The following is a 57,671-nucleotide window of genomic DNA, read 5'->3' on the forward strand; positions in this document are numbered from 1 at the left end:
GCAGCCCGGGCTGCTAGAGCAGCCTCGCGAGGCGGGAGACGCGACGGCGGAGGTTCTCGAGGCTCTCGTTGAGCAGGTCGATCTGGTCGAGGACCTCGACGTCGGTGGCCAGGGCCTCGACGTCGGCGCGGACGAGGTTCTCGCCCTCGAGCATGTCGAGCGTCGAGATCAGGTAGCTCTCGATCCGCGCCATCGACAGCGCCGTCTCGCGCAGGTCGTCGTCGATGAACATCAAGATGTTCTCGACGTGCCGGATCTGCGAGAGCGCGGGGTTGGGCGCGTAGGTCTGGCTGGCGCGGTCCATCAGCCGATCGCGCGCACGCGCGCGGCGACCGCTGACCCGGCGGTCGGAGCCGGACTCCTGGCTTGGCTCGGCGTGGCTGGCGGAAGTCGTGAGGTGGACCATGGCAGACCCGTGGCATGGGAGCCGGGCGCCGGGCAAATTTTCAACGAAGTTCGCGACCCGATCTGCGCACGGTGCTTGCATCGGCTCACCGCAAGGGCGTGTCTGCTCGGTTCGGGAGGTCGCCGCTTGCGATTTCCGAGATTGTGGGGATCCTTGGGGAGGCGTTTCGGGCGATGGCGACGATCCCAGACCAGACGATCGAGCAGATCCGCGAGCAGACCGACATCGTGGACGTCATCGGTGGTCACGTCGGGCTCAAGCGTTCGGGCAAGCAGTTCAAGGGGCTGTGCCCCTTTCACGACGAGAAGAGCCCGAGCTTCTACGTCGACCCGGTCCGGCGCAGCTTCAAGTGCTTCGGCTGCGGGGTCTGGGGCGACGTGTTCGACTTCATCCAGAAGGTCGAGGGCGTGGGCTTTTTGGCCTCGGTCCGGACCCTGGGCGCCCGCGTGGGGGTCGCGCTGCCCGATCAGAGCACGGGCGACCTGCGCCGGGCCGAACAGCGCGAGCGTGACCGTGAGCTCGCGTATCGGATCAACGGGGCCGCGGCAGAGATCTACCGGCGCCTCCTGACCGACGATCCCCTCGGCGCAGCTGGCCGTAGCTACCAGCGTGAGCGAGGCATCGATGCCGAGACCGCCGAGAGCTTCCGCGTCGGCTACGCGCCCGCGCCCGAAGAAGGGGGCTGGGACACCCTGGTTCGCGAGCTGCAAGCCCGCGAGCTCCCGCTCGAGATGGCCGAGCAGCTCGGGCTCGTCGCCCGCAGCCAGCGGAGCGGCAGCTACTACGATCGCTTCCGTGCGCGGCTGATGTTCCCGATCGTCCAACCCGGCGGTCGGGTGCTCGGCTTCTCGGGCCGCGTGCTCCCGGCTTTCGCAGAGACCGACGACGGTCAAAAGGCGCCCAAGTACATCAACTCGCCAGAGTCGCTGCTCTACAAGAAGTCCAAAACGTTGTTCGGGCTGCATGCGGCCGGATCGCGCATGCGCGAGCGCGAGCGGGGGATCCTCGTCGAGGGCCAGATCGACGTGGTCGCGATGCACCAGCGTGGCTACGTCGAGACCGTCGCGCCCCTGGGCACGGCCCTGACGAAGGACCAGTGCGAGCTCCTGGCACGCTTCACCGACACGATCGTGCTGTGCTTCGACGGAGACCGCGCTGGCACCAAGGCCGCCTACGCAGCGCTGCCCTTGCTGCTCGAGATCGGCATGGACGCGCGGATCGCTGCGCTCGACCCCGGTGAGGATCCCGACAGCACCACGCCCGAAAAGCTCGCCAACCTGCTCTCACGCCCACGTCCGGCCATTTTGTGGTTTGTAGACCGCATGATCGCGAAGGGGGCGCTGCGATCGGTCGAAGCCAAGGTCAAGGCGCTTGATGCGCTTTTGCCGCTGCTCCGCCACGTGCGGCGACCTTCGGCCAGGGAGCGCTACGCAGATCTCGCGGCCGACATGCTCGAGGTGCCAGTCGCGAAGATGCGGGCCTCGGTCAAAGGTGAGGGGAGGTCGCATTTTTTGGCGGATATGCCACAATCCGCGCCCATGCGCCCGGTCAAGCCGTTGCCGAGCGGTCAGGCGAGCGTCACCGCGCTGCTCGTCGATCGCCCTGAGCTTGCACGCATGGCTGAGCGCGAGGGGGTCTTGGACCACGTGACTGACGAGCGACTCGGCCCAATCGTGCGCAGGACCATCGAGGCCGCCAAGAACGGCGAGCCTCGACCGAGCGCAGGCGAGCTGCTCGAGCTCGTCGACGCCGATCAACGTCAGGCCCTGCACCGCCTGTTCACGCCCGACCGCCACAGCCCCAGCTTCTCCGACGAAGAAGATCCCAAGGCCGCGCTCATGGCCGCCGTGGCCCTGTGCGAGCGCGAGGTCCTGTTCATCGAGCGCAAGCGCCTCGAACAACAAATCTCCTCGACCATGGCGCGCGGCGAGCAAGATCGCGCCCGCGAGCTCCTCGCCGAGCTCTACGAGATCAAGGCCAAGCTCGAGCCTGTATCTCGATCCCGTCCAAACTGACCCCGTTGGTCTGCACCTAAGAGGTTCATCATCAGTATGTCCGGCAAGAACCGCTCAGTAGACGCCGAAAAAATCAAGAACGCCGTGGTCGCCTTTGGCAAGAAGAAGGGGCACGTCACCGTTGACGAGCTGCGTGAGCTGCTGCCCCCGGATGTCGTCGCCAAAGAGAATTTCGGCGAGTGGCGCAAGCAGCTCGCCGCCGCCGGCGTCAACATCGTCGACGCCGCGCCCGCGCCCAAGCGCAGCAAGTCACGCTCGCGTCGGCGCGACAAAAAAGACGAGAACGAGACCGCGCGGACCAGCGACCCGGTTCGCATGTACCTGCGCAAGATGGGCTCGGTCTCGCTCCTGACCCGCGAGGGCGAGGTCGAGATCGCCAAGCGCATCGAGCAGGGCGACCAGCAGGTGTTCGAGATCGTGCTCCGCAGCCCGATCGCCGTGCCCTACGTCCAGGGCCTGTTCGACCAGATCAAGCGGACCCAGCTGCGGATCAAAGACGTCGTCCAGATCGCCACGCCCAACGACGGGCCCAACCAAAAAGACGACACCCCGGTCAACCAGGAGGCGGCGTTCGAGAACATGCAAAAGCAGCTCGAGAAGATCCGCCGCCACCAAAAGGACGTCGAGAAGCTGCGCACGGCCGCGGCCCAGCAGATCGACAAGCCGGCCAAGGAGCGGGGCAAGACCGTCGAGCAGCAGATCCGCGATCACCACGTCGCGATCGTCGAGGCGATCCGCGAGATGTACCTGACGCGCCGGCCGATCGACGGCATGGTCGAAGAGCTCAACGCGATCGTCGAGCGGCTCCAGAAGTCGACCTCGGATCTCGCGATGTGCGAGAAGCGGGCCGGGATGGAGCTGACCGAGCTGCGCGGGCTGTTCGGCAACGTCCGGCTCAGCGAAGAAGAAGAGTTCAAGCTCTGCCGCCGCCTCGGCCTCCACCCGTCCGAGCTCCACGAGATCGAGGCGCGGATGAAGATCGCCGACAAGCGCATCAAGCAGATCGTCGAGGAGACGGGCATCACCTCGGCCGAGCTGTTCGAGCTCCACACCGAGCTGAGCACCGCCAAGCGTCAGGCCGAGAGGGCCAAGGGCGAGCTCGTCGAGGCCAACCTTCGCCTCGTCGTCTCGATCGCGAAGAAGTACACCAACCGCGGGCTGCAATTCCTGGATCTCATCCAGGAGGGCAACATCGGCCTGATGAAGGCCGTCGACAAGTTCGAGTACAAGCGCGGCTACAAATTCTCGACCTACGCGACCTGGTGGATCCGTCAGGCGATCACCCGGGCGATCGCCGACCAGGCCCGGACGATCCGGATCCCGGTCCACATGATCGAGACGATCAACAAGCTGATCCGGACCAGCCGCAGCCTGGTCCAGGAGCTCGGCCGCGAGCCGACCCCCGAAGAGATCGCCGAGAAGATGGAGCTGCCCCTCGACAAGGTCCGCAAGGTCCTGAAGATCGCCAAGGAGCCGATCTCGCTCGAGACCCCGATCGGCGAAGAAGAAGACTCGCACCTCGGCGACTTCATCGAAGACAAGAACGCCGTCAGCCCGTCCGAGGTCGTCATCAACATCAACCTCGCCGACCAGACCCGCCGGGTGCTCGCGACCTTGACCCCGCGCGAGGAGAAGGTCCTGCGCATGCGCTTTGGCATCGGCGAGACCTCCGACCACACCCTCGAGGAGGTCGGCCAGGACTTCTCGGTCACCCGCGAGCGGATTCGCCAGATCGAGGCCAAGGCGCTGCGCAAGCTGCGGCATCCGAGCCGGAGCAAGCGGCTCAAGGCCTTCGTCGAGAGCTCCTGAGCTCTAAATTCAGGCTGGGTGTGATCGGAACAGGTCGCACGGGATACGAGGAGATAGAGCTGGCCGGGCATGGCGCCCGGTCCCCTGGACTCCCTCATGCGACGCTACAGCCTGAACTCCCTCCTGTTTCTGACCTCCCTGTCCCTCGTCTCCCTCGGTGCCTGCTATGGGGACGACGGCGCCAGCGGAGATGAGCTGGGCTCCGCCAGCGGCTTCGAGAGCGACGGCGACGGGACCGGTGGCTTCGATGAAGGCCCGGGCGACGGCGACACCAACACCAGCGACGGCGGCGACGGCGACCCCGGCGACGGAGACGGCGACTCGGGCGGCGACGGCGACGGCGACGAGTGGGGCGGCGACGGCGACGGCGACGGAGAGCCCGGCGACGGTGACGGTGACGGTGACGATGAGGATGACGGTGAGACCGAGACCGAGACCGAGACCGGCGAGCCGCTGTGCAACGACATCGACGACGTCGTGCTCTACCTGTCGCCCGACGACTCCAACTCGATGAGCTCACCAGTTCAGGTTCGCGAGCGGGTCCTGACCGAGGGCTCGGAGTCGCTCGGCAACGTGCCCGTGCGCGTGTGGGAGTTCATGAACTACTACGGCTTCGACTACGCGCCCGCCGCCGACGGCGAGCTCGCCCTGTCCGCGAGCATGCAGGTGCGCGAGGGCGAGGACGCGACCTGGCAGCTGCAGCTCGCGGTCAGCAGCGAGACCATGACCCCGGACGAGCGCCCGCCGATGAACGTGACGCTGGTCCTCGACACCTCGGGCTCGATGGCCGGCGAGCCGATGAACCTGCTCAAGGAGAGCTGCCGCGCGATCGCGGCCCAGCTCCAAGAGGGCGACGTCGTGTCGATCGTCGAGTGGGACACCGAGAACGTGTGGAGCCTGGCCGGCTACGCCGTCTCCGGGCCCGACGACGCCCTCTTGCTCGAGAAGATCGAGGACCTGAGCTACGGCGGCGGCACGGACCTCAACGGCGGCCTGGTCTCGGGCTACGAGCTCGCGCAGCAGGTCTACGACATCAACATGCTCAACCGCGTGGTCCTGATCTCCGACGGTGGCGCCAACGCCGGGGTCACCGACCTCGAGCTGATCGCCGAGAACGCGGTCTACGGCGGGTCCGACGGCATCTACCTGGTCGGGGTCGGGGTCGCCAAGAACTCCAACTACAACGACGAGCTCATGGACACGGTCACCGACGCGGGCAAGGGCGCCTCGGTGTTCCTGCCCGACGACGAGGAGATCTGGGAGGTGTTTGGGACCAACTTCGAGAACACCATGGTCGTCGCCGGACGCGAGGTCCAGGTCGAGCTGACCATGCCGCCCGGCTTCGAGATCGTGAAGTTCTCGGGCGAGGGCTTCTCCGACGATCCCCAGGAGGTCGACCCCCAGCACATCGCGCCCAACGACACGATGGTCTTCTATCAGGACGTCGAGACCTGCGCGCCCGAGCTCATCGACGACGCCGCCGAGATCACGGTCCTCGCGACCTGGGAGGATCCGTGGACCTTCGAGGCCAAGCAGGTCGAGCAGACCTGGACCTTCGCCGAGCTCACGGGCATGGATCAGTCGCAGCTGCTCAAGGGCGCCGCGATCGTGGCCTACGCCGAGTCGCTCAAGGCCTACCAAAAGGCGTTCAACGACGACCAGAAGACGGCGGCGCTGTCGGCCGCGTTCGCGGCCATGGCCCCGGCCCAGGCCGCGCTGCCCAACGACGAGGATCTGCTCGAGATTGCGATGATCCTCGCCCAGCTCAACCCCTGAGCCCTCGCCCCCGCGGGCTCACCAGGCGTCGATCCCACCGAGGTTGCTGACCTCGGTGAATCCGCCTTGGAGCAGCACGGACTTGGCGACCCCGGCCCGAGCTCCGCGCCGACAGAACACGACGATCGGCTTGGTCTTGTCCCCACCTTGGGCGCTCAGGACCTCGTCGATCCGTTGGGCGAGCTCGGTGTGCGGGATCAGGATCGAGCCGTCGAGGTGCCGCTCCTGGTACTCGGCCGGGGTGCGGACATCGAGGAGCAGGGCGCCCTCATCGACGAGGCGGTGGGCGAGCTTGGAGTCTCCGTCGGGCAGCGACATGGGCGGAAGATACCAAACGCAGGATGTCGCGTTGTGCGCTCGTGATCGAGTGAGCCAGCCCGTGGCACTGACTCTTCGCCGAGCTTTTCACCTGACAAGGCTCTTGGAGACTCCAGCCATGAAGCGAATCAAATCCCTCTCGAGTGTGCTCCCCATCTTGCTCCTGTGCCTCCCGGCCTGCCTGAACGACACCTTCAGCGACGACGAGGCCTCGAGCGCGTCCTCGGTCGGTGAAGGCGGCGAGTCCGGAGGCAGCAGCGCTGGCGAGGATGACGGGTGGGGTACCGGCGAGGACGGTGATCCCGGCGACGGCGACGGCGGTGATTCCGGTGACGGCGACGGTGACGAGGCCATGGTGCCCGACGACGAGGGGGCCGAGGAGACCGAGACCGAGACCGAGACCGAGACCGAGACCGGCGAGCCGCTGTGCAACGACGTCGACGACGTCATCCTTTACCTCTCGCCCGACGACTCCAACTCGATGAGCTCGCCGGTTCAGGTCCGCGAGCGCGTGCTCAAGGACGGCCTCGGCATCGGCCCCGTGGCGATCCGGCCGTGGGAGTTCATGAACTACTACAGCTTCGACTACGCGCCGGCCGAGGACGGGACCCTGGCGCTCAGCGCCGAGCTCCGCCCGCTCGAGGGCTTCGAGCCCGAGCTCGGCTTCCAGCTCCAGCTCGCGGTCAGCAGCGAGGAGATGACCGACGCCGAGCGACCGCCGATGAACGTCACGCTGGTCCTCGACACCTCGGGCTCGATGAACGGTGAGCCGATCGAGCTGCTCCGCGAGAGCTGCCGGGCGATCGCCGCCAGCTTGCGCGTCGGCGACAAGGTCTCGATGGTCGAGTGGGACACCACCAACACCTGGGCTCTCGCCGGCCACGAGGTCGACGGGCCCAACGACCCGCTGCTGCTCGACAAGATCGAGCAGCTCGAGGCCGGCGGCGGGACCGATCTCAACGGCGGGCTGACCTCGGGCTACGAGCTCGCCCAGCAGACCTGGGACGTCAACGCGCTCAACCGCGTGGTCTTGATCTCCGACGGTGGCGCCAACGCGGGCCTGACCGAGGTCGACCTGATCGCCGAGAACGCGGTCTACGGCGGGTCCGACGGCATCTACCTCGTCGGCGTCGGGGTTGACCTCGAGGGCACCTACAACGACGACCTGATGGACGCGGTCACCGACGCGGGCAAGGGCGCCTCGGTGTTCGTGACCGACGAGGCCGAGGCCTGGAAGACCTTCAACCAAAACTTCGTCAACACCATGGGCCTGGCCGCGCGCAACGTCCAGGTCGAGCTGACCATGCCGCCCGGGTTCGAGATCGTGAAGTTCTCGGGTGAGGAGTTCTCGAGCGATCCCCAGGAGGTCGAGCCCCAGCACCTGTCGCCGAACGACGCGATGGTCTTTCATCAGCAGGTCGTGACCTGCGCGCCCGAGCTCGTCGACGACGCCGCGCAGATCAGCGTGACCGCGACCTGGGAGGACGTGAGCACCTTCGAGAGCGTCGAGCTCACGCAGACCTACGCGGTCGGGGATCTGCTCGCCGCCGACGCCAGTCGCATGGCGAAGGGCGCGGCGATCCTCGCGTACACAGACGCATTGATTGCGGTCAAAAAGAGTGACGAGTCGACGCAGGTCGCGGTCGAGGCCGCCTACGCGGCGATCGACGCGGCCGAGGCTGCGCTCCCGGGCGACGCCGACCTCGCCGAGATCCGCATGATCCTGGACGCGCTGACGGCCTAGCAGCCCGGGCTGCTAGCAGCCCGGGCTGCTAGCAGCCCGTGGTGCAAGAGTCCCGGCGCACAGGCCGTCGCCCACGTTGACCGTCGCGTCGGCGTGGGCGCCGTTTGTGTGTGGTATGCGGCCGCATGCGACTCTCCGCGTCAGTCTCGTCCGTCTTGGGCCTCGTCTTGTTGGGGATCGGCTGCACCGAGCCGACCGATGAGCTCGGGACGGGGACGAGCATGGACTCGACCACACCCGAGACCGATGCGGGCACCGAGACCGAGACCGGGACCGAGACCGAGACCGGGACCGAGACCGGGGACGGGGACGGAGACGGAGACGGAGACGAAGACGAAGCTGGGGACGAAGACGGAGATGGTGACGGCGACGACACCGACGGCTCGTGCTGGGACGCCCCCGAGCAGTGCCTGAAGTTCTTGCTGTGCATGGGCGCCATCATCCCGGACCAGCTCGAGGCCCTCGAGGAGCAGTACGGCGAAGGCGGCTCATGCTGGTGCGACAGCACCAACGAGATCGCCCAGGAGTGCTACGAGACCTGCGTCAGCGAGGTGGCGAAGGCGGTCGAGACCTACCCGACCGTGAACGAATGCCACGAGAGCTACTGCACGATCGACGAGCTCGACCCCGACCAGCCCTACGGACCGGTCATCGACGGTCAGTGCCCCGACTACTCGGGCGCGCAACAGCTGCCGCTGATCTCGCCCTTCGGACTCCCGGGCAGCGTGTGCGCGCCGCCGTGCTCGGGCCTCGCCAGCTACTGTGCTCCGCACCCCCAGACCTCGGCCGTCGGCACCTGCTACCTGACCGAGAACAACACCAACTACTGCGTCAACCGCTGCTACGTCGACTCGACGTTGATCGGTGGGACCCAGTGCCCGTGCGGCGCCACCTGCCAGCCCCACGGCAACCCCGACGGCGAGGGCAACGCGCGCGGGGTCTGCACCTTCGAGTAGCTCACAGATCGAAGTCGTGGACGCGGAAGCCGGTGACCCGGGGCAGCGTCTCCAGGTGATTTTGGATCCGCCGCTGGTCGCTCCGGCCGACCACGATGAAGCGCCGCTCACAGCCCTCGGGACCGTCGGCGAGGCTCTGAAACCCGAGCTTCTCGACCTCGGCTTGGGTCATGACCCGGGCCTTGGTGTCTTCGATCGTCTCTTGGGTGAGCAGCTCCCCGACCTGGGCACCGGGAGCGAGGATGACCTCCAGCATGACGTGCATGGCGCCACTATAGCCGGTGCGTGGCGAGCCAGCGCTCGACCTGCTCGCGCTCGCCACGAAAGTCGTCGCCGGCCTCGACGTAGGCGGCGTGGGCCTGCTCGGCGAGCTCGACGGCCTTGATCGCAGCCTGCTCGCGGGTGGGACCCTCGGCCTCGAGCAGCACGGCCTGGGCGAGGGCGAACAGGGTCTCGCCCATGGCGTCGGGCGAGCTGTTCTGGCGCCTGCGCTGCTCGGCCGTGACCTCGAGCAGCGCGAGCGCGGCCTCGCCCTCGCCGAGAGCGATCAGGACCCGCCCGAGCGCGGTGCTCGTCAGCGCGATCGAGGGGTGGTCGTCGTCCATGTGCTCGCGCTTGATCTCGAGCGAGCGCTCCAGGGCCTCGCGGGCGTCGGCGGCGTGGCCCTGCATCCGCTGGGCCTCGCCGATGTTGTGGTAGTTGACCGCGGCCGAGGGGTGCTCGCCGTTGGAGTTGGCCTGGCGGATCGTGAGGGCCTCGCGGTAGTGCTGCTCGGCGTCCTTGAAGTAGGGCAGGGCGCGCTCGGGGTCGTCCCAGGCGATGTGGCGGCCCTGCTCGATCAGGCTGTTGCCGATGTTGTTGTGGGACGCGGCGGTGTAGGGGTGGTCGGTGCCGAGCTGGGACTCGAAGATCGCCAGCGCGCGCCGAGCCATCTGCTCGCTTCGTCGGTGCTGACCCTGGGCCCGCAGCGCGTTGGAGATGTTGGTCAGCGAGATCGCGACCTCGGGGTGGTCGGCGCCGAGCTGGGCCTCGCGGATCTCGAGCGCGCGGCGGTGGTACTCGCCTGCGTGCTCGTTGTCGGCGCGGGCGAGGGCGAGCGAGCCGTAGTGGAGGTAGAAGTCGGCCTCGAGCAGCGGCGCGCTGCCGAGGCGATCGAGGGCCGCGCGGGCGTCGGCGGCCAGCGCTTCACCGCTGTCGAGATCGTGCTCGAGGTAGGAGACGCGCATCAGCTGGGTCAGGGCCTCGACCCGGGTCGCGTCGTCGCCGGCGACGTCGGCCCGGCGCAGGGACTCGCGCAGGCTCTGCTTGGCCGCGGAGATCTGGCGCTCCTTGGTCTGGAGATCGCCGAGCAGCAGCAGCGCCCGGGCCTCGCCGTGGGGCGTGTCGATCGCCTTGGCCAGGGCGAGGGCCTGCGAGGCGATCTCGAGCCCTTCGTCGTACTTGCCGAGGGCCTTGCGACCGTTGGCGCTGGCGAGCAGGCGCTCGAGCTCGTCGAGGCGCTCGTCGTCGACGTCGGGGATCAGCGAGCGCTCGTTGGCGCAGCTCTCGATCCGCGCGAGGCTGCCGGCCGCGACCACGGCCCGGCTGACGACGCCCGGGTCGGCCTCGACGAGCAGCTCGGTCAGCTGCTCGACCTCGGTCAGGCGCTGGCCGAGGCAGACCATCTTGCGCCCGAACAGCTCGGGGCTCTCCTCCTGGCGCACGACCGAGGCCTCGCAGACCTCGCGGTGCATCTTCACCCACTCGTCGGCGTAGGCGTCGAGGTGGCGCGAGGTCCCCTGCCAGGCGTTCTCGGCGTAGGGGGCCTTGGTCGCGACGAAGGCCGCGTGGACCTTGGCCCGGACCTCGTCGTCCCACACGCCCGCGAACTCGCGTTCGCCGCCCTCGCAGGGCCCGGGCCCGGGGTCGCGCGTCAGCGCCCAGGTCACGCCGCCGACGGCGAGGGTGGTCGCGACCGCGGCGGCGATGACCCAGCGTCGGCGCTTGCGGGGGTTGCCCGACAGGCTCGCTAGCAGGGTGTTCATGTCCGGCCAGCGCGCGTCGGGGGCGGCGGCCATGCCGCGCTCGATCGCCCGACGCATCCACTGCGGGACCGGGTGGCGGCTGTCCTCGGGCTCCTCGATCTTCCCCTCGAGGACCTTGACCGCGAGCTGGCGGAGGCCGCTGGCCCGAAAGGGCCGCTGACCGTGGAGCTTCTCCCACAGCGCCACGCAAAACGCGAACTGATCGCTGCGCGCGTCGGCTCGCTGGCCGAGGTGCTGCTCGGGCGCCATGTAGGCCGGGGTGCCCAGGATCGCGCCGGTCCGGGTCAGCGGCTGGCGCAGGGTCGAGTCCGTCGACTCGAACAGCTCTCGATCTTGATCGAGGGTCGACTCGCCGACGGCCTCTTGCTCGTCGAGGCCCCGCGCGAGGCCAAAGTCGAGCACGCGCACGCGGCCGTCGTCGCCGACGAGCGCGTTGTCGGGCTTGAAGTCGCGGTGGACGAGGCCGGCGGCGTGGGCCGCCGCGAGCCCGCGCCCGGCCTCGACGAACTTGGTGACGATCTCGGCGACGGGGTCGGGCTGGTCGTCGGCGGGCTCCCAATCGCGCAGGGTCACGCCCTCGACGAACTCCATGGCCACGAACACCTGCTTGCGGAAGCTGCCGATCTCGTAGACGTGGACGACGTTGGGGTGGGACAGCTTGGCGAGGGCCTGGGCCTCGCGCTTGAGCCGAGTGATGTGGGCCCCGCCCTCGTCGACGCCGCGCAGCAGCTTGATCGCGATCTTGCGGTCGAGCTCGTTGTCGTAGGCCGCGTAGACGACCCCCATGCCCCCGGCCCCGAGCCGCTCGAGCACGGTGAAGCGCCCGATCTTGACCGGCTCGGCCGCGGCCCCGAACAGGCGCGCGGCGACGGCGTTGCGCAAGTGCTCGGCGTCGAGGGCCGCGACGCGGACCGGCGACGCGTGGAGGGACAGGGTCCCGTCCGGGCCTCCGATATCCGTGTCTCCGAGGAGGTCGTCGCGATCGTCCCGCTCGACCGGGGTCTCGTCGTCGCTCTCGGTCCGCTCGAGCGACGGGCGTGACCCGCAGCTGGGCTCGCCGTCGTTGCTCACCTCGACCACTGCCTCCAGGATGGCGCATCCACGGCGGCGGGACTAGCAGCCCGGGGTGCAATGCCTCGCGCCGCCTCGCTTGGCCTCTTCGCCGAGGGCTTTGTCGCCAAAACTTGCAGTACGCCCGGTACAGCGGCGTTTTGGCTTCGCGCCCTCGGCGAACATTCCGGCGCAATGCCTCGCGCCGCCTCGCTTGGTTTTTTCGCCGAGGGCTTTGTCGCCAAAACTTGCAGTACGCCCGGTACAGCGGCGTTTTGGCTTTTTCGCCGAGGGCTTTGTCGCCAAAACTTGCAGTACGCCCGGTACAGCGGCGTTTTGGCTTCGCGCCCTCGGCGCAAATTCCGGCGCGAGGCGACACGATGCATTGCACCCCGGGCTGCTAGGTGCCGCCGCTGCGCTCAGATCACGTCGACGGTGACCGTTGCGGCGCCCGGACCATCTTCGGAGTCGACGATCACGTAGACCACCTCGCCCGCCGTCATCGGGTACTGGATCTCGACGTCCTCGCCCTCACACGCGAGCTCGTCGAGGGGCTGGCAGTTCGGGCCCACGAGGTAGATGACCCCCTCGAAGGTCGGGTTGCTGAGCGTGAACGCGTGGGTCGCGTCGGTCTCGGCTGTGAAGTTGAACAGGGCCTCGGGTCCGGCGGCGCCACACGAGGCCTGGAACGAGGACATCAGATCGAGGACCACGACGTTGTTGGCGCCGATCACGAGCGCCTCGGTCTCGAGCTCGTCGCAGCTGAGCCCGCCGTCGCCGTCGCCGTCGCCGTCGCCGTCGCCGTCGCCGTCACCCGTGTTCGTGTCGCCGTCGCCGTCGCCCGTGTCGCCGTCGCCCGTGTCGCCGTCACCGTCGCCCGGGTCGCCGTCACCGTCGCCCGGGTCGCCGTCGCCGTCGCCCGGGTCACCGTCGCCTTCGCCGGTGTCGCCTTCTCCGTCATCGTTGGCCTCGGATTCGTCGTCGGTGTTGGCGCCCTCCGAGCCACCGTCGAGGAAGTCGATCTCCTCGGGCTCGACGCCGACGAGGCTACAGCCGGAGAGCGCGAGCATGCTCGAGAGGGTCAGCGCAGAGAAGCGGAATTTTGCTGTTTCAGTCATATCAGGTGCCTGGTTAAGGAGTCGTCAGGGGTAAATTGTGAGTGCGGCCGGCCGCGAACGAGTCGACGATGATGTAGACCAACTCCAAGCGGCCCGCAGGCCGGTCGCGCGGAGGATCGGCGTGGTCAGGCCCGCGAAGCCCGCGAGCCTGGCGGGGGTTGGGCGTGAAGAAGGGCACATCCTGGAAGTCGCCATGAAAAGTCTCCCCGTGGCCGAGAAACCAGCTGAGCCGGCTCAGAACTGTCGTCCGCAGGTAGTAGTCCGCCGAGGTAGATGTACCACGAGGCCTCTGGATCGATCGTTTTGGGTCGGAGTCTCCTGGACCAAATCGGCGGCGCTGGGCGGGAAGATCGAGCGCTGCTAGGATCCGCCTGGCATGGCGCAGGATACCCCGGCCAAGTCCGACATCGACTTGCTCGACAAGTGGCGAGACGGCGACGCGCGGGCCGGGAACGAGCTCTTCAACCGTCACTTCGACAGCGTGTGTCGGTTCTTCGCCAACAAGGCGCCGAACGAGGTCGACGACCTGATCCAGCGGACCTTCCTCGCGTGCGTCGAGGGCCGCGATCGCTTCCGCGGTGACGCCAGCTTCCGCGGCTACCTGTTTGGTGTCGCCCGCAACGTCTTGCGCCGCTACTACCGCGACAAGCGCTACCACGACGCGCGCTTCGACCCGCTGGTCGTCTCGGTCCACGACCTCGGGCCGGGCCCGAGCCTGCTCGTCGCCGACAAGCGCGAGCAAGAGATCCTCTTGCAGGCTCTGCGCCGCCTGCCCATGGACCACCAGATCACCCTCGAGCTCTACTACTGGGAGAACATGTCGGGCTCGGAGCTCGCCCAGGTGCTCGAGATCCCCGAGGGCACCGTGCGCGGTCGCATCCGCCGCGCCAAGGAGCTGCTCGAGGCCGCGCTCTCGGACATCGCCGAGTCGCCCCAGCAGCTCGAGAGCACCGTCGCCAACCTCGAGGGCTGGGCGCGCTCGCTGCGAGACAAGGCCCTGGTCAAAGCCGGGTCCTGAGCCGGGGCTCGACCGGGCTGCTAGACCGGGTAGCCGATCTCGCGGAGCATCGCGCGGACCGTCGGCGTGTCGAGCTGCTCGGCGATGTCGCTGCTGAACTGGAAGCCGTCGGCCACGCGCGAGCCCTCGCGCTTGGGCCCGCCCCACCACGGAAAGCTCGGCGTGATCACGAAGTGGCGGGCGTACTCGAGCACGTTGCGCGACTCGTCGGGGGTGATCATCAGCTCGTGGATCTTCTCGCCGGGGCGGATGCCGATGACCTTCTTCTCGGCGTCGGGGGCGACGGCGTCGGCCAGGGTTGCGACGGTGCAGGCGGGGATCTTGGGCACGAAGACCTCGCCGCCCTGGCCATCCATGAGGGTGAGCATGACCAGGTCGATGGCCTGATCCATGCGGATCCAAAAGCGCGTCATCGCCGGCTCGGTCAGGGTCAAGGTCCCGGTCTCGCGCTGGTTGAGGAACAGCGGCAGCACGCTGCCCTTCGAGCCGACGACGTTGCCGTAGCGGACGAGCTTGAACTTCGGCCCGCGCTGGCCGCTGTAGGAGTTGGCCGCGACGAGCAGCTTCTCCATGCACAGCTTGGTCGCGCCGTAGAGGTTGACCGGGCTCGCGGCCTTGTCGGTCGAGAGCCCGACCACGACCTCGACCTCGCGCTCGAGCGCGGCGTCGATCAGGTTGGCGGCCCCGTCGACGTTGGTCCGGATCGCCTCGATCGGGTTGTACTCGGCCAGCGGCACGTGCTTCATCGCGGCCGCGTGGATCACGATGTCGACACCTCGCAGCGCCCGCAGCAGCCGCGAGCGATCTCGGATGTCGCCGACGAAGAAGCGCAGGCGCGGGTCATCCATCTCGCGCTGCATCGCGAAGTGCTTCTGCTCGTCGCGCGAGAACACGATGAGCTTGGCAGGCGCATGCTGCGCGAGCACCCGCGTGACGAAGGCCCGCCCGAAGGAGCCCGTCCCGCCAGTGACGAGGATGACCTTGCCGGACAGATCCGGCGCCGTGTCCGTGAGTGGGGGCCAGAGCGAGGCCATCGCGGCGCAGATTATCCTAGAGTCTGGCCCCCCGCGAATCCGGCGGGCCCAGCCGATCATGTTCGCCGAGAACCGCCACTACGGACACGCCGCGATCTTGCTGTCCTACTGTGGGTTGCCCGCGCGTACGCGGATCCCCGTGCGCCTTCAGCACGGCTGGCAGCCCGGGGTGGGCATGCGCGCCCGCGACATGGAGCAGCCGGGGCCGAAGATCGTGTGGTCGAGCCGCAACCTCGAGCGCGCGCGCGAGGCCGACTACCGGGGGCCGGTCGCGATCGGCGCGCCGTGGCTGTACATGCCCGAGACCCTCGACCCCGGGCCCGACCATCCGCGCAGCGTGCTCGTCGTGCCCTTCCACGGCTGGGAGAAGGAGCGCCTCGACGGGAGCATGAGCGACTACGCGAGCGCGCTCGAGCAGCTCGAGGCCGAGGGCTTCGGGCCGATCACCGTGTGCCTATACTGGTTCGAGTACGAGCAACCCGCGCTGCGCGAGGTGTTCGAGCGCCGCGGGTTTGCGACCACGACCATGGGTCACCGCAACGACAACCCGGAGTTTCTCCGGCGGCAGCGCGCGCTGATCCAGCGCCACGCCTTCGTGAGCTCCAACCGCGTGAGCACGGCGACCTTCTACGCGCTCGAGGCCGGGCGCCCGTTTTTTCTTCACGGTCCGGTCACGGGCTTGAGCGCGTCCGACGACCCGAGCGGCGAGCAATTCGATCGCTGGCAGCGCGAGACCTTCCCCGAGCTGACCCGGGCGCGCTTCGACGAGCGGCCCAGGCGGGCGCTCGGCGGGGCCGAGCTCGGGGCCGAGCACAAGCGCTCGCCGGAGGCGCTGCGCGATCTGCTGCTGCTCGGGCCCGAGCATCGCGGGGCGCGGACGAAGCTTCGCCTCGCCCGGCGGGCGCACGACCTGGGCCAGCTGCTGCGGGCGGGCCGCTGACGATGAGCGAGACGTCCACGACACAAGACTCCTCGCGCGAGCGGATCGGGCGGCTGTTCAAGAACACGGGCATCTACGCCCTCGGCCAGGTCGGCCTCCAGATCCTCGCCGCGCTCCTGACCGCGATCCTGACCTGGTTTTTGGTCCCCGCGGAGCTCGGCCTGTGGTCGCTGGCCATGATGCTGCTCACGGGCTTCATGCACCTGTGCAACCCGGGCCTGCACGGCTCGGTCACCCGCTTCTTCTTCGACCACGAGCACGACGAGGTCGCCAAGCAGCGCTTTCAGGGCACGGTGCTCTCGTTCTTGTTGCTCTGGTCCTTCGGCCTGTGCGTGGTAGCGACCTTCACGGGGCCGTCGCTGTTCGACGCGCTGTTCAACGAGCTGCCGTTTTGGCCCTACGGCGCCCTGGTCGTGTGGATGGCCTTCCTCGGGGTGCTCGGCGTGGTGCCGCGGGCGATCTGGGTCGCGTCGGAGCGCTCGACCTCCTTCGTCGGGGTCAACATGCTGGGCTCGGCGGTCAACGTGGTCGGCTCGCTGGGTCTGGTCGCGCTCACGGGCCTGGGCGTGCTCGGGCTGTTCTACGCCCGCGCGGCCAGCTTGATCGTCCTGGCGATCCCCTTCGTGATCTACTCGTGGCGCCACGTGAAGCTGGCGTGGAGCTGGGTCGACCTGCGCGCGGCGCTGAGCTTCTCGCTCCCGCTCGTGCCCCACCTGATCGCGCACTGGATCCTGGGCATGTCGGACCGCTTCATCATCGAGCGCCACTATGCTCACCTCGGGCCAGAGGGGGCCGCGAGCGGAGTCGAGACTGCGGCCGAGCTCGGCGCCGAAGGGAGCGCGAGCCTGGGCCTGGCCGCGGTCGGCATCTACAGCGCGGGCTACGTGTTCATGGAGGCGGTCAACCTGATCGCCGCCTCGATGAACAACGCCTGGGTCCCGCAGTTCACCCGCGCTCACGGGCAGGCTGACCAGCGCCCCTTCGTCGCCCGCTCGATCACCTACTTCATGCTCGCGGTCGGCTCGATGAGCGCGGCCATGGTCGTGCTCTCGCCGACGATCGTGCGCGTGCTGTTCAAGGCCAAGTACGCGTTCGCGGCCGAGCTCGCGCCGATCCTGGCCCTCGGGGGGCTGTTTCAGGGCCTCTACTACGTGTTCGTGGCGGTGCTCTTCTACTACAAGGCCAACCGCCTGGTCCCGGTCATCACGATCGTCAGCGGAGCGGTCAACGTCGCGCTCAACCTGCTGTGGCTGCCCAAGTACGGCCTCCTCGGCGCGGCGTGGGCCACGGTCGTCGGCTACGCGGTGCTGGTCGTGGGCTTTGGCCTGGCCGCGCGACGCTTTCAGATGCCGAGCTTCGAGGGCGGGCGACTGGCTCGGATCGCCGGGGTCTTGGTCGTGGTCGCGCTCGGGGGCTTGCTCATCGATGGACGACTGACGCTGTGGGTGGAGCTCGCGGTCAAGCTCGCGCTGCTCGGTGGTGGGGCGCTGGCGCTGTGGAGGCTCGGCGTGTTCGCGGCGCGACTCCCCGCGGCGGCTTTGGACGACTGAATTGAGGCCCTGGGAGTCGTTTCGGAGGTGCTCTTCGTACGGCGATACCCCGAACTCGGACCTCCTGCCGCCTTTTGGCGCTCTGCTCTTTGCGGGGGGGGCCCCGCTCCGAAGCGCTGGGCGACAGCTTGGGCACGACCGAGGCGCTGCGGATTCGACCCGCCTGCGCCCGGACGCCCATCGTGCCCTTTCGATCACCGACGCGAGCGCAACCATTGTTCCGATCTTGGCCGAGCCCGCCGTTGCAAATCGCTACGGTGGCCTGGGTACTTTTGACACTTATACTTGCACCGCATGCCTTCGGTCCGCGACGAGCAGCTCCTCGCCAGCATCCGCGTCGGTGATCGAGCGGCGGTCCACGCCCTCGGGGAGCTGATCCGCGAGGCCCTGCGCGAGCTCGACATCCCCGGCGTCTCCGATGCTCGCGGGCGCCTCGACGGGGTCGTCGTCCCGCTGCGCGCGCGGATGCTCGAGCGCATCAGCGCCCCGGACTTCGAGCTGCGCGGCTCGCTGCGCGCGTACATCATGACCTTCGTCGCGCTGCGCCGCGACGAGCTCGAGCCGGGCGCGCCGCCGACGGGGCTGCGGCGGCTCACGCAGGCCGATCCCAACGCCCTCGCCAAGGCCGTGAGCGCGGCGCTGCACAAGCTGACCCAGAGCCACAGCCCCGATGTCCGCGAGCTCGCCCACACCTGGCTGGCGCTGGCCGAGGAGGGCGCGTCGCTCGACGTCCGCAGCGGTCACGAGACCGCGCGGATGCTCAAGACCGCCTCGCCGATGCTCGCGCGCAGGACCGACGGCGAGTTCGCCGGGGCGCTCCGGGCGTTCCGAACCATGCTGGGCTACGAGCTCGGGAAGCTCGGGTTTTGAGCGGGCACTGAGCGAGGAGCACCATGCAAGCCACCGCGCGAGACATTCTGTTGCTGGCCGCCGAGGACGCGTTCGAGTTCGAGCGTTGGCGCGACGCCGGGCCGACCACCGCCGACATCGACCCCGAGACCCGCGCGGCCGAGATCGCCGAGTTCGAAGCTCTCGGCATCCCGATGCCCTCGGAGCTCGACAGCCTCCGCCGCGAGCTCGAGCACGCGCCCAAGGTCCGTGAAGCGATCCGGACCTCGGCGGTCGCAATGCGGCGCAGCGGGCGGGCGTCGGCCTCGGCGCTGGTCGCCCTCGGGCCACAGCAGCTCATGCATCCCGGCGCGCGCGTGCCCTGGGGCTGGCCGGGCGGGGCGATGATCGACCCGCGCCTGGCGGCCGCCATGGACCCGCGGGTCGTCGCTCAGATGGGGGCCCAGATGGGGGCCCAGATGGGGGCGAACATGGGGGCGAACATGGGCGCGTACCCGGGGCCGGGGGCGCCGAGCGAGGACGAGCGCGGCGAGGAAGGCGGGCCCAGGCCCCGGGCTCGTCGCTCGCGCGAGCGCAAGGTCGCCGCGGCGACGGTCGTGGCCGATGACGGCCCGCTCGACGCCGAGGTCGTCGACTACGACGAGGACGACGACGACGACGAGGACGAGCTCCTCGCCGAGCGGGAGCGGGAGCGGGAGCGGCGGGCCAAGAAGCGGCGCGCCGAGGCTCGCAGGGCTCGGGCCGCGCGGGCCCGCGACTGGGACGAGGACGAGCTCGACGAGGACGAGGACGACGATGAGTTCGACTCGATGGTTGCGATGCCGGTCCGCGTGGGCGGGGTCGATCGCAACACGTGGTTGCTCGCGGGGGTCTCGGCGGTCGCTGTGTTTGCGCTGCTGTGGATCGCCTTCGGCGACAACGACAAGGACCAAGAAGCCGCCGCCGTCGCGGACCCGAACGCCCAGGAGGTCGCCCAGCAGCAGCAGCCGCTTCCCCAGCCTCCGCCCCAGCCCGCGCCCGCGCCCGCGCCCGCGCTCGATCCCAACACGGGCTTGCCCTACGGCCAGGCGCCCGCGCCGGTCGCCGACGCCCCCGGGCTCGCGGGGCGCCGCCGGGGTGGTCGTGGGGGCGGCGTGCGTGGGTCTTCGGGCGGCGGGAGCTCCAGCCCCGCGAGCGGTGGCGATGCGTTGACGACCTTCGGAGAGTTCCAGAAGGTGCCGGGTCCGCCGGGGATGGGGCCGGCGGCAGGGGCGCCGCCCGCGACGACGGCGGCAGGGGCGCCGCCCGCGACGACGGCGGCAGGGGCGCCGCCCGCGGCGGCGGCAGCTGGGACGCCCGCGGCGCCCGGCGGAGCGCCACCGCCTGCATCCGCACCCGCTGGCGAGGCTCAGCCGGCCGCCCAAGCCGCGACGCCGCCCGCGGCCGGTGGCGAGACCAAGCCGGCCGAGCCGCCCAAGCCCGAGGAGCCTCTGATCAAGAAGTCGAAGATGACCCCAGCGCAGCGCCAGGCCGCGACCAAGAAGGCGCCGGAGCTGTTCACGTGCATCGAGGACGCGAGGGTCGGAAAGCCGGACCTCGCGGGCAGGATCGACTTCGTGATCAGCGTCGATCAAGACGGCGTGGTGACCAAGGTCAAGGTCGCCAAGGACCCGGTCGGCTACGGCGTGGCCAAGTGCGCGGCCAAGAAGATTCGCCGCTGGATCCTGCCGGGCTCCGGAGTCCCGCAGATCTTCGACCTGCCCTTCGCCTTCTAATCAAAAAAGGCCCCTCGCTGCGGCGGCGAAGCCCCCTCCGCTCACCCCAAACGCTCGCCTTGCGGCTCGTACTCGCCCTAAACCATTCAGCAGGATCACGGAGCCGTGATGGCTCGCGGAGCCGGCCGCGGTCGGGGACCGAAGCGTTGGCCATTCACGGGGTTCACCCTGGAACATTTCGGACTCGAACAGCTCGAGGAGCACGAGTCGCTCATCGAAGAGGCGTTTGCGAGGATCGCGAGCGACCCGACGAGTGGCCGCTTGGCGACCAGAGCTGCAAGCAGGCGTTCGACCACGGCACATCGGTCCGCGCTGTCGCCACGGGCTGCTAGATCTGTGTAGACGGTCGGATCGACCCGCCCGAGCCAGGCTACAGATACTCGTCGACCAGCGAGAGCGGGAAGAAGGGGTCCGCGTTGGCGCCCGCGTAGGCCCAGAACTCGATCGCCATGACCGGGTCGACCAGGAAGAAGAAGGGGAACTGCCCGCTGCCGTAGCGATCGAGCACCTGCTGGGTGTCGTCGACGAAGATCGGGATCTTGTCGTCGGGATGCATGCTCGCCCAGGTCTCGGCGTCGGCCAGGGTCGGCGCGTCGCCTTGGGCGTCCTGGACCATGTAGGTCACCCAAAACACCCGGCCTTCCTGGACCTTCTCGCGGACCGTGGGATAGGCCTCTTGCAGCGAGGCGGTGCTCGGGCTGTCGACCCCGGAGATCCAGTCGGCGGCGTTGTGGCAGGGCCCGCACCACTGGGCCGCGACGTCCATGACGAAGAAGGTGGGCGAGTTGGTCGGGTTGTCCGTGAAGTTGGCGAAGTCGTAGATCTCGACGGTGTCGCCGTGCTGGTCGAGGAAGCTCGCGCGGGGAAACTGGCTCCCGAGCGCGTGGCTGGCCGTCGCCCAGGTGCCCTGCTCGAGCTCGTCCTTGTTGGGGTTGTAGGGCCAAAAGCCGACGTAGATCCGGCTCTCGTAGTCGAGGGGGTCGGTGCCCTCGGTGACCTCCCAGCTGTCCCAGTAGGTGTCGTCGTCGCTGTCGGCCTTGTTGGGATCGGTGCCGAGCTCGTCTTCTTCGGCGTTGGTCAGGCCGTCGCCGTCGGGGTCGTCGGGATCCACGCCCTCGTCCGTGCCCGTGTCGGACTCGTCGTCGCCGTCGCCGTCGCTGTCGCTGTCACCCTCGGCGCCCGTCTCCGCGTCAGAGGCGAGGGGGTCGGGGTCCGGGTTTTCGCAAGCGAAGCACAGCGCCAGGGCGGCGAGGGGGGTCAAAGAGACGAGTCGTTGGAAATTCATGAGTATCCTCGCGCAAACCGATGGCGCAGCCGTGAACAGATAGTGTCCGAGTTTGCTGTGGCCTTGTCGAGCGGGCTCGGTCGGTGAGACAGCGCCAAATTTGACTAGGCAGGGGTTTGCGCGTGGCCGGGCCGAGCGCGCTCGCCATGCTCCATGAAGTGGGCCGAGCGCTCGTCCTCGTCGAGGACGAAGCACCGCTCCGCACGGGCATCTGCGTGCTCGAGCCGCAGGCTGAGTCGCGGTGCGGGATCGTGGCTCGGACGTGGCGACCGAGCTCCTCCCACGCGTGTCCGAGCCCCTCGCCCGCGGCCAACGCGAGTCCGAAAGGACAGTCGCAGGTACCGGGGCTAATCTGGCGGTAATGGTGGGCTAGAGGGCGAAATCGACCGAACGGTGAAACTCATTTCCGAGTGGGAACTGAGCTTGCATCCAGGTCGAAAAAAAAAGTGGATTTTTGCCAGAGAGTCGGTGAGTTTCGGGCGCCCGGCGTCCGATCAGGCGCCGACATTGGCGGAGCAACCATGAACCGAACGAACTTCCGAACCCTTGGCCTCTTTGGCCTGACCCTGGCAACCACGATCTCGACCGGCTGCGGTGATCCTTGCCTCGACGACGGCCGCGGCAAGCCTGGTGCGGTCTGCGAGCAAGATGGTGCTGATGGCAACGAGACCGGCACGACCGACGGGACCGGGACCGGGACCGACGACGCCGACGACGCCGAGGCCGGGAGCGAGAGCGCTGAGACTTCGGGCGGCGACATCTGGTGCACCGACGACGACATGGACGGCTACGGCGATCCCGAAGAGTGCGAAGAGATCCCCGCTGGCGAGGACCCCCCGGCCGGCTCGGTGCCCGAGGCGATGGCGACCGACTGTGATGACGAGGACGCCAACACCTTCCCGGGCGCGGCCGAGCTCGACGATCCGGCCGACGCGTGCATGACCGACGCCGACGACGACGGCTGGGGCGACGAAACGCCCAGCAACCCCAACGCGGTGCCCGGTTCCGACTGCAACGACGACAACGTCAACGCCTTCCCGGGCGCGGCCGAGAACGAAGACCCGCCCGACGCGTGCATGGAGGACGACGACATGGACGGCTGGGGCGACTCGGAGCCCAGCGGCAGCGGCTCGACGATCCCCGGCCTCGACTGCGACGACGCCGTGTTTAACATGGAGGCCTGCGTTCTCTGGTGCGAGGACCTCGACATGGACGGCTACGGCAACCCCGAGGTCTGCGTGGTCCTGCCCGCCGAGGAGGCGCCTGAGGGCTACGTCGAGGACAACACCGACTGCCTCGACACCGACGCCAACGCGTTCCCGGGCGCGGCCGAGAACGACGATCCCGACGCGTGCATGCTCGACGCCGACCACGACGGCTGGGGCGACACCGACCCGCCCGAGGGCGTCGCGCCGGGCCGCGACTGCGACGACGCCGACGAGGGTCGGGTCGTCTGCGTCGACGCTAGCCCGGGCTGCGTCGACACCTCGCAGGGCCTCGAGGCCCCGCTGATGTCGGTTGCGACGGGTGGCGACGGCAACTACGTGTTCGCGTGGACGCCGGTCGAGACCCTCGACGATCCGAGCCTCCAAAACCCGACCGCGACCCCGGACGAGATCACGACCTACACGGTCACCGCGACCGACGGCGCGATGAACATGGACTCGGACGAGATCACCGTCCACCTGACCGACAAGGCGTGGGTGCTCGGGGGTCAAGACGCCGAGTGTGAGGCCGTCGGCTTCCTCGGCGCCCCCGCGGATCACAGCGTCTCAGTTGACGGGGAGCAGGTCTGCACGACCTCGAACTCCGACCCGACGGCGTACATCTGCCCGATCGTCCACCAGGAGACCCGGATCACCGGGACCATGGTCGTGACCGACGACGACAACGACGACGACATCGTCGGCTTCGTCTGGGGCTGGCAGGACACGAACCAGTTCTACATGTTGCAGTGGAAGAAGACCTACCAGAACTGGTTCGGCTGCGAAGGCCTGGCGGGCATGACGGTTCGCAAGTTCGACGCCGTGGGCGCGTTCGAAAACGCCGACTTCGCCTGCGAGACCGACACGGCCAACCAGACGGTGCTGCTGAGCCCCGACGACATCTACGACGCCGGCTGGGTCGAGGGCACCGAGTACGGTGTCGAGATCCTCTACGACCTGACCCAGACCGAGATCACGATCACGGACCTGTCCGACAACTCCGAGGTCACGAGCTTCGTGGTCCTGGATGATAGCTATCCCAGCGGAAAGTTTGGGACCTACGACTTCTCGCAGAAGAACGCGTGCAACGGACCCTGGCAGTCGAGCTGCCTCTAACGCGTGACGACGACGACCACTCTCGAGTGACAACAATGACTCTTCGACCTTTCGGAATCTCCATCCTCTGCGCGCTCACTCTCCCCAGCCTCGCGCTCGCGGCTCCGCCCGAGGACGATGGCGGCGCTGGCGTCTCGATCGGGGCTGACGCCTCGCTCGACGCCGATGACGGCTCGGCCGAGGCCGACGGCGACGCGTCGGCCGATGCCGACGGCGAGGCCGCAGCCGACGAGCCCGCGACCGACGAGCCCGCGCAATCGACCGACGGCGACAAGAAGCCGTGGATCAAGCGCTGGGCTCCCGAGCGCAACATGCTCGAGGTTGGCATCTACGGCGGCGTGTTGCTGCCGACGCCCAACCACGAGCTGTTCATGCCCGACCTCGGCCTGCCCGAGCAGGGCTTCAAGCCCCTCGGCGCCGTCGCCCCGGACCTCGGCGCCCGGGTCGGCTACTACCCGCTGCGCTTCTTCGGCGTCGAGGCCGAGGGCGGGGTCATGCCCGCGAGCCTGCGCGACGAGGACCGCGGAGCGCTGCTGTACACCGTCCGCGGCCACCTCGTCGGCCAGCTCGGGCTGTGGAGCATCACGCCCTTCGTGCTCGTCGGCGCGGGCGGGCTCGGGGTCTCGAGCCCGCGCGAGGCGCTCGGCAAGGACATCGACCCGGCCCTGCACTTTGGTGGCGGCGCGAAGTTCTACATCAACCAGTACCTGATGCTGCGCCTCGATATCCGCGACGTCGTGTCCTACAAGAGCGGCGTCGAGAACGTGTTCGTCTCGCACAGCCCCGAGATCCTGCTCGGGCTGTCGTTCACGCTGCGGCCCAAGAAGGACGAGCCCCGGCCCGAGCCCAAGCCCGCGCCCAGCGATCGTGACGGCGACGGCTTCATCGACTCCGAGGACACCTGCCCGGACGAGGCCGAGACCTTCAACGAGTACCAGGACGAGGACGGCTGCCCCGAGTCCGATCGCGACGGCGACGGCATGTGGGACGACCAGGACACCTGCCCGGACGAGGCCGAGACCTTCAACGAGTACCAGGACGAGGACGGCTGCCCCGAGTCGGACCGCGACGGCGACGGCCTGTGGGACGAGCAGGACAGCTGCCCCGACGAGCCCGAGACCAGCAACGGCTACCAGGACGAGGACGGCTGCCCCGACGAGGTCCCCAAGGAGGTCCAGGACTTCACGGGCGCGATCAAGGGCATCACCTTCGACACCAACAAGGACACGATCCGCAAGTCGTCGATCAAGATCCTCGACAAGGCGGTCAAGGTGCTCTCGGACAACCCCGAGATCCGCATCAAGATCAGCGGTCACACCGACAGCAAGGGCGACCGCGACCACAACCTCGACCTCTCGAGCCGTCGGGCCGAGGCGGTCAAGAAGTACCTGGTCGAGCACGGCATCAAAGAGTCGCGGATGACGACCGCGGGCTACGGCCCCGACAAGCCGATCGACACCAACGACACCAAGGCCGGGCGCGCGTACAACCGCCGCATCGAGTTCGAGATCATCAAGCGGTCGGGCTCCTAGCCCCCAAACCCGAGAAACGTTCGGCCCCTGAAGCCGGACTCCCAAGCCCTCGCTGACCCAGCGAGGGCTTTTGATTTTGGGAGCCCTCGGAAGCGGCGGGCAACCAGGCATGCCGTCCGTGAGGCGGCCGTACGGCCAAGGCTCGCAGCCCCCGCGGGCGCGGTGGAGATCGGGAGCGATGCTGAACCGTCGCCGTCGGTCGCTGACGATTGCGACGGTCCCCGACAGTCGCTCACGAAGCGGCGCGCCGACCAAACAAGCGACTTTACGATGGCACTCATCTTGCTGAAGGGCTCGGCATGCGTTCAACCAAGCTTGCTTTCACCATCGCCACCCTCATCACGGGAGTCTTCATGCCCAAGCCAGCGCTCGCCGAGACTGGGGACGGTCCGAATCATCTCAGTCTCAGCTGTATGAACGGGCCCGGAAGTTCGACGGAGCGCGCATCGCAAGATCCCTTTCATGTCACGCTCTGGGCGGGGGACTACCTCTATCAATCGGCGAGCATGACTCTCGAGGCACACGACTGCGTCGACGACGATGACTCCAGCTCCCTTGGCTGGTCCTTCGACAGCTGGGGGGACGAGGCCTGGATCACCGACGTGATCATCCAGACCTACTCCGACGACGCGCTGTTCCTCGACTGGCTCAAGCTGAGCTACGTCTGTTCCGGCTCGTTTTGCACGGGCAACACCATCTCCAAGTATGGGGTCACCGGCGGCGATGGCTGGTGCCTCTCGACCGACGCCAATGACGCCAGCGGTTGGTCGAGCTACCTCGATCCGAACGCCGGTTGCCAAGAGGCGTTCCGGTTCGATGTCGACAACGAAAACGCCTATATCACGTCGCCGCTCGAGTGGGTCTACACCGTCAAGCTCGACTGTGGGCGGAGCACGATCGAGAACGAGGGGACCTCCAACGACGTCACCGTGTCGCTGTACGACGGCTCGACGAAGCTCGGCGAGCGGGTCGTCGACTATGCCAGGTGGTGCGAGTACGGCACGTCCTGGGAGTTCTCGAGCGAGAAGCAGCCCGACCGGGTCTACGTCGAGACCAACGGAAGCGACGCCATGTTCATCGACTACGTCACGCTGTGGGAGTACAGCGAGGCCGACCACTACGACAAGATCAAGACCTGGGGACAGGACGGGGGGAACGGCTGGTGCCTGTCGACCGACCCCAGCGACTCGAGCGGGGGCTGGGACCCCTACGTGTCCGGGAATTGCGGATACAAGCTCAGGTTTGACACCAGCAACACCGGCGCCGTGGTCTACGAGTAGTTCGCGCTCCCCGGCAGCTTCCAGTCGAGGACGCGGACTGCGACCCCGACTCGATCTGCGTGTTCGAGCACGCCTCGGTGCGTCACGCTCGACTCGCCTTGGTCACGACTCGATCCGAGCCGCGCCGGTGGCCAGCATCCCGCTGGCGCCCGGCTACGGCGGTCGCGGTTGGCTTGTTCGAGCAGGAGGTCGACCTTCAAGAGGTCTACCGCCTCGGCCGCAACTACCGGCTGTTTCGCTTCTTGCCCGAGTTTCGCACCAAGGAGGAGAACCACATCGGCGAGCTGATCCACGGGCCCGAGGGCGAGGTGGCCTACCTCAAGACCTTCCGCCTGTCCGAGGCGCAGATCCGCCGGGGCTACCTGCTGAGCACCCTCGCGCGTCACGACTGGGATCTCGACGCCAGCGCCGAGGCCCTCAACACCTACCGCGGCAACCTCATCCACCGCATCTGCGACGCCGGCCTCGGGATGCTGCTGCGCGCCCACCTGCGTAACCATGGGGACCGGCGGTTTTTCAGGTGAGCCACGCGAGGGCTCGCTCGGGGCTCAGGTCCGGGCATGGAGGTCGTCGGAGACGGTGCCTCGATCGCCGGCGCCCTGCGGGCGGTCGCGCGACGCAAGCGTCGGTGGTCGAGCGTATCCGTGCGCGAAGGCTGGCCGCACGTCGAGCGCGTCGCGGTCGAACGCGAGGAGCTCTCCGCCCTACGGCGCGTGAGACCGGGCTGAGCGATCTGAGCTCGGACCCGCGCGGTTGACGGCAAAACTCAAAAATCTCAGCCTGGGCTGCGCGGTCGGCGGCGAATCTCAGCGGTCTGAGTCGGGACTGCGCAGCTGGCGGCGGATCTGAGAGATCTGAGCCTGGACCTGCGCGGTTGACGGCGAATCTCAAAAATCTCAGCCTGACCCCGCGCGGGTGAGCGAAAATCTGAGCGCGAAGAAGCTGAACCCGCGTAGGTGAGCGAAAATCTGAGCGCGAAGAGGCTGAACCCGCGCGGGTGAGCGAAAATCTGAGCGGGAAGAAGCTGAACCCGCGCGGGTGAGCGAAAATCTGAGCGCGATGAGGCCGAACCCGCGCGGGTGAGCGAAAATCTGAGCGCGATGAGGCCGAACCCGCGCGGGTGACTGGAAATTAAACAAGTCTTCAGTCGGGCGCTCGAAAGTACGCACACGACTGAAGACAGTCTTGGTTCCAAGTCAGCGACGCGGGGTCGGCCTCATCGGTGTCAGATTTTGGCTCACCCGCGCGGGGCCGGGCTCAGAGCGCTCAGCTTCTTCGCTCACCCGCGCGGGTTGGGGCTCACTCCGCGTCCGCGGGCACGACCACCTCGGGCTCGGGCTGGGCATCGGCTTGGGCCTGGGCCTCGGCCTCGAGATCGGCCTGGGCGTCGAGCTCGAGCTCGTCCTCGTCCTCGCTCGACCCCGCACTCGCGGCCCGCGCTCGAGCGCGCTCCCGGAAGCTGATGATCGGTCGGAGCGCGTCCTGGACCCGCTCGAGCGACTCGGGCTCATCGCGGTCGAGGGTGCTGATCACGGCGATCACATACATCTGGATCTTCATCCGCAGGCCGGCCATGAGCTCGCGGAGGTTGACGAGCAGGCCCTGCTCGCGCGCCGAGCGGGCGGTCACCATGGCCTCGTAGCGCTCCTGGCAGTCGTAGAGGGCCTCGAGCAGCCCCGCGCCCGCGAGCTTGTCGAGCTCGTCGCCGAGCTCATCTTCGCTGATGACCTGCAGCAGCGTGGCCATGGCGGTGGCCTGGTCCTCGAACTTGTTGCGGGTGAAGGACAGGCCCTCGGCCCCGAAGACCTTGGCCACGAGCTCGAGCGAGCGCTTGGCCTGCCTCGCCCGCTCGGCATAGTCGACGGTGCTGGCCTCGTCGTTGAGCAGGGGCGCGATCCCGGGCCGGGTATAGGCCGACCACGCCCTGAGTCTCGCATCAAAGCTGATCCAGAGCCCGTCGACGAACTGGTCAAAGGCGACCTCCTCGGCGAGCAGCCGCTGCGAGGCCCCACGATGGCGGCCAGCGAGGGCCCGCTCGAAGGCCTCGAGCTCGGTCCCGACCAGCAACAGCTCGCGCTTGACCTGGGCCTTGGGCTCGGGCGGCGCGACCGTGATCAGGGCCCGGGCCAGCGAGGCGAGGCCGAGCGCGGTCAGGCGCGTGATGGTTTGATATTGCCCGGGGTCGAACTCTTCGAAGGTCGTTGCTTCACTCATGGTGGGCGAACGCTAGCGTGGTTTTTGAGTGGAGCCAGGGTGGCCCAAAATGGGACTGTGACGAGTTTCAAAATGGGACACCTTGGCTGCGGGCCGCGTCACGAGAAGGGGACCAGGCGAATGGTCAGGGTCTCGGACTGCGATCTACGCGGGATCGAGCAGGCGCCCGCGGAACACGAGTCGCATGGGGTCCTCGCAACGTGGGCAGGTCATGATGTCGACGCCGAACATGGGGGACTCGATCGTGGCGGCGCGCCCGTCGACGACGCCCCTGCCACGCAATGAGCGCGAGTCAGCTGTCGATCACGCCCCACGCGTCACGCTCCAGGTCGGTGACGGGTTGCCATGCGTCAGAGGCCAGCTCGAACATCGCAGGCGGGATCTGCTGCATCCCCTCGCCCCCCTCGGCGGTGCGCCTCGCCACCCGCTCACGCCGGAGCTCCCGTGGGGCGTCGACCAGCCGAACGGTCAGCTCGAGGTCGGCGCCGCGGACCGCTTCATAGGCCGCGCGACGCTCGGCGACCCCTACCAGACCGAGCTCGAGGATGACGTCGGTGCCGGTCAGGGCCATCGCAATCGAGGTCTCCAACATCACCGCGCGGCAACGATCGCGGCGCTCGAGGTACCACGCGATGACGCCGTCGCTCGGGCGTGCGTCCGCCCCGTAGAGCCGGACCATCCAGCGGTCAAGATTCAGAAATACCGCGGCCTTGCACGCCGCGAGCTCGCGGCCCAGCGTGCTCTTGCCCGCCCCCACCGGACCGATTAGCAAGGTCACCGTCCCTGCGCTGGTCTCCTCGGTGCGACGCATCCCCAGGCGTCTACCACAGGCGCTCGGTTTTTGTCTCATCGAATGTATGCGGCTGCGTAGATCGTGTTCCATTCATCTGGCTCGAATATGCAGTGATCCCGACCCCGATTGGGAGGACGAAATACGGGCCCGTGCTCGGGCTGGCCTGCTCGTCGGTCCTCTGCGTCAGGTCGGGCGCACGTCGTCAGGCCAGGAGTATTCTCGCAGCGGCTCGCCGAGATCGAGGGCTCGCATCTCGCGCGACCAGATCTTGCGCAGCAAGGAGACCGCGGCGTCCGAGGCCCCGAGTCGATCGAGGGAACGATCGGGGATGACTCCCTGGGAGGTCAGGACCGCGCCATCCTCGATGAACAAGCGATCGCTACGAGGCTCGATATCCTCGAAGCGCATCCGTCCGCTGACGATCGAGTCGATGATCTCGTGGGCAGGCGTCTGCGGTTTGGCCGGGCCGTTGCTTTTGAGGCGATCACGCATTGCTCCGAGGAGGCGCTGTGCCTCGTCTTCGACGGCGGTGACCACGAAGAAGATCCGGTGATGAAAGTCATCGACGGGGACCTGCCACAGGAGCCCGTCGCAGCCCCGCAGGCGCGAGGCGCTGGTCCTGAAGTAGACGCAGTTCGGAGCGATGTAGAGCAGCGCGCGCTTGTCCCCATTGCTGAAGGTGCTGTTGTGCTCGATGCCGTAGGAGGTCTCGTGCGCCGTCAGCAGCGGCATCTCGTCGGCGTACTCCGAGTCCTGGTAGATCGAGTCGCGGTGGACATGGCGCTGGTGCGCGTCGTCGATGACGTTCTCGAGATCGTGAAAATAGTTGAACCTGCGAAAGTCCGAGACGGCGAAGCGCGGGAGGTCGCCCTCGAGCCTGCGCCAGCGCGGCATCGGTGGCGGCTCGCCCTCGCCGAGATACATCCACACGAGGCCGAGGTAGTCCTCGCAGGGGTAGGTATCAATGCGGACTTTGTGTGCGAAGCTCTTTCGCTCGATCGGTTGGTCGACGCACTCGCCCGAGGGCGCGAACTTCCACCCGTGGTAGCGACAGCGCAGGCAGTCATCCTCGACGGTCCCGAGCGACAGGCCAGCCCCACGGTGGGGACAGCGCTCGGCTGTGATCCGCGGCACACCGGTCTCGCTACGGTAGATCGCGAAGTTCTCGCCCATGACCCGCAAGGGCTTGGCTCGCCCTGACTCGAGCTCACGTGACAGGTAGACCGGGTGCCAGTACCGCCGCATCAAGCGACCTGCCAGCGTGTCTCGGTCGGTGTATTCGAATTGACTGTATTGTGGAGCCTTGACCATCGAGCCACGTCCGCGGGCTCGACACACTACTTCGTCCGCGTGTGTCATCCAAGCGTGACGATACGGAGTGTTCCCGTGTTGAAACCAAGGTCGTCGTGTCGATGTAGAACTCACGATGCGGAGCGATTCACAGACACTCGAGGCGTGGGCCTGGTCTTCCTGTAGACTGCGCGCCGCCAGGCGGTACATGACGCCGAACGGTCTCATGAACATCAAAGAAGCGAACCGCTGGCTGAAGCTGTTGCGGCCCTCGACCCGAGCGCGTCGTCGACTGCTCTGTTTCCCCTACGCGGGCGGAGGAGCGACGGTGTTTCAGCCCTGGACTGCGAGCCTGCCCCATGACGTCGAGCTGCGCGTGGTGCAGCTCCCGGGTCGCCAGGAGCGAGGGGCCGAGGCCCCCATGACGCAGCTGCGAGAGATGGTCGAGCGCGTGCTCGAGGCCCTGCAGGCCATCCCCAGCCTACCGTCGACATTGTACGGCCATAGCCTGGGGGGTGTGCTGGCGTTCGAGGTCGCGCGCCGACTGGAGGCTCGGGGGCAGGCACCTCGGCTCGTCGTCGGTGCCTGCCGCCCGCCTCATCACGAGCCCCGACCCGCACAGATCCGCCACCTGCCGAGCGGCGACTTCATCGCGGCGCTCGAGCGCCGCTATGGCACACCAAGCGAGCTTCGCTCGCCACAATTGCAAGAGATCGCGCTCCCGGTCTTGCGTGCCGACATCACCGCGGTCGAGACTCACCGCTTCGAGTCCCAACCAACCTTCGGAGGAGACTTGACCATCCTCGTCGGTCATCGGGACAAGTCGGCCTCGCCCGAACTCGCGGCTGGCTGGCGCGCCCTCACCAAGGGCGCGCTCCGGGTCCACCAGATCGACGGTGGCCACCTCTTCATTGACACTCACTCGGAGTGGGTACGACAGCACGTGTCCCAGCAACTGGGTTGAGCGCACCATGAACTACGACCAACAAGGAGCGACCGCATGGCTGCGGGACCGCGTCGCCGCTGTTCTCGGCAGCGAGCCCGAAGACATCGCGATCGATCGCCCGTTCATGGACTTCGGCCTCGCGTCGGCCGAGGGCGTCGCGATGATCGCGGCCTTCGGTGAGCTGCTCGGGGTCGAGCTCTCGCCGGCGCTGCTGTGGGACTGCCCCGACATCGAGTCGCTGGTGTCGAGGGTCTGCGCCGACGCTCGCGACGAGCGAGTCGACGCCGATGTCGGACGCGATCCCCACGCGGCGATCGCGATCGTCGGGATGGCCTGCCGCTACCCGGGGGCGCCCGACGTCGAGGCCTACTGGCGCCTGCTCGAGCGCGGCGGCGTCAGCCTCGGCCCGGTCCCCGAGACGCGCTGGGACGGCGCCGCGCTGTACCACCCCGACCGCGACGCCCCCGGGCGGAGCATCGGGCACGAGGGCGGGTTCCTGTCGGACCTGCGGGCCTTCGACGCGGACTTCTTCGGCATCTCGCCGCGCGAGGCCGCGCACCTCGACCCGCGCCAGCGCGTGGTCCTCGAGCTCGTCTGGGAGGCGTTCGAGGACGCGGGCGTGGCCATGGACTCGGACTCGGCGCGCGCGACCGGGACCTTCGCCGCCGTCCTCAACGACGACTTCGCGGCGATGTTCAGCCGTGACCTGAGCTTGTTTCGCGCCGCGACGGGGCCGGGCACCGCCAACAGCATGGTCGCGAACCGCGTCTCACACGTCTTCGACCTCCGCGGGCCGAGCATCACCGTGGACACCGCGTGCTCGGGCTCGCTGGTCGCGCTGGTCATGGCTTGCCGCAGCCTGCGAGCCGGTGAGTGCGGGATGGCGGTCGCCGCGGGCGTCAACATCAACCTGATCCCTCGTGGCGAGGTGTTCTTCACCAAGGCCGGCGCTCTGTCGCTCCAGGGCCGCTGTCGGACCTTCGACGCTGACGCCGATGGCATCGTCCGCAGCGAGGGCGCCGGGGTGGTCTTGCTCAAGCCACTCGCGCAGGCCCTCGAGGATGGCGACCCCGTCCACGCCGTGATCCTCGGCGAGGCCCTCAACCACGACGGCCGAACCAACGGCGTCATGGCCCCGAGCCCGTCGGCCCAGCGCGCGCTCCTGACCCGGGCGTGCGCGAGCGCAGGGATCGAGCCCGCCAGCGTGCAGTGGGTCGAGGCTCACGGAACCGGCACGCCCCTGGGCGACCCGATCGAGGTCAACGCGATGACCGAGGCCCTCGGCCGCGGGCGGGGACCGGAGCGTCCGCTGGTCATCGGCTCCGTCAAGGCCAACATCGGCCACAGCGAGGCGGCTGCGGGCATGGCCGGGGTCATCAAGGTCGCGCTGGCGATGCGCCACGGCCAGATCCCGATGCAGCCGAATTTCCGCACGCTCAACCCCGGCATCGAGCGCCCGCCCTTCCCCTTGATCGTGCCGAGCGAGCCGATCCCCTGGCCGGGACCGGGGCCACGGATCGCGGGCGTCAGCGGGTTCGGCTTTGGCGGCGCCAACGCCCACGTCTTGCTCGGAGATGGCCCGGGCCTCGGTGGCGCCCCGGTCGGGGGGGGACGGCCAACGAGCGAGGCCGACGATATCCCGCGCCTGCTCCCGATCAGCGCGCGCACCCCCGAGGGCTTCTCAGCCGTCGCCCGTCAGCTCGCCGAGGTCGTCGAGCGCCTGCCCCTCGTCGACGTCTGTCACACCCTCGGCTGTCGGCGCGCCCACAACAAGCTGCGCGCGGCGCTGGTCGTCCGCGACCCGGCCTCGGCCCGGGCCGAGCTCGCGCAGCTCGAGCCCAGCGAGCTCACCGGCGCGCCGCCGCGCGTCGCGTTGGTGTTCTCGGGCCAGGGCACGCACTGGCCGGGCATGGCCGCGGACCTGCTCGAGGATCCCGTGTTCCTGGCCGCGGTTGAGCCGGCCGCCGAGCTGTTCGAGCTGCACGGCACGCCAGCGCTGCTGCCGTTGCTGCGCGAGGCCGACGCGCTCGAGCGGACCGACGTCAACCAACCACTGATCTTCTTGGTCCAGCTCGGTCTGACCCGGTTGCTCCTGAGTGCCGGCGTCGAGCCGGTCGCGGTCCTCGGCCAGAGCCTCGGTGAGGTCGCGGCGGCCCACGTCGCCGGCGCGCTGAGCCTCGAGGACGCGGTCGGCGTGGTGTTTCATCGCGCCCGACTCATGCAGGGTGTCGCCGGCGGGGGCGCGACGGCGGCGATCGGCCTGGCGCGCGACCAGGCCGAGCTCAGCCTGGCCATGGCGGGCTCCCTCGACGTCGCCGGCGTGACTTCGACGGACACGACCCTGATCTCGGGCCCGCGCGCGGACATCGAGCAGCTCGTCGCCGGGCTCGGCGAGCGCGGCGTGTTCACGCGGATCTTGCCTGGGGTCGACCTGGCCTTCCACGGCCGCCAGATGGAGCCGCTGGTCCAGCCGCTGATGGGCAGCCTCGCAGGTGTGATGCCGAAGCAGGCGACGATCCCCATGGTCTCGACGCTCGCGACCGAGCCGCTCGACGGCCCCGAGCTCGACGGGCGCTATTGGGCCACGCAGCTGCTGCGGCCCTTCGACCTGCCGGGCGCCCTCGCCCGCGTCGAGGCCGACGTCTTCGTCGAGGTCGGACCGCACGCCGCCCTCCAGGGCGCGCTCTCTCAGCTCGGCCTGCGCAGCCTCCCAAGCATGCGCCGGGGCGAGGCCGCGCGACCCGTGGTCCTCGGCGCGCTCGCGCAGCTCTACGCGCAGGGCCTCGACCTCGACTGGCGCGTGCTCGCGGGCGAGGGCAGCCTGGTCGACTTGCCGCGCTACCCCTGGCAGCGCGAGCACCACTGGCTCGAGGAGCTCGGCGGCCCGGACCGTGCCCGCGCCCCGGGGCGCGTGCGCTCGCTCGGCGCGGACGCGCAGCTCATCGAGACGCTCGAGCTCTCTCACGCCGAGCCGGCGTGGTTGCTCGATCACCAGGTTCACGGCGGCGTCGTCATGCCGGGGGCCGCGTGGGCGACGGCGGCGGCCGCCGTGGGGCGCGAGCTCCTCGCGTCCGACGTCGAGGTCGTCGAGCTCCGCTTCCATCGATTCTTGCGCGTGCCCGCCGAGGGCGCGAGCGTCCAGCTCATCGCGAGCCCCGAGGGCCCCGACCGGGCCACGTTCGTGGCCGTCGGCAGCGAGCGCGAGCGCTTCGCCTCCGCCCAGCTCCGCGCGCTCGCCCGCGTCGAGCCCCGGCGCCGCGACCTCGACGGCCTCCGTCGGGACTGCCCGCGTCGTGAGCGGCCCGAGGTCATCGCCGAGATCCTGGCGCGCCAGGGCTTTCGCTACGGCCCGAGCTTTTCCGCGATCCACGAGCTCCACGCTGGCGAGGGCCAGGTCCTGGCCCGCCTACGCCTGCCGCGAGGCGTCAGCCCCGAGCCCGACCGCCTGCACCCGATCCTGCTCGACGCGGCGTTTCGCTCGAGCGCGCTGGTGTCGACACCCGAGGTCGCGCGCGTGCCGGCGGGCCTCGAGCGGGCGTGGCTCTCGAGCGCGCGAGCGATGACAGAGCTGTGGTGCCACGTGCGCCGCATCAGCCCGGCCGACGGCGCCTCGCTGCGCGTGAACATCGAGCTGCTCGACGCGCGCGGCGAGCTCGTCGCCAGCGTCGACGGCTTCGAGCTCAGCACCGTTGAAGCCCAGTCGGGATCGACGGGGCTGTTCCACGCGCTCGCGTGGGCGCCGATCGAGCCCGAGGTAGCGACGCCGCCGGCCTCGACCCAGTCCTGGGCGCTGCTCGGCGCGCCCGCGGACTTGCGCGCCGAGCTCGAACGCCGGGGCCACCTCACCGCTTCGCTCGGCGACGCGGGCGAAGTCGACGCGGACCGGCTCGTGTGGGTGGTCGATCCGAACGCGGAGCTCGAGACCCTCGCCTCGACCTTCCTGGGCCTCGCGCGCCGCCTCGGCAAGGCCCGGCTGTCCGTGCTCACCTCGGGCGCCCAGGCCGTGGTCCCGGGCGAGCGCTGCGCTCCCGACCAGGCCGGGGTCTGGGGCCTCGCTCGGGTGTTCGCCAACGAGCACCCGGAGCGCTGGGACGGCATCGTTGACGCCGTCGATGTCGACTGGCCGACGCTCGTCGACGCGCTGTCGACCCCGCACGAGGATCAGCTGGTCGCGCGCGCCGATGGGATCTGGGCGGCCCGGCTGCGTCGGGTGCCGCTGCGGCGTACGCCTCGGCCACGCCTGTTTCGTCGCGACGGCAGCTACCTGATCACGGGCGGGTTCACGGGCCTGGGAGCTCTGACCGCGCGCTGGATGGTCGAGCGAGGCTGTCGCCGGTTGATCCTCGCGGCGCGCTCGGCCCTGCCGGAGCGCCACATGTGGGCGTCGCTCCCAAGCGACGATCCGCTCGCAGCTCGCGTCGCGCTGGTCCGCGAGCTCGAGGCCAGCGGGTGCGCGGTCCATCCGGTCGCCGTCGACGTCGCGGATCCGGCCCAGCTCGAGGCCCTGCTCGCCCGCCACGAGGCCGAGGGGCTGCCGCCGCTGCGCGGCGTCGTGCACTCGGCTGGAGCCGTGCGCGATCAGCTGATCTGGCGCATGACCGAGGACGACCTGCTCGCCGTGCTCGCGGCGAAGGTCGACGGCGCGCGGGCTCTGGATCGACTGACGCGGGACCTCGACTTCTTCGTGCTCTACTCCTCGATCAGCTCGCTGCTCGGCCGAGTCGGCCAGGCCAACTACGCGGCGGCCAACGCATACCTCGACGCCCTCGCTAGCGATCGGCGGGCCCGCGGGCTCGCCGGCACCGTCGTCAACTGGGGTCCGTGGCGAGACACCGGGATGTTCTCGGGTGTCCACGACGATCGCGGCCCGGTGCGCGCGCTCGACCCCGAGCTCGGTGTCGAGCTCTTCGACGCGATCTGGTTCGACGCGCTCGGGTCCGACGCGGCCGGGTCCGACGTCGGCGGCGGCCTGGCAGGTTGCGCCGTCGTCGACGCCGACTGGACCCGGGCCGCCCCGACCCCGATGCTGCGCGAGCTGCAGCCGCAGACCGACGACACGGCCGAGGCCCAGGATCCCAATGAGCTGCTCGCGCTGCTCCTGCTCGAGCCCGAGCAGCGCCTAGCCAAAGTCGAGGCCGAGCTGCGCGCCCAGGTCTCGGAGATCCTGCGCACCCAGCCCGCGCGTGTCGACGTCTACGCGACCTTGTTCGAGCTCGGTATGGACTCGCTGATGGTCATCGAGCTCAAGCGCCGCGCCGAGGCGACCTTCGGCCAGGCCCTGACGATGAACGACGTCTTCGGCGGCTCGGTCGTTCAGGTTGCGAGGGCGATCTGTGTCGCGCTCGAGGACTCCGAGCAGCTCGACGAGCTCCTCAGTCGCATCGAGGCCATGCCGGCGAGCCAGGTCGCCGCACTGCTGGAGGCGTCGGGCGAATGAGCGAAGAGCGCAAGCGCGCGCTGATCGAGCGCCTGTCTCGCAAGCAGGGCGAGCGCAGCCAGGCAGGCGAGGCGCGCGTCCCCCTCGGCGCCCTCGACGAGGACTGGGACGTGATTGTGCTCGGTGGCGGGCTCGCGGGCCTCGCCCTCGGGGTTCAGCTGCGCCAGCGCCACCCCGCGGCGCGGGTGCTGGTCGTCGAGAAGGCCACGCACCCCGTGCGCGAGGCCGCCCACAAGGTCGGCGAGTCGACCGTGGAGATCGGCGCGCACTACTTCGGCGAGGTCCTCGGCTTCAAGCGCCACTTGCAGACCCGGCAGCTCAAGAAGCTCGGCCTGCGCTTCTTCTTCAGCCTGGCCGACAACCGCGAGCTCCACCGTCGCTTCGAGCTCGGCCCCTTCATCTCCCAGACCCTCCCGGTGCCCAGCTACCAGCTCGATCGCGGGCGCTTCGAGAATTTCCTCGGGCTCGAGCTGCGCCGCCTCGGTGGAGTGCTGCTCGACGGGGCCAAGGTCCGCGGCGTCGAGCTCGGGGCCCGGCACCAGGTCACGCTCGCCGCCGACGAGCTCGAGCGCGACCTGAGCGCGCGCTGGGTCGTCGACGCCAGCGGTCGAGCCTCGGTGCTCAAGCGCAAGCTCGGCCTCGGGCGCAAGACCACCCACGACGTCAACGCGGTGTGGTTCCGCGTCGAAGCCGAGATCGACCTCGAGGACTGGACCTCCGACCGGCGCTTCGGCGAGCGCATGCCCGCGGGCTATCGCCGCTTCAGCACCAACCACTTGATGGGCCCGGGCTACTGGGTCTGGCTGATTCCCCTGGCCTCGGGCTCGACCAGCGTCGGCATCGTCGCCGACCCGATGCACCACGCCTTCGCCGAGATCCGCACCCTCGAGCTCGCGCTCGCCTGGCTCCGCGAGCACGAGCCGGCCTGCCACGCGGCCTGCGAGGCTCACCGTGACTCGATCCAGGACTTTCTCGTGCTCAAGAACTACAGCCACGCCTGCACCCGCGTGTTCTCCAGCGAGCGCTGGTCGATCGTCGGCGAGGCGGGCGTGTTCACCGATCCCTTTTACTCGGCCGGCAGCGACTTCATCGCCTTCGCCAACTCGATGACGACCGAGCTGATCGGGGCCGAGCTCGCGGGTGAGGACATCCGCGAGCGCGTCGAGCTCTACGAGTGGCTCTACCTCGACGTGCTGTTCGAATCGGCGCTCTTCACCTTCCGGGGGCAATACCCGATCATGGGCAACGCGCGGGTCATGAGCGCCAAGATCGTCTGGGACTTCGCGGTCTACTGGGGCATCCTCGGCCCGCTGTTCATGGCCGACGTCGTCGCCGACCTCGAGCTCCTGCGCCGGCTGCGACCCACGCTCGCGCGCTTCTACGAGTTGCAGAGCGAGGCCCAGGCGTTCTTCGCGAGCTGGCATCGCGACACCCTCGCCGAGGTCCCCGCGTCCGACGACCACGTCGACTTCACTCGCCTCGACTTCCTCTACCGTCACCACTGCGCCATGCGTGAGCGGCTCTCGCCCGACGCCTTCGTCGCGCGCATGGACGCCACCCTCGACGAACTCGAGGTGCTGCGGGCGTGCATGGGGGCGCAGACCTCGGAGGGGCGACCGCAGCTGACAGACCTCGATACCGACCTCGCCTACTTGTGGGGGCGGCTGCGAGGAGGGCGAGCGTGAGCGGCAAGTCGCTGCGCGAGCGCCTCGCGGCGCTGTCTCCTGCCCAGCGCGAGCTGCTCGGCCTGAGCCTCGGGGCCGAGACCCAGGTCGCGCCGACGCTGGCGCGGGTGTCGCGAGCCGAGCGCCACCCGCTGACCACCTCGCAGCAACAGATCTGGCTGGAGACCCAGCTCAACCCCGATCCAACCCTCTACAACGAAGTCGTCGAGCTGCGCCTCGACGGCCCGCTCGAGGTCGAGGCGCTGCGGCGGGCCGCGGCCGCGCTGCAGGCTCGGCACGAGGCCTGGCGCACGCGCATGATCGAGGAGGGCGGCCGCGTGTGGCAGGTCGTCGACGCCGCGGCCGAGCTCCCCTGGACGCAGCGACGGGCGCGCGCCGAGGAGCTCGACGCCCTGCGCGACGAGCTCGCCCGTGCGACCTTCGATCTCGCACGCGGGCCGGTGTTCGCAATGACCTTGGTCGAGCTCGGGCCGCGCGCGCACGTGCTGATCCTCGTCGTCCATCACATCGCCTTCGACGGCCAGTCCGCGGCGATCTACGTCGAGGAGCTGGTCCACGCCTACGAAGCGTTCTCGCGCGGGCGCGAGCCGGGCTGGGGGCCGCTCGGGGCCCAGCAGCTCGACCTCGCCGTCGCCGAGCACGAGCGCGAGCGCTCGGCGCAGCTCGACTGGTGGGCCGAGGCCCTCGACGGCGCGCCCAACTTCCTCGATCTGCCCACGGACGCGCCGCGCTCCGAGCAGCGCGCCGGCGCTGGCGCCCGCCGGCACTTCGAGCTCGGGCCGACGCGCAGCCGGGCGCTGCGCGGCCTCGCCCGCGAGCTGGGCGCGAGCCCCTTCGCCGTCCTCGTGGCCCTGCTCGGTCACGTCTTGCGCACGCGCGCGCGCCAGGACGAGCTCGTCCTCGGCACGCCGATGTCGGTGCGCGGGCCCGAGCTCGCCAAGGTCGTCGGCGTGTTCCTCAACACCGTGCCCCTGCGCCTGCGCGGACCCGAGGCCGGGGCGAGCTTCGCAGACCAGACCCGCCACGCCCGCGAGGTCCTCGCTGCGGCCTCCGAGCGTCAGGTCCCCTTGCCCCAGCTCCTCGCGCGGCTCGGGTGCTCGCGCCTGCCCGGGCGCACGCCGCTGTTCGAGGTCCTGGTCAACCTCTACAAGACGCCGCCTCCAGTCCGCGTCGGCGAGCTCGTGATCGAGCGGCAGCTCGTCGAGCACGGCGCCGCGCGCTTCGATCTCGCCCTCGACGTCGAGGACTGCGGCGAGGGGTTCTCGGGCTGGTGGGAGTACGACACGGCGCTGTTCAGGGCGTCGACGATCGAGCGGATCCATGCGCACCTGTGGGCGACGCTCGACGCCGCTGCGACCGAGCCCGGGATCGCGGCCTGCGACCTGCCGCGAATGTCGGCCGACGAGGCCGCCGCGATCGAGGCGTTCTCCGATGGTGGGAGCGAGGACGTCGACGAAGCCTCGCCGGCCTGCATCCACACCCTGTTCGACGAGCAGGTCGCGCGCACGCCCGACGCCGTCGCGCTGATCACGGACGAGCGCAGGTTGAGCTATTCGGAGCTGGCTCGGCGGGCCTGGGGCCTCGCCCGGGTCCTCGTCGAGCGCGGCGTGCAGCCGGGCAGCGTGGTCGGTGTGTGCGCCGACCGGTCCATCGACATGGTCGTCGCCGTGCTCGCCGTGCTCGAGGCCGGCGCCGGCTACCTGCCCCTCGACCCAGCCTATCCGGCGGAGCGCCTCGTGTTCATGCTCGAGGACTCGGACGCGTCGCTGGTGATCGGCCACCGCCGACACCTCGACAGCCTGCCCGGGACGACGCCGCCCCGCTTCGCGCTCGAGGCTGGCTGGGACGACGCCGACACGGCCCCGCGGATCGCGGCCAACCCCGAGCACCTCGCCTACGTGACCTACACCTCGGGCTCGACCGGGCGGCCCAACGGCGTGCTCGGGCTCCACCGCGGGATGGTCAACCGCTTCCGCTGGATGTGGCGGACCTTCCCCTTCGCGGCCGGCGAGGTCGGCTCGCAAAAGACGGCGCTGAGCTTCCTCGACTCGTGCTGGGAGATGTTCGGGCCGCTGCTGCGCGGGGTGCCCGTGGCCATCGTCCCCGAGGGGGCCGTCCGCGATCCTCGGGCCCTGGTCGCCTGCCTGGCCCGGCATCGCGCGACCCGCCTGGTCCTGGTCCCCTCGTTGCTCGCGGCCCTGCTCGACACCCACCCGTGCCTCGGCGACGAGCTCCCAGACTTGAGGGTGTGCGTGTGCTCGGGCGAAGCCCTGCCGCTCGAGCTGATCGAGCGCGCGCACGCGGCCCTGCCTCGGGTGCGCCTGGTCAACCTCTACGGCAGCTCCGAAACCTCGGCGGACACGGCCTACTGCGTGCTCGAGCCCGATCAGCCGCGCACCTGGACCGCGATCGGTCGACCGATCACCAACACCCACGCCCACGTGGTCGACGAGGCCCTGCAGCCGCGACCGATCGGCGTCCCCGGCGAGCTGTGCATTGCCGGGATCGGCCTCGCGCGCGGCTACTGGCAGCGCCCCGAACTCAGCGCGCGTCGCTTCGTCGCCAACCCCTTCCCGCGCGGCGGCCCGACCCTGCACCACACGGGTGATCTCGCGCGCTGGCGCGACGACGGCATGCTCGAGTACCTCGGGCGCGTCGACCAACAGATCAAGGTCCGGGGCTTCCGCGTCGAGCCCGGAGAGATCGAGCGGGCGCTCACGTCGGACCCGGCCATCGACGCCGCGATCGTCGGGCTTCGCAACCAACGCCTGATCGGTTGGTACGCATCGGTCGCACCGCTCCCCGTCGCGCAGCTGCGCGCGCGCGTGGCCGAGACGCTGCCGAACTTCATGATCCCGAGCCACTTCGTCCACCTCGATCGCCTCCCGCATACGCCGAGCGGCAAGGTCGATCGCCACCGCCTGCCGCTGCCCTCGTCGGAGCGGGGCGAGCTCGGCACGCCCTACGAGCGACCGCGGACCGAGCTCGAGCGCACGATCGCGAGGGTCTGGGCCGAACACCTCGGCCTCGATCGAGTCGGCGTGCTCGACAACTTCTTCGAGCTCGGCGGGCACTCCCTACTGCTCGTCCAGATCTACAGCGCGCTCGCGCTCGCGCTCGCGCGCGAGCTGACGATGATGGAGCTGTTCCGCCACCCGACGGTGCGCTCCCTCGCCCACTACCTCGAGCCCGGCGGCGAGCCGAGTCGGCCCGCGACCGCGCCCCGGCCCGCGGCCCGGCTCGCGGGCGCGGCCGGGCGTCGGCGCCAGCGCGCGAGCACCCGCCGGGCCGCCCGCGCCGGCAAGGTCGAGCTCGAGCGCCGGACCGAGTCGATCTCGCTCGAGGCCTGCGACGGCCTGATCGAGGATCTGATCCAGCGCGTGCTCGGCGACGAACTCGGCCACTCGCTCGGACCGACCGAGGTGTTCTTCACCGCAGGCGGGACCCCCGAGCAGGCCAGCCGGGCGATCGCCCGGCTCAACCGCGTGCTCGAGGTCGAGCTCCCGGCGCGCGCGCTGCTGCAAGCGCCAACGGCCCGGCAGCTCGGGCTCTACGTCCAGGCCGCCCGGCGCGAGCCGAGGGGCGACGCGTGGCGCTGCACGCCGACCAGCGCCGACGCGGCGCGCGGCGTCAGCGAGCTGCGCTGGGAGGCCGCCGTCGCGATCCACGGGCGCGTCGACGAGGACGTGATCGGTCTCGCCGCGCGGACCCTCGCCCGTCACCACCCCGAGCTCGGGCCAGCGGACGAGGGGTGGCGCGTGTGCCTGACGCCGGGCGACCCTGTCCGGCTGAGTCTGAGCGTGTCCGCGGCGCTCGCCGATCCAAGCTCGACCTGTGCGCTGCTGCGCGAGCTCCTCGCCCACGCCGGCGGAGCGCGCCCGTCGGCGCCGAGCTCGAGGCTGACGATCGCCGACCTGTGTCGCTGGCGCGAGGCCGCCGCGAGCGCCCTCGTCGCCCGCGGGTGGCCGCGTGTCTCGTCTGCGCCCCCGAGTGCTGAGCTCGGGCCGCGCACCACCGCCCGGCTCGAGCTCGGCGCGCTGGCCCCGACTCCGGCGGAGCTGAGCCCCGCGATCGTGGTGCTCGCCGCGTGGACCGAGCTGGTCGGGCCGACTAGCGTCGTCGTGTCCGGCCGCGAGCACGGGGATGTCGCCGGGCTGATTGGCCCCGTCGATGGTTTTGTCCACGTCGAGCCCGCCGACGCCGAGGGCGTCCGCTCGCAGCTCCTGTGGGGCCACGATCACCGCGAGCTCGGTGATGACATGCGCGGTCCGGCGTTGTTTTGGGCCCACACCCGCGTCGATGCGATCCCTCAGCTGCCGACCTCGCGCGTCGAGCCCCTCGGACCCGGCGGCTGGCAGGCCCGCTGGCCCAACGAGCTGCACCTCGTGAACTCCACCCTCCACGTCACGAGTCCGCGCGCCGATGTTCTCGCCGAGCGCCTCGGCGCGCTGCTCGAACGCGGGACGAGCCTGCGCCTGAGCGAGGAAACGAAATGAACACGCCCAACTCAGATCTACGCGACAACGACATCGCCATCGTGGGGATGGCCGTGCGAGTGCCCGGCGCTCGCGACTGCGAGCAGTTTTGGTCCAACATCCACGACGGCGTCGAGTCGATCGAGGTCTTCGAAGACGAGGAGCTCCTCGCCAACGGCGCGGTCACACCCGCGATGCTCGAGGATCCGAACTTCGTGCGCTCCAACGCCGTCGTCCGCGACATCGATCTGTTCGACGCCGAGTTCTTCGGCCTCGCCGTGCGCGAGGCCGAGATCATCGATCCTCAGCACCGCCTGTTCCTCGAGCTGTGCTGGGAGGCGCTCGAGGAGTCGGGCCACCCGCCCGATCGCGTCGCCGGAGCCGTCGGTGTGTTCGGCGGCGCGGGCGACCGCGAGCACGCGTACAAGCACCGCCTGTACCGCAGCGCCTCCCTGCTGCGCTCCGTGGGCATGTTTAGCATCAACCTCGGAAACTCGCACGAGTTCATGCCGACGCAGGTCAGCTACAAGCTCAACCTGCGCGGCCCGAGCGTCAACGTGCAGACGGCGTGCTCGACCTCGCTCGTGGCCGTGCACCTCGGGGTCCAGAGCCTGCTCGCCGGCGAGTGCGACCTCGCCCTCGCAGGCGGCGTCACCCTGAACATCCCGGAGATCACCGGCTACATCTATCACGAGGGCATGGTGACCTCGCCCGACGGCCGCTGCCGTCCGTTCGACGCGCGCGCGCGTGGCACGGTCTGGGGCAACGGCGCCGGCGTGGTCTGCATCAAGCGGGCAAGCGACGCGATCGCCGACGGCAACACGATCCGCGCGATCATTCGGGGGACAGCGATCAACAACGACGGCTCGGACAAGGTCGGCTACACCGCGCCCTCGATCACCGGTCAGGCTGCGGTGATCCGCGAGGCTCTCGCCGTGGCCGAGTGTCACCCCGACAGCATCCGCTACGTCGAGGCCCACGGGACTGCGACGACGCTCGGCGATCCGATCGAGATCGCCGGGTTGACCCAGGCCTTCCGCGAGCACACCGAGGCCTCGAGCTACTGCGCCGTCGGCTCGGTCAAGTCCAACATCGGCCACCTCGATGCCGCCGCTGGCGTCGTCGGGCTGGTCAAGACCGTGCTCGCGCTCGAGCACGGCGCGATCCCACCGAGCCTCCACTTTCGCCGACCCAACCCGCGCATCGACTTCGAGTCGACGCCCTTCTTCGTCGCCCGCGAGCTCGCCGACTGGCCCGCCGACGGCGGCCCGCGGCGCGCGAGCGTGAGCTCGTTTGGGATCGGGGGCACCAACGCCCACGCCGTACTCGAGCAGGCCCCGCACCGCGCCGTGTCGAGTAGCTCGCGGCCCGCTCAGGTCCTGGTCGTCTCGGCGCGTACGCCCGCGGCCCTCGAGGCCGCGTCGACGCGCCTCGCCGACCAGCTCGAGCGCGAGCCCGACGCGATCCTGGCTGACGTCGCCTACACCCTCGCCGAGGGGCGCTCGGCGTTCGAGCTGCGCCGGGCCGTGGTCGCCCGGACGCCGGTCGAGGCCGCCCGGCGCCTGCGCGTGCCCGGGGGCTCGTCGCGGTGCGAGGGCGAGCGCGGGGTCGCGTTCTTGCTCTCGGGCCAGGGCTCGCAGCACCAGAGCATGGGCGCAGACCTCTACGCCCGCGAGCCGGTCTATCGCGCGGCCATCGATCGCTGCGCCGCGGCGCTCTCGCCCGGGCTCGACCTGCACGCGCTCCTGACCAGCGGCGACGACGCCCTGCGGCAGACCCGTCACGCCCAGCCCGCCCTGTTCGCGGTCGAGTACGCGCTGTCCGAGCTGTGGGCGTCCTGGGGCGTGCGCCCGGAGATCCTGCTCGGACACAGCGTCGGCGAGTGGGTCGCGGCGACCATCGCCGGCGTGTTCACGCTCGAGGACGCGATCGCCCTGGTCGCCGCTCGCGGTGCGGCCATGCAGGAGATGGCGCCAGGGGCCATGGTCGCCGTCACGGTCGAGCCCGAGCGCTTCGCCGAGTGGTGCGGTCCAGACGTCGCCCTCGCGGCGATCAATGGGCCGCGGATGTGCGTGGCCTCGGGCGCGATCGAGGTCATCGACGCGCTGGTCGACTCGCTGGCCAGGCGCAGCATCGAGCACACTCGCCTGCACACCTCCCACGCCTTCCACTCGCCGATGATGGCGCCGATGCTCGCCCGCTTCGAGGCACGCGTCGCCGCGGTCTCGATGTCGCCGCCGCGCGTGCCCGTGGTCAGCAACGTGACCGGCCGGCGCCTGAGCGACGAGGACGCGGTCGACCCGGCCTACTGGGCCCGGCAGATCATCTCGCCGGTCCAGTTCTCGCGCGGGCTCGACACGGTCCTCGAGGATCCCGAGCGCGCGCTGCTCGAGGTCGGCCCTGGGATCGCGCTGAAGACCCTCGTGGATCGACACCACGAGCTCGCTCGACCCGCGCTCGCCTCGATGCGTCACCCTCGGGTCGAGCGTGGCGATCAGGAGGTCCTGCTCGCGACCCTCGGTCAGCTGTGGGCCCAGGGCGCGGTCGTGGACTGGCAAAGGTACTTCGGCGACGAGCGCCGCCACCTCGTCAAGCTCCCGACCTACCCATTCCAGCGTCGACGCTACTGGATCGAGGACACGCCAGCGACACCCGAGGCGCCCGTCGAGGTCGGCCCACGCGTGGACCTCGGGCGCTGGTTCTACGCCCCGAGCTGGCGACTGACGACCTGGACGCCTGCGCCCGCGTCGACCCGCGAGGTCGTCCTGATCGGCGGCGACGACGAGCTCGCCGAGATCCTGGCCGCGGCCGGCCACCCGGTCACGCGCTGCGAGAGCGTCGCCGAGGTCGAGCTCGCGGGTCCGTGCACCCTGGTCCACGCCCACGGTCTCGGTGACCCGGCTACGGACAAGATCGAGATCGAGCGCGGGTACACGAGCCTCGTGGACCTCGCGCGGCTCGTCGGCCAGTCTGGGCTCACGGATCTCGACCTCGTCGTGCTCGCGCGCGGCGTCGTCGATGTCAGCGGTGAGGATCGCCTGCTGCCCGCGCGCGCGGCCCTGCTTGGCGCCGTCCGGGTCATCCCGACCGAGTACCCCCAGCTCGACGGCTGCCGGCTCGTCGATCTTGGCGCCTCGACTCCGCTCGCGCGCGTGCTGCCCGAGCTCGCCAACTCGGGCGAGTCGGTCGTGGCCCTCCGCGGTCAGCGACGCTGGGTCGAGGACGTCCAGTCGATCACTCTCGACGACGAGCTCGCGCTCCCGCCGGGGGCGCCCGTGCTGGTGACCGGCGGTCTGGGCGGCATCGGCCTGGCCCTCGCCCGTGAGCTCTCCTCACGCGGGGCCCGCCTCGTGCTGACGACCCGCCGGCCCTTCCCGCCGAGCGCGGAGTGGTCCGCCTGGCTCGAGGCCCACGTCGACTCCGATCGGACCTCCACGATGATCCGCACGCTGCGCGAGCTCGGTGAGGTCGAAGTGTTTCGCTCCGACGTCACCGATCGCGAGCGCATGGCCAACGTGATCCGCGAGGCCGAGCGTCGCTTTGGGCCGCTGTACGGAGTCATCCACGCGGCCGGCGTACCCGGCGGCGGCGTGCTGCAGCGGACGACGCCCGAGCAGTCTTGGTCCGTGATCGCGCCCAAGCTCCTCGGCGCGCGGATCCTCGACGAGCTCACCGCCGAGACCGAGCTCGGGTTCATGGTGTTGTGCAGCTCGCTGACCGCGAGGCTCGGCGGCTTCGGTCAGGCCGACTACTGTGCAGCCAACGCCTGCCTCGACGCCTTCGCGGCCGATCGCGCGACACGGCGGCCCGGCCGGACCCTCGCGATCGACTGGGGTGCGTGGCTCGAGGTCGGCATGGCCGCCATGGCCGGTCGCGAGGCGCCCATCTCGATCCCGCTCGCGCACACCAAGGACGACCCGGTGTTCTCGGCCAAGGGCTCGACCAAGGATCGCGTTGTCCTCGTCGCCCGGCTGCAAGCCTCGGACTGGGTCCTCGACGAGCACCGGGTCATGGGCAAGGCGACCATGCCGGGCACCGGGGTCGTCGATCTGGTCCAGAAGGCCGCGCGCCAGGTCTACGATCGCACGACGATCGAGCTGCGCAACCTGCAGTTTCGCCAGCCCCTCGATGTCCCCGAAGCGGGCGCGCTCGAGGTCCGCCTCGTGTTCGAACTCGACGGAGCCCGGACGCGCGTGCGCGTGCTGAGCTTGCGCGAGGACGGCGAGGTCGAGCACGCCGTCATGGAGCTGGTGCCCCTCGACGAGCCCAGCGTGCGCCGCGTCGATCTACACGTGCTCGAGGAGCGCTGCCCCGAGCTGGCCCCGCCCGCGACGAGCGGGGATGGCGACTACGGGCTGATCCAGTTTGGCCCGCGCTGGCACAACCGAGTCTGGATGCGGCGCGCCGAGGGCGAGTGCCTCGCTCGCTTCGAGCTGCCCGAGCCCTTCCTCGCCGACCTCGAGCAGAGCGCTGCCCACCCGGCCCTGCTCGACGGGGCGACGAGCGTGTTCGCCGTCGACGTACCGAACCTGCTGCCCTTCGCCTACCGCTCGATCCGCATCCACGACGCGCTCCCGGCGGTGATCCACAGTCACGTGCGCGCGCTGCCCAAGCGCGGCCAGGCTGACGAGACGCTGCGCTTCGACATCGACATCACCGACGCGAGCGGCCGCGTGCTGATCGAGATCGAGGAGTACACCCTGGTCAAGATCAACCGCCTGGCCAGCGCCCGCGACGACGCCGACGAGGGCCTCGGAGGCATGACGTCGGCCCAGGGCGTCGAGACCTTCCGGCGCGCGCTGAGCGGGGCCTGGTCGCAGGTCCTCGTCTCGACCTGGAACCTCCCCGAGCTGATCGCGTCTGGGGGCCTGGGAATGGCCGCCGTGCACGAGGCCCCGGAGCTGAGCGTGGCTGCGGTCGTGCACGAGCGCCCCGTGCTCACGGCCGAGTTCGTCGAGCCCCGGACCGAGACCGAGCGCCGTGTCGCGCGGGTCTGGTCCGAAGTCCTCGGGGTCCAGCCGATCGGGGTCGACGACAACTTCTTCGAGCTCGGCGGCTCCTCGCTCGTCGCGGCCCAGGTCGTGCTGCGGAGCAACGAGGAGTTCGGCGTCGACATCTCGTCGGTCACGCTCTTCGCCGGCCCGACGGTGGCCGCGTTCGCCCAGGCCCTCGATGCCGAGTCGGCACCGGCCCAGCTCGATGAAAACCGCGAGCGTGGAGCCCGGCGACGCCAGCGACGACGCAGGAGCTGAGCCAGTGGACGAGCCGAGCACAGAACACGACATCGCGATCGTCGGCATGGCCGGGCGCTTCCCCGGGGCCGTGGACATCGACGCGCTGTGGCGCAACCTCAGCGCTGGCGTGAACAGCATCGTGCCCGTGTCCGACGAGGTGCTGTGGGCGGCCGGCGTTCCCGAGGAGATGCTGCGCGACCCCGCCTACGTCAAGGTCAGCGCGCAGTTCGACGACGTCGAGCTCTTCGACGCGAACTTCTTCGGCTACACCCCCGCTGAGGCCGCGCGCATGGATCCCCAGGCGCGGGTCTTCCTCGAGCTCGCCTGGGCCGCGTTCGAACACGCCGGCCTCGATCCCGCGCGCAGCCCCGGGCCTGTCGGCGTGTTCGCGGGCTCGGCCAGCAACGGCTACTACGTCCGCCACCTCGTCGACAACGGCATCGGCCTCGACAGCGATTATCAGGTCTACTACGCCAACCAAGACGACTTCCTGACGACGGCCATCGCCTACAAGCTCGACCTGCGCGGGCCCGCCGTCACCGTTCAGACCTTCTGCTCGACCGCGCTCGTCGCGACCCACATGGCCTGCCAGAGCATCCTCGATGGTGAGTGCGACGTGGCCCTCGCTGGCGGAGTTGCGATCTCGCTGCCCAGGCGCGGCGGCTACCTGCACTGGCCCGGAGGCATCAGCAGCTCCGACGGCAAGGTCCGCCCCTTCGACGCGCGCGCGGACGGGACCGTGTTCTCGAGCGCAGCAGGGGCCGTCGTGCTCATGCGCCTCGACGACGCGCTGCGCGACGGCTTCTTGGTCCACGCCGTCATTCGCGGCACGGCGATCAACAACGACGGCGCGCTCAAGGCCGGCTACAGCAGCCCCAGCCTCGAAGGCCAGGCCGCGGTCATCGTCGAAGCCATGGCCGCCGCCGACGTCAGCCCCGACAGTATCGGCTTCGTCGAAGCTCACGGGACGGGGACCAACATCGGCGATCCGATCGAGGTCGCGGCCCTGACCCGGGCCTACCGAACCCAGACCGCGCGCCGCGGCTACTGCCGGCTCGGCTCGCTCAAGGGCAACATCGGTCACGCCAACGCGGCGGCCGGGGCCGCCGCGCTGATCAAGGCCACCTTGGCTCTCGAGCGTGAGCAGATCCCCCCGACGATCAACTTCGAGCGCGCCAACCCGATCATCGACCTCCCGTCGACGCCCTTCGTCGTCAACGTCGAGGGCGAGCCCTGGCCGCGCGGGTCGGCGCCGCGGCGGGCCGGCGTCAGCAGCCTCGGCTTTGGCGGCACCAACGCCCACGTGATCCTCGAGGAGGCGCCGGCGCTCGAGCCCGCGCGCCCGAGCCGGGCTCACGTTCTCCTCGTGGTGTCCGCGCGAACCGAGGCGGCGCTGAGGACCCGTTGCGAGCAGCTCGCCGAGCACCTCGAGCGCCACCCCGAGCTCGAGCTCGACGATGTTGGCTGGACCTTGCAGGTTGGGCGGCGAGCGATGAGCTACCGCGCCGCGATCGTGGTCTCGAGCCGGGCCGAGGCGATCGAGGCGCTGCGTGCGGGCCCGCGGATCGTGCGCTGCGAGTCGCGGACGAGCGCGCCCGCGCTGCCGACCGAGCTCGAGGCGAGGCTGCGCGCTGTCGGGGAGGCGTGGTCCGCCGGGGCCGAGTTCGACTGGGCCGAGCTCGCGGGCCCGGGTCGGCGTCGCGTGCCGCTTCCGAGCTACCCCTTCGAGCGCGCCCGCTACTGGATCGACACCCCGATCGCGCGTCGACGCCAGCGGCGACCCCTCAGCGAGTGGTTTCACCGCGACGCCTGGCGGCAGGCGCGGGCGCCCGCGGGCAGGGGGGCGCGGTGGCTGGTGCTCGGCGCGGAGGATCAACCCGGGCTCGTGGCCAGCTTGCGCGCCGCGGGCCAAGCCTGCCGGATCGCCGGGCGCGTCGAGGCGCTCGAGCTCGACGAGGGCGAGGGCCTGCTCGATCTGCGCGGCCTCGACGAGTTTCGCCCTGCGCGGGTGCTCGAGGTCGGGCGCGCGCTCGGGCGCAGCCCCGCGCGCGTCGTGTTCGTGACCCGGTCCGCTGTCGCCATCAGCCAGTCGGAGCGCCTCGATCCGCTGGCGCGGGCGGCCCTGGCCCTCTCGACGGTCCTCAGCCGCGAGCGGCCCGAGCTCGACGTCCGGGTGATCGATGCGGTCGCCTCGCGCTTCGCTGGCGCCGGTGCGCTCGCAGCCGAGCTCGCCGCTGGCGAGGAGCCGCGCGTCGCCCTCCGGGGGCGCCAGCGCTGGATCCCCGCCCCGCTCGAGCTCGAGCCTCCGCAGGCGGCCGAGCTCGCGGAGCGGTCGTGGTGGGTGATCGGCGCGAGCTCGGTCGCGACCAGGCTCGCGCGCCACCTCCTGGAGCGCGGCTGCGGCGTGGCCGTGACCGGCGTCGAGCTCGACGGGTGTGCCAGCGTCGAGCTCGACCTCGCCCAGGTCCAGGCCGCGATCGGGACCCCCGACGGGGTCGTCCTCGCCGACGCGCCGCGAGGGCTCGCGACCTTCGCGCCGCTGTTCGAGCCCGGGCTCGCGGTCACCACCGAGCTGCCCGAGGCCGACGACCTCGCCCAACTCGAGCAGCTCGCGGCCATCGAGCAGCTCGCGCGCGCGTGCCCGCGCCGCCTGGTCCTGTCGAGCCTCGTAGGCTGGGTCGGCGGCTACGGCTTCGGCCGATCGGCGACGGCCAGCGCCTTCGCCGAGGCCTGGGCCCGGGATAAGGGCTGGGCGAGTGCGGCCCTCGACGTCTGCGCGGCCGACCTCGGGCGCGAGCACCAGCCCGCGGCCATCCGCGTCGAGGAGGAGCGAGAGCTCTTCGACTGCCTGCTCGCGCTCGAGCCCGACGAGCACGTGCTCGTGTCCACGACCGAGCTCCTCGGTCGCCTTCGCCACGTCGAGGTCCGCGACCGACGACTAGGCTCGACCAGCCAGCTGCAGCCTCGGCCCGAGCTCGACACGCCCTACCTCGCCCCGCGCGACGACGAGGAGCGCATGCTCGCCCGGATTTGGTCCGAGCTCTTCGAGCTCGAGCGCGTCGGCGTCCACGATGACTTCTTCGAGCTGGGCGGCCACTCCCTGCTTGTCACGCAGCTGGCCGTGCGCGTGCGCGTGCGTGCCGCGATCGAGCTGTCGGTGGTCGAGCTGTTCGAGCACCCGACCGTCGCGGCCCAGGCCGAGCGGCTGCGCGCGCGCGCGAGCTCCGAGCGCGAGGGCCAGCTCGCCGAGCGAGTCGCCAACATGCAGATCCCGCCGCGCCCGGCGGACCAACCGACGCCGCTGTCGTTCTCGCAGCAGCGGCTGTGGTTCATCGACCAGCTCGAGGGCGGGACCGCCGTCTACAACGAGCCCCGGACCCTGCTGCTCGACGGGCCGCTCGACGTCGCCAAGCTCGAGGCCGCGCTCACGACCCTCGTCGCGCGCCACGAGATCCTGCGCACCTCACTAGGCTCGCGCGCCGGCGTCGCCCATCAGCAGGTCCATCCGCCCTGGGTCGTCGAGCTCGATCTCGACGACGTGTCGGCGGCGCCCGACCCCGCGCAGGCCCTCGCCGCGCGCGTCGACGCCGAGCTCGAGCGCGTCTTCGATCTCGAGCGCGCGCCGCTGTGGCGGGCGGTCCTGGTCCAGCTCGGTCCGCGCCGGCACGCGCTCGTGAGGACCCACCACCACGCGATCACCGATGGCTGGTCGACCGAGGTGTTCAACCGCGAGTTGTTCACGCTCTACGCGGCGGCCTGCGCCGGCGAGCCCGCCAGCCTCGCGCCCCTGACGCTCCAGTATGGGGACTACGCCGCCTGGCAGCGGCGCCTGTTCGGGGCCGAGCGAGCCCGGGCTGAGCTCGACTACTGGCGGGAAGCCCTCGCCGACTTGCCGCTCGAGCCCGTACTGAGCACCGATCACCCGCGCGCGGGCGGGCGTCAATTCGTCGGCGGGAGCCTCGACTTTCGCTACGACCCCGCGCTCACCGACGCGGTCCAGGCCTTCGCCCGACGTGAGGGCGCGACCCTGTTCGCGGTCCTGCTCGCCGCCTTCGGCGTGTTGCTCGGACGCCTCGGTGATCGCCGCGACGTGCCGATCGGCACGCCCGTCGCCAACCGAACCCGGGCCGAGCTCGAGGGCCTCGTCGGCCTGTTCGTCAACACCCTGGTGACCCGCGTGCGCCTCGACGGCGCGCCGACGTTTCGCGAGCTCGTCGGCCGCGTCAGCGCGATGTCCGTCGCCGCCTTCGCCCACCAGGAGCTCCCCTTCGAGCACGTCGTCGACGCCGTCGCACCGACCCGCGACCTCTCGCGCTCGGCCCTGTTTCAGGTCATGTTCGTGGTCCACAAGCCCGCGGTCGAGCGCTTCGAGGTCGCCGGCCTGGAGGTCTCGCGGGTGGAGCCGCGGCGGAGGCCCTCGCGCTTCGACTTGAGCCTGATCGTCGAGCCGACCGAGCGCGGGCTCAAGTGTCGCTTCGACTACGCCGCCGAGCTGTTCGAGGCCGCGACCATCGAGGCCTATGCCGAGCAGCTGGGGGTCCTGTTGCGCGCGGCGCTCGCTGAGCCCGAGCTCGAGATCGACGCGCTCCCGCTGCTCGGCGAGGCCGGCCGCGAGCGCCTCGCCGCATGGAACCCCCCGACGCGCGCGAGCACGGGGCCGCTGATCCACGAGCGGGTCGCGGCGCTCGCCCGCGTCGACCCCGATCGGGTCGCGCTCGTCGACGCCGAGCGGCGGTGGTCGTACCGCGAGCTGCACGAGGCCAGCAACGGCCTCGCGTGGCGACTGCACGACGAGCAGCCCGGGGATCGGGCGCCGGTCGCCGTGCTCGCCGTGCGAGCGGGTGCGACCATCGTTGCGATGCTGGCTGCGTTCACGGCTGGCCGCCCCTTCGTCCCCATCGACCCCAAGCTGCCGGAGGCCCGCGTCCGCCAGCTCATGACCCTCGCCGGCGCGGATCGGCTCGTCGAGGCGGACGCGAGCGCTGCCCCGCGTCCCGATCCGCCGCCCCCGGTCGCAGACCTCAGCGACGTCGCCTACATCATCTTCACGTCCGGCTCGACCGGGACCCCCAAGGGCGTCGCTGTCGAACACCTGCAGCTGTGCTCCTACATCGACGGCGCGATCGAGCGCCTGGCGCTCGAGCCCGGCCGCGCTCACGCCGTCGTCTCGAGCCTGGCCGCAGACCTCGGTCACACTTCGATCTTCGCCGCCCTGAGCACTGGCGGCACGCTGCACGTGTTCTCGCTCGTCGAGGTCACCGACCCGCAGGCCTTCGCCGCGCGGATGCAGGGCGTGGACTACCTCAAGATCGTGCCGAGCCACCTCGCGGCCCTGCTCGGCCCGGACCCGAGCGCGGCGCTGCCACGGCGCGGGCTCGTCATCGGTGGTGAGGCGGCCTCGGTCGACTGGCTGCGCGAGCGCGTGCTGCCCCACGCCTCGTGTCGCGTCGACAATCACTACGGCCCGACCGAAGCGACGGTCGGGGTCCTGACGCACCACATCGATCGCGCGGCCTCGCGGATCCCCCTGGGGTTGCCGCTGCCTGGCGCGCGCGTCGAGGTGCTCGACGCCAGCGGCGGCCCGTGCGGTGTCGGAGGCGTTGGGGAGATCTGCGTCAGCGGACCCCAGGTCGCCCGTGGGTACCTGGCCTCAGCCACCTCGACCGGCGGGTTCGTCCCGGACCCACGCGACGGCGGCCGCATGTACCGGACCGGCGATCGGGGTCGACGCCGCGCCGACGGCCGCATCGAGTTCCTCGGCCGCATCGACGATCAGACCAAGATCGCGGGCTACCGCGTCGAGCCCGGCGAGCTCCGAGCGCTGCTCGTGGCCCACCCCGAGGTCGACGACGCCGCCGTGATCGTGCGAGCCAGGGGCGACGGGGAGCGGCAGCTGCTCGCCTACGCCGTCGCCCCATCGGCGAGCTCCGATGCGCTCATCCGCTACCTCGAGGAGCGCCTCCCGCCCGCCCTCGTGCCCCGCGCAGTGGTCCTGCTCGAGCGCCTCCCGCTGACCGCCAACGGCAAGCTGGATCGCAAGGCGCTACCCGAGCCCGAGCCCGAGCCACGAGCCGCGGCCGTCGCTGGATCGGCGCGGACCGAGCTCGAGGCCCGCATACTCGCGGCCTGGTCCGAGGTGCTCGAGCGTCCCCTGGCGGCCACCGACAACTTCTTTGCCATGGGTGGGGACTCCTTCGCGACGTTGCGAGTCGTCGCGCGCCTGCAGCGAGATGGTCTTCAGGTCAGCGCGCGCGCGATCTTTCGCCACCAGACCGTGCGTTCGCTCGCGGCCGCACTGGGTCCGGGTACTGACGCCGCCGTCGCGCCCCGTCCGCGAGCCGAGCGACAGCGGCTCAGCCCTCGTCAGGCACGAATCCGGGCGGCCGGCGAGCGCCCGGGCGAACGAGCGGCGTGGAATCGTCTGCTCGTGCTCGAGCACATTCGAGGCCCGCTCGTGCCCGAGGACCTCGGGGCCTCGCTGCAGGTCGTGGTCGCGCGCCACGAGGCGCTGCGGACCGCGTTCCCGGACGGCGAGCAGCGCGTCGAAACGAGCGCGCGCGTGCCGTGGACGCGCGCGCGGCTGCGGGCGAGCGCGGACGTGCTCGGTTCCCTCGCCGAGCCCCTCGCCGAGCTGCTCGAGACGCCCATGACCCTCGACGAGGCGCCGCTCTTGCGGGCGGCGCTGTTCGAGCTCGGCGACGACGAGCACGTGTTCGCCTTGGTTGGTCACGAGCTCGTCACCGACGTGACCTCCGCCGGGATCATCTGGCACGAGCTGTGTCGGATCTACGCCGGCGAGCAGCTCCCGCCGCCGCGGCTGCACTTCCTCGACGCCCTCCACTGGCGCAACGAGCAACCCGGGCCCAGCCTCGCTCGGTGGCGTGAGGTCCTGCTGCCACCTCCTGCGCGACTGGCGTTGCCAGGGGCGGGCTCCGAGCCCCAGGACTTTCGCGGCCACCGAGCCCGCTTTTCCATCCCGCGCGAGGCCTCGGAGGCCCTGTCGGCCCGGGCCCAGAGCCTCGGAGTCACTCGCTTCGCGGTCCTGCTCGCTACCCTGGCCTCGATGGTGTCCGCGTGGACGGGGCAAGACGACATCGTCGTCGGCGTTCCGTTCACGGGCCGGGTCCACCCCAGCCTCGCGGGGGTCGTCGGTCCCCTGGTCAATCCGCTGCCGATTCGCCTGCGGGTCAGCGCCGATTTCGACACCCTCGCGCGCGCGAGCTCGGCCGAGCTGTACAGGGCCGTGAGCGAGGAGGTCGCGTTCGAGGTCCTGCTCGCCGAACTCGACATCGAGCCCGAGCCCAGCCACTCCCCCCTGTTTCAGATCCTGCTCACGCACCAAGGCGAGCTCCCCGAGCACGCTCACTTGCCCGGCTGCGCTGGCGCCCCCCTGTTTCCAGCGGGATACTCGGCTCGCTACGATCTCACCGTGGCGCTGTGGGAGAAAAATGATGAGACGCTCGGCTTCGTCGCGGGGCCGTGCCACCGCTTCACCCTCCAGCAACTCGAGACGACGGCCCATCGGTTGGTGGAGACGATCCTCGCCAAGTGTCAGGCCGGCATCCCGAACTCCACCTTCACGTGATACAAACCAACCCGCGTTCACCAAAAGGAACTGATCGATCATGAAAGCCGCTGTTATTAAAGTCGCGAAGTCCCCCGCCGGAGCCCTCGTCGTCGGGTTCTTGACCCGTGAGCTTCTCGCCGCTGCTGGCTGGACCACCAAGACAGTCGTCAAGGGGACGATCCGCCACTCCATCAAGCTTCAGCGCACGATCAAGGATCTCGTCAACGAAGCCAAGCACGAGATCAACACGCTCGCCGAAGAGGCCACCGAGGAGCTCGACGACGTCGAGGGCAACCTCGTGGGCAGCGACCACGATGGAGACGCTGCGGGCGGGAGCGAAGCTCCTGCCACCTGACCCGCGAGTGGCTGGGTCCGACGTGTCTGGCTCTGCCAGCCCCGATGCGGCTCGGCAATTTTGGGACCGAGTCGACGACGAGCGCTGGGGGGACACCTTTCCTCCCTGGCGTCCTACTGTTCGCGAGCGTGCACAGTTTGCCGAGCTCATCGCGGCCCACGTCGGCGGTCGAGCCGCGATCTTGGGCTCGACACCCGAGCTACGCGATCTCATGTCGGAAGTCCGGCTCCCCACCGCCGTCGTGGAGCAGTCCGCGTCGATGTACCGGGTCATGTCGGCGCGCTGCCGCGACACCTCGCTGGAGACCTTCCACGAGTCTGACTGGCTCGCGTGGCTCGAGGGCTGCGCCGACGACAGCCACGACCTGATCCTCGGCGATCTGATCGTGCGGATTCTTCCAGACGAGGTCCTCGGACCGCTATTTGTCGAGCTTCGGCGCGTGCTCCGGCCCGGCGGCAGCCTGTGCCTGCGCATGCACATCGTCCGCGAGCGGCAGGCCGTCGACCCGGCCGCTCTCCTCGAGCGCTACCAGTCGCTGCGCCTGTTCGACGAGTGGGTCGTGGATCGGCTGTTCTTCTCGCTGTCGGAGGGCTTCTTCGATGTCGACACCGGCCTCGTCGACGTCGCGGCCATGACCGAGGCGCTCACCGCTGTCGCCCCCAAGCAGGCGCTCGTCGAGCTGTTCGCCGCCAAGTGGGGAGCCCTTCCCCTGAGCTACCACGTCCGCAGCGAGGCCAGGCTGCGGGCGCTCGCCGGTCCCGGGCTCACGCCGAGGATCCTCCCTTGTCAGTATCTCTTGCCGGACACGCTTCACCTCGTCGAATGGAAGCGCCGAGCTACGAGTAGCGAGTCGCGCTAGCAGCCCGTGGTGCAATGCCTCGCGCCGCCTCGCTTGG

32 protein-coding genes are annotated in these 57,671 nt (G+C 70.0%); 22 read left to right on the forward strand and 10 right to left on the reverse strand.

The window, feature by feature from the left end:
- Positions 1-13: 13 nt before the first annotated feature.
- Entirely contained in the window at positions 14-406 is a 393-nt protein-coding gene (locus ENSA5_RS27080; protein ID WP_106394586.1) for a hypothetical protein, read from the reverse strand.
- 173 nt (positions 407-579) lie between these two features.
- Between ENSA5_RS27080 and dnaG the strand changes: the two genes are divergently transcribed.
- The 3 genes from dnaG (at position 580) to ENSA5_RS27100 (ending at position 6,006) form a co-directional block, all read left to right on the forward strand.
- Positions 580-2,421, forward strand: coding sequence for a DNA primase (gene dnaG, locus ENSA5_RS27085; RefSeq protein ID WP_181198186.1), 1,842 nt, complete (start codon positions 580-582; stop codon positions 2,419-2,421).
- Positions 2,422-2,457: 36 nt separating this feature from the next.
- Positions 2,458-4,230, forward strand: coding sequence for an RNA polymerase sigma factor RpoD (gene rpoD, locus ENSA5_RS27090; protein ID WP_106394588.1), 1,773 nt, complete (start codon positions 2,458-2,460; stop codon positions 4,228-4,230).
- Positions 4,231-4,326: 96 nt separating this feature from the next.
- A complete protein-coding gene (locus ENSA5_RS27100) occupies positions 4,327-6,006 on the forward strand; it encodes a vWA domain-containing protein (protein WP_146156168.1) in 1,680 nt (559 codons plus the stop codon).
- Positions 6,007-6,024: 18 nt separating this feature from the next.
- Here the strand turns inward: ENSA5_RS27100 and ENSA5_RS27105 are convergent, their stop codons facing one another.
- Complete coding sequence (locus ENSA5_RS27105; protein WP_106394591.1) at positions 6,025-6,324, reverse strand: rhodanese-like domain-containing protein; 300 nt, start codon at positions 6,322-6,324, stop codon at positions 6,025-6,027.
- Positions 6,325-6,442: 118 nt separating this feature from the next.
- On the opposite strand from ENSA5_RS27105, the gene ENSA5_RS27110 reads away from it, so the two are divergent.
- Positions 6,443-8,068, forward strand: coding sequence for a vWA domain-containing protein (locus ENSA5_RS27110; protein WP_146156169.1), 1,626 nt, complete (start codon positions 6,443-6,445; stop codon positions 8,066-8,068).
- A gap of 125 nt (positions 8,069-8,193) precedes the next feature.
- A complete protein-coding gene (locus tag ENSA5_RS38335) occupies positions 8,194-9,024 on the forward strand; it encodes a hypothetical protein (protein WP_181198187.1) in 831 nt (276 codons plus the stop codon).
- Between the two features lies 1 nt (position 9,025).
- On the opposite strand, the gene ENSA5_RS27125 is transcribed toward ENSA5_RS38335, so the two are convergent.
- From ENSA5_RS27125 to ENSA5_RS38340, 3 genes are all read right to left on the reverse strand, one after another.
- Complete coding sequence (locus ENSA5_RS27125) at positions 9,026-9,289, reverse strand: hypothetical protein (RefSeq protein ID WP_106394594.1); 264 nt, start codon at positions 9,287-9,289, stop codon at positions 9,026-9,028.
- A 7-nt stretch (positions 9,290-9,296) separates the two neighbouring features.
- Entirely contained in the window at positions 9,297-12,128 is a 2,832-nt protein-coding gene (locus ENSA5_RS27130) for a serine/threonine-protein kinase (protein WP_106394595.1), read from the reverse strand.
- Positions 12,129-12,517: 389 nt separating this feature from the next.
- On the reverse strand, positions 12,518-13,216 hold the full coding sequence (locus ENSA5_RS38340) for a hypothetical protein (RefSeq protein WP_181198188.1): 699 nt from the start codon (positions 13,214-13,216) through the stop codon (positions 12,518-12,520).
- Between the two features lie 376 nt (positions 13,217-13,592).
- Between ENSA5_RS38340 and ENSA5_RS27145 the strand changes: the two genes are divergently transcribed.
- A complete protein-coding gene (locus ENSA5_RS27145; protein WP_106394597.1) occupies positions 13,593-14,234 on the forward strand; it encodes an RNA polymerase sigma factor in 642 nt (213 codons plus the stop codon).
- Between the two features lie 20 nt (positions 14,235-14,254).
- Here ENSA5_RS27145 and pseB read toward each other — a convergent pair whose 3' ends face one another.
- Positions 14,255-15,268 carry a UDP-N-acetylglucosamine 4,6-dehydratase (inverting) gene (gene pseB / locus ENSA5_RS27150; protein WP_106394598.1) on the reverse strand — a complete coding sequence of 338 codons (1,014 nt, stop codon included), beginning with the start codon at positions 15,266-15,268 and terminating at the stop codon, positions 14,255-14,257.
- Positions 15,269-15,326: 58 nt separating this feature from the next.
- Between pseB and ENSA5_RS38345 the strand changes: the two genes are divergently transcribed.
- The 4 genes from ENSA5_RS38345 (at position 15,327) to ENSA5_RS38355 (ending at position 20,361) form a co-directional block, all read left to right on the forward strand.
- Complete coding sequence (locus tag ENSA5_RS38345; RefSeq protein WP_106394599.1) at positions 15,327-16,208, forward strand: hypothetical protein; 882 nt, start codon at positions 15,327-15,329, stop codon at positions 16,206-16,208.
- A gap of 2 nt (positions 16,209-16,210) precedes the next feature.
- A complete protein-coding gene (locus tag ENSA5_RS38350) occupies positions 16,211-17,758 on the forward strand; it encodes a lipopolysaccharide biosynthesis protein (RefSeq protein WP_106394600.1) in 1,548 nt (515 codons plus the stop codon).
- Between the two features lie 294 nt (positions 17,759-18,052).
- A complete protein-coding gene (locus ENSA5_RS27165; protein ID WP_106394601.1) occupies positions 18,053-18,628 on the forward strand; it encodes a hypothetical protein in 576 nt (191 codons plus the stop codon).
- 23 nt (positions 18,629-18,651) lie between these two features.
- A complete protein-coding gene (locus ENSA5_RS38355) occupies positions 18,652-20,361 on the forward strand; it encodes a hypothetical protein (protein ID WP_181198189.1) in 1,710 nt (569 codons plus the stop codon).
- A 370-nt stretch (positions 20,362-20,731) separates the two neighbouring features.
- On the opposite strand, the gene ENSA5_RS27175 is transcribed toward ENSA5_RS38355, so the two are convergent.
- Positions 20,732-21,646, reverse strand: coding sequence for a TlpA family protein disulfide reductase (locus ENSA5_RS27175; RefSeq protein WP_146156171.1), 915 nt, complete (start codon positions 21,644-21,646; stop codon positions 20,732-20,734).
- Between the two features lie 521 nt (positions 21,647-22,167).
- Here ENSA5_RS27175 and ENSA5_RS27180 point away from each other — a divergent pair.
- The 4 genes from ENSA5_RS27180 (at position 22,168) to ENSA5_RS27195 (ending at position 27,303) form a co-directional block, all read left to right on the forward strand.
- On the forward strand, positions 22,168-23,967 hold the full coding sequence (locus tag ENSA5_RS27180) for a hypothetical protein (RefSeq protein ID WP_106394603.1): 1,800 nt from the start codon (positions 22,168-22,170) through the stop codon (positions 23,965-23,967).
- Between the two features lie 35 nt (positions 23,968-24,002).
- Positions 24,003-25,499 (forward strand): OmpA family protein, encoded by a 1,497-nt coding sequence (locus ENSA5_RS27185; protein WP_106394604.1) that lies wholly within the window; start codon positions 24,003-24,005, stop codon positions 25,497-25,499.
- A gap of 506 nt (positions 25,500-26,005) precedes the next feature.
- Positions 26,006-26,779 (forward strand): hypothetical protein, encoded by a 774-nt coding sequence (locus tag ENSA5_RS27190; protein WP_106394605.1) that lies wholly within the window; start codon positions 26,006-26,008, stop codon positions 26,777-26,779.
- Between the two features lie 173 nt (positions 26,780-26,952).
- Positions 26,953-27,303 carry a hypothetical protein gene (locus tag ENSA5_RS27195; protein ID WP_106394606.1) on the forward strand — a complete coding sequence of 117 codons (351 nt, stop codon included), beginning with the start codon at positions 26,953-26,955 and terminating at the stop codon, positions 27,301-27,303.
- Positions 27,304-28,078: 775 nt separating this feature from the next.
- Here the strand turns inward: ENSA5_RS27195 and ENSA5_RS27200 are convergent.
- The 3 genes from ENSA5_RS27200 to ENSA5_RS27210 form a co-directional block, all read right to left on the reverse strand.
- Entirely contained in the window at positions 28,079-28,993 is a 915-nt protein-coding gene (locus ENSA5_RS27200; RefSeq protein ID WP_106394607.1) for a hypothetical protein, read from the reverse strand.
- A gap of 292 nt (positions 28,994-29,285) precedes the next feature.
- The gene (locus ENSA5_RS27205) at positions 29,286-29,804 is read right to left on the reverse strand and encodes a P-loop nucleotide/nucleoside kinase family protein (protein ID WP_181198190.1); all 519 of its coding nucleotides are present in this window, start codon (positions 29,802-29,804) and stop codon (positions 29,286-29,288) included.
- 165 nt (positions 29,805-29,969) lie between these two features.
- A complete protein-coding gene (locus ENSA5_RS27210) occupies positions 29,970-31,031 on the reverse strand; it encodes a Rieske 2Fe-2S domain-containing protein (protein ID WP_219906872.1) in 1,062 nt (353 codons plus the stop codon).
- A gap of 181 nt (positions 31,032-31,212) precedes the next feature.
- Between ENSA5_RS27210 and ENSA5_RS27215 the strand changes: the two genes are divergently transcribed.
- The 8 genes from ENSA5_RS27215 to ENSA5_RS27250 all read left to right on the forward strand — a co-directional run bounded on the left by ENSA5_RS27215 (position 31,213) and on the right by ENSA5_RS27250 (position 57,634).
- Positions 31,213-32,040, forward strand: coding sequence for a thioesterase II family protein (locus tag ENSA5_RS27215; RefSeq protein ID WP_106394610.1), 828 nt, complete (start codon positions 31,213-31,215; stop codon positions 32,038-32,040).
- A gap of 7 nt (positions 32,041-32,047) precedes the next feature.
- Positions 32,048-37,459, forward strand: coding sequence for a type I polyketide synthase (locus ENSA5_RS27220; RefSeq protein ID WP_106394611.1), 5,412 nt, complete (start codon positions 32,048-32,050; stop codon positions 37,457-37,459).
- Positions 37,456-39,144, forward strand: a complete 1,689-nt coding sequence (locus ENSA5_RS27225; RefSeq protein ID WP_106394622.1) for an NAD(P)/FAD-dependent oxidoreductase — start codon at positions 37,456-37,458, stop codon at positions 39,142-39,144. Before ENSA5_RS27220 ends, ENSA5_RS27225 begins: the two co-directional genes overlap by 4 nt.
- The gene (locus ENSA5_RS27230; RefSeq protein WP_181198191.1) at positions 39,141-43,640 is read left to right on the forward strand and encodes a non-ribosomal peptide synthetase; all 4,500 of its coding nucleotides are present in this window, start codon (positions 39,141-39,143) and stop codon (positions 43,638-43,640) included. Before ENSA5_RS27225 ends, ENSA5_RS27230 begins: the two co-directional genes overlap by 4 nt.
- Entirely contained in the window at positions 43,637-48,871 is a 5,235-nt protein-coding gene (locus ENSA5_RS27235) for a type I polyketide synthase (protein ID WP_106394613.1), read from the forward strand. Before ENSA5_RS27230 ends, ENSA5_RS27235 begins: the two co-directional genes overlap by 4 nt.
- A gap of 4 nt (positions 48,872-48,875) precedes the next feature.
- Positions 48,876-56,438 (forward strand): condensation domain-containing protein, encoded by a 7,563-nt coding sequence (locus ENSA5_RS27240; protein ID WP_181198192.1) that lies wholly within the window; start codon positions 48,876-48,878, stop codon positions 56,436-56,438.
- 40 nt (positions 56,439-56,478) lie between these two features.
- Entirely contained in the window at positions 56,479-56,775 is a 297-nt protein-coding gene (locus ENSA5_RS27245) for a hypothetical protein (RefSeq protein WP_146156172.1), read from the forward strand.
- Positions 56,776-56,986: 211 nt separating this feature from the next.
- Positions 56,987-57,634, forward strand: a complete 648-nt coding sequence (locus ENSA5_RS27250) for a class I SAM-dependent methyltransferase (RefSeq protein WP_106394616.1) — start codon at positions 56,987-56,989, stop codon at positions 57,632-57,634.
- The last annotated feature ends 37 nt before the right edge of the window (positions 57,635-57,671 follow it).

It is taken from the genome of Enhygromyxa salina (assembly GCF_002994615.1).
GTDB lineage: Bacteria > Myxococcota_A > Polyangia > Nannocystales > Nannocystaceae > Plesiocystis > Plesiocystis salina_A.

Bases quoted from the DNA above. Each gene is read 5' to 3' on its own strand.
- ENSA5_RS27225 (WP_106394622.1), top strand. From the start codon at position 37,456: ATGAGCGAAGAGCGCAAGCGCGCGCTGATCGAGCGCCTGTCTCGCAAG.
- ENSA5_RS27145 (WP_106394597.1), top strand. From the start codon at position 13,593: ATGGCGCAGGATACCCCGGCCAAGTCCGACATCGACTTGCTCGACAAG.
- pseB (WP_106394598.1), bottom strand. From the start codon at position 15,268: ATGGCCTCGCTCTGGCCCCCACTCACGGACACGGCGCCGGATCTGTCC.
- ENSA5_RS27110 (WP_146156169.1), top strand. From the start codon at position 6,443: ATGAAGCGAATCAAATCCCTCTCGAGTGTGCTCCCCATCTTGCTCCTG.
- ENSA5_RS27185 (WP_106394604.1), top strand. From the start codon at position 24,003: ATGACTCTTCGACCTTTCGGAATCTCCATCCTCTGCGCGCTCACTCTC.
- ENSA5_RS38335 (WP_181198187.1), top strand. From the start codon at position 8,194: ATGCGACTCTCCGCGTCAGTCTCGTCCGTCTTGGGCCTCGTCTTGTTG.
- ENSA5_RS27215 (WP_106394610.1), top strand. From the start codon at position 31,213: ATGCGGAGCGATTCACAGACACTCGAGGCGTGGGCCTGGTCTTCCTGT.
- ENSA5_RS27245 (WP_146156172.1), top strand. From the start codon at position 56,479: ATGAAAGCCGCTGTTATTAAAGTCGCGAAGTCCCCCGCCGGAGCCCTC.
- ENSA5_RS27235 (WP_106394613.1), top strand. From the start codon at position 43,637: ATGAACACGCCCAACTCAGATCTACGCGACAACGACATCGCCATCGTG.
- ENSA5_RS27190 (WP_106394605.1), top strand. From the start codon at position 26,006: ATGACTCTCGAGGCACACGACTGCGTCGACGACGATGACTCCAGCTCC.
- ENSA5_RS27250 (WP_106394616.1), top strand. From the start codon at position 56,987: ATGTCGGAAGTCCGGCTCCCCACCGCCGTCGTGGAGCAGTCCGCGTCG.
- ENSA5_RS38345 (WP_106394599.1), top strand. From the start codon at position 15,327: ATGTTCGCCGAGAACCGCCACTACGGACACGCCGCGATCTTGCTGTCC.
- ENSA5_RS38350 (WP_106394600.1), top strand. From the start codon at position 16,211: ATGAGCGAGACGTCCACGACACAAGACTCCTCGCGCGAGCGGATCGGG.
- ENSA5_RS27125 (WP_106394594.1), bottom strand. From the start codon at position 9,289: ATGCACGTCATGCTGGAGGTCATCCTCGCTCCCGGTGCCCAGGTCGGG.
- rpoD (WP_106394588.1), top strand. From the start codon at position 2,458: ATGTCCGGCAAGAACCGCTCAGTAGACGCCGAAAAAATCAAGAACGCC.
- ENSA5_RS27105 (WP_106394591.1), bottom strand. From the start codon at position 6,324: ATGTCGCTGCCCGACGGAGACTCCAAGCTCGCCCACCGCCTCGTCGAT.
- ENSA5_RS38355 (WP_181198189.1), top strand. From the start codon at position 18,652: ATGCAAGCCACCGCGCGAGACATTCTGTTGCTGGCCGCCGAGGACGCG.
- dnaG (WP_181198186.1), top strand. From the start codon at position 580: ATGGCGACGATCCCAGACCAGACGATCGAGCAGATCCGCGAGCAGACC.
- ENSA5_RS27080 (WP_106394586.1), bottom strand. From the start codon at position 406: ATGGTCCACCTCACGACTTCCGCCAGCCACGCCGAGCCAAGCCAGGAG.
- ENSA5_RS38340 (WP_181198188.1), bottom strand. From the start codon at position 13,216: ATGACTGAAACAGCAAAATTCCGCTTCTCTGCGCTGACCCTCTCGAGC.
- ENSA5_RS27210 (WP_219906872.1), bottom strand. From the start codon at position 31,031: ATGCGGCGGTACTGGCACCCGGTCTACCTGTCACGTGAGCTCGAGTCA.
- ENSA5_RS27165 (WP_106394601.1), top strand. From the start codon at position 18,053: ATGCCTTCGGTCCGCGACGAGCAGCTCCTCGCCAGCATCCGCGTCGGT.
- ENSA5_RS27220 (WP_106394611.1), top strand. From the start codon at position 32,048: ATGAACTACGACCAACAAGGAGCGACCGCATGGCTGCGGGACCGCGTC.
- ENSA5_RS27175 (WP_146156171.1), bottom strand. From the start codon at position 21,646: ATGAATTTCCAACGACTCGTCTCTTTGACCCCCCTCGCCGCCCTGGCG.
- ENSA5_RS27200 (WP_106394607.1), bottom strand. From the start codon at position 28,993: ATGAGTGAAGCAACGACCTTCGAAGAGTTCGACCCCGGGCAATATCAA.
- ENSA5_RS27180 (WP_106394603.1), top strand. From the start codon at position 22,168: ATGAACCGAACGAACTTCCGAACCCTTGGCCTCTTTGGCCTGACCCTG.
- ENSA5_RS27100 (WP_146156168.1), top strand. From the start codon at position 4,327: ATGCGACGCTACAGCCTGAACTCCCTCCTGTTTCTGACCTCCCTGTCC.
- ENSA5_RS27205 (WP_181198190.1), bottom strand. From the start codon at position 29,804: ATGCGTCGCACCGAGGAGACCAGCGCAGGGACGGTGACCTTGCTAATC.